Raw genomic sequence first — 57671 nt, 5'->3', positions numbered from 1 at the left:
CGTCGCGAACAGCCTCTACGCGACGATAACGATGGCCTTCGCCAGAGTCGCACCACGAATCACACGCGTCTACTACTCCCGGGTCTCCATGGAGACCTTGAAGGGCCTGAAACGCTTTCTCGCCATCCACTTCTTCTTCAGGCAGTTCGACGGCTTCCTGGCGAACAGCAAGTGGACCAAGTCCTGCATCCCGGCAGTTCTCGCTCGGAGACCGATACGGGTCGCCTACCCCATCTCCGGCGTGACGGAGCGGACCGCCTCCACCAGGTCGCGACCCAGCGGCCGAGGTGAAGAGCTCGTGATCGCCTCCTTGAGCCGACCGGATAGGTGGAAGGGCACCGACATCCTGATCGACGCCGTGAAGGCGATGACGCCACGGCCCGGGGTGCGCCCGGTGCGGTTGGACATCTACGGCGGGACGTTCTTCTCGGACCCGGCGTTCATCACGGAGATAGAAGACTCCGCACGCGAGTCGGCGGTCCCGATCCGCTTCCTCGGCCATGTCGACGATGTGGCCTCCGTTCTCGACGAAGTGGACATCGTCGTCCTCAGCACGAGGTTCCCAGAGCCCTTCGGCCAGGTCGTCGTTCAGGGGCTCGCCCATGGAGCGGTCGTCGTCGTCCCCGACCAGGGGGGCCCGATGGAGGTCGTCGAGGACGGTGTCAACGGCCTCGTCTTCCATTCGGGTGACCCTGACTCCCTCCGGACGGTGCTCGAGGCGGCGATCGGGGATGCGGACCGTATGACGGATCTGGTGAGTCGGGGCCGCCGAGTGGTTGAGGACTTCGGCGACGACCAGATGCGGCGGATGCTCGAGCAAGGTATCCGCGAGATCGTCGACTCGGCTCGAAGCGACCGCCGGAGCAAGGCAGGCCGAGACCGCTAGACGGTCCTGTTCCGCTCGGAATGCCGCCCGAAATCGTCATCTACCGCGACGCGGCGCAGGACCTGCTCTCTCCACAGCCGCCGCGACGAACCCCGCCGATCGAGGACGAGGCCGTACAGCCGTTCATGCAAGATCCCAATGACTCGTCGATCGCGCCTGGAAAGGTCCGGGCGCTCGTCATCGTCGATCGAGAGCACGGACTGACGAGCGCGCAGGACGTCCGAGGCCTTGACCGGTGCGTCGAAGAGGGTCACCCATTCATGCCCCACCTCGTCGGCGAGCGCGCGAGTCGAGGAACTGCTCGGGACCAGCACGGGCGTTCCATTCCCCAGTGCCAGTAGCACCGCTCCGGAGTTGTACATGCGCTTGTAGGGGAGGACGACGAGGTCACTTGCACGGATATCGTCGTCGAGTCGCTGATCACTGAGGTGCCCGAAATCGAGTTCCACGCCTTCAAGGCCTTCTGTCAAAGCGCGGAGAGAGTCGGCGTATGCGGGATCGAGGGCCAGACCTGCAATCCGGAGGTGGACACCGCGCTGATCCCGCGTCGCGCGGATGAGGTCCTCGACCCCCTTGTAGGGCCTCACCTGCCCGAAGAACAGGAGGCGCGAATCACCTCGGTCGCCGCCGCGACGCGCCTCTCCATAGGACGGATAGTCACCGTGGAGAATGACGACGCCCCGGCCCATGTCGTTGGTCTCCGCCTCGTTAAGGTAGATGTCGAGCACGGTGAGACGCGCGAGCAGAGCGACCTGGACCCTCTCGAGAAGCCCGGGCGGCTCATGGGCGGACTCGTTGTGCACAGTGGCCACCACGGGCACTCGAAAGAGCCAGAGCCTGAGCAGGAGCGCCAGGCCGGGCACAGCCTTGACGATGGCTTTGAGCGGAGTGGAACCTCGGAAGATGTACTCGGGCCACTGGACATGAAGTACGTCATACCGACCGAAGACGGCGCGACCGTAGGTGAAGCGGACGACACTCGTCTCCGGGCCGAACGACTCTTGCAGGAGGTCCACGTACGGGTTCGATGTCGCAGTGGAGCGCCTGACGGTTATGAGAACTTTCATGGGTCCTTTTCGCTCAGGCCCCGCCGTCGCGACGAAGACCGATATGAGCCTAGCCGCAGGGCAAAATGCGCAGAGTCGTCCGTTGCTATGCTTGCGCGGGGCTCCATGATCTGTAGCCCTTTCGATCGTCGGGTCCGTCAGCCTCGATATCACGCGACGGCAGATCTGATGCTTTCGGAGTGCGTCCTCGCATTCCCCGGGGGGACACGAGCAAGTAGATGAACATCCACTTCAGAGCACAGAGGCGATCGAGCGCCCCGACGACGCGACGTCACGACGGGTGGCTCCGTGGGTAGCATCATCGCACTCGTCGTCGGCCTGGCGGCGGTCCTCCTCGCAATGGTCCTACCGAGGCGCTACGGCCTGGCTATCGCCCTGGTGGTCTTCGTCGTCCTGCCCCGCTTCATCTACGCGGAGAACTCTTTCATCCAAGGCATACCGCCATTCGGGTGGGTCGTGGCGGTCTGGCTCCTGCGGACACTCCGCAACCGCGCAGAGGACCTGAAGACGCGCAAGCAACGTAATGCGATGGTCGCCTTCTTGATCGTGTCGTTGGGGTGGTACGTCGCCACGCTCACGTGGAGCATCAACCCCCTCACGAGTCTGGGTTGGATAGTCCCCTTCATCCTTGGGGTCGTCATGGTGGCGATCGGCGGCAGGGACGCCGACTCGCTCTCGACCCTGCGGACCGTGTGGCTCTGGACCGCAGGTTTGATGGCGCTCTACGGCATAGCGGAGTTCCTTCTCGAGTCCAATCCCGTCTATGACTACATCCGGCAGTTGCTGAGCAGCCCCCTCGTGCGTACGTGGTCCGTCTACCGCGTCAATGCGTCATTCGGGCACCCCCTCTACGCGGCGCTCTTCTACAGCATGTCTGCAGCTTTCGCCTTCGGCTGGGGGATCATGCAGGGGAAGAAGTGGGCCCTGGTCGTGGCAGCCGTTTCGGGACTGGCGACCGTCTTGACCGTCTCTCGCGGAGGCATCGCGGTCCTGGCAGTCGCACTCGTCGCGATCTCCTCGATCGCGATCTTCCGTCAGACTCAGCTCCGGCTGTTCGGTAAAGTCGCCATCTCCATGGGCCTCATCGTGGCGGGCGTCGCAGTCTTCCAGATACCGCAACTGCAGGAGCGCCTGTTCTCGGCTGAAGCGCTATCCTCCGTGGCGGCACGCCAGAGCCTCGACACGATCATCTGGGCAGCTGCCGAGAACAGCCGTTTCGTAGGGTCGGGCATCGGCACGTCGACCGCTGCGGCTTTTCAGTTCAACCCCGAGGCGTTCCTCATCGAGAACGCTTACTACCAACTCTTCATCAGCGCCGGCATAGCAGGCGTGGTCCTCTTCGCGTTGATCATCGTCGTCGCGACTCTTCGCGCCCTGCGTCAGGGCGACTTGGCCGGGCTGGGCCTGACTCTCACGTTCGGCATCATGGTCGCCTCATTCAACGGCGTCGAGTCGAACCCCGGAATCCTCTTCCTGTTGGGCCTCGCGCTCGCTCACGTCTACGGAGCGAGGAGCGTCGTCACTGAGGCACCTGAAACCCTGGGCGAGAACACTGTCTCGGATCCAGCACCTGTCGAGGAGCCCCGCCGGACACCCGACGATGTGTCCCGTGCCTTCGTGATACCCAACTACAAGACATCAGCCGTCAAGGACTCTTGACGCGAGACTGAGATGCGACCCCGACCTATGACTTCGAGAACACTTCTCTACACCGTTGCGTTGAACGGCTACGGAACGTCCTACAAGGCCGCCATACGGTCTCATGAGGCGTACGCGAAACGAATCGGCGCCGATTACGTCTGCGTGACGAAGCCGTTCGTCACCGACCCGGCGATCGCCGCCTGGTTGAAGGTCCCGCTCCTGGCCGCCGGTCTGGATTCCGGCAGGGACTGGGTGGGCTACATCGACGCCGACTGCGTCGTCCGGACCAAGGCACCGGACTTCCGGACCGATCTGCCCGACGGCTCGAGCGACCTCTATCTCGCGGAGGGCCGCTCCGGTCGCGTCAATTCAGGCGTCATCTTCGCCAGGAACAGTCAGTCGTCGCGCGGCTACATCGCAACTGTCCTGGATTCGATGACCCGCCCGATCTCCTCTGAAGACCGTGCCGGTCTCAAGTACGAGAACGGCAACTTCATCTTCGTCGATCGCACGGTCGCCAAGGCGGACCGCATGCCGTTGACGTGGAACAACACCTTCGAGCCGGAGCTCGACGACCACATCAGGCATTTCACCGGAGATCTGCGGAGCGGATACCGTCGATCCGCGTTCGACACCTATCTCGGCAAGGCGCAGAAGCTCCTCGCGAGAAAACCCGGACCTCAGCCCGAGCGTCGCAGCGACGAGTTCGCCGCTGCTCTAGCGGATGTGACGAGACGAGTCATCACTCTCTACCCCACGCTCGGCTGACGATGCCCACGGCACCGCAAGCCAATCCAGAGGACTTCGGGCGGAAGATCGGCACATCCATCTTCTGGTCCTTCCTGGACAAGTGGATCTCCCGGGTCTTCACCCTCGTCGTCTTCGTCATCCTCGGCCGGCTCCTGTCGCCGTCGGACTTCGGGGCGGTCGCGCTGGCGAGCTCTTACGTCGTCTTCGTCACGGTGTTCGTGGATGCTGGCTTCGGAAATGCGCTGATCCAACGGTCTGTGCTATCCAGACGTGACATCGGAACCGCCTTGACGATCAGCGCCAGTCTGGGCCTCGCCCTCGGCGTCGCCAGCTTCTTCTCGGCCGACGCGATCGCTTCACTCTTCGGTACGCCGGAAGTCGCTGGAGTGATCCGGGCACTCTCCATCTCACTTTTCATTCAGGGCCTTTCGTCCGTTCCCGCTGCACTGCTCGAGCGCGACATGAGATTCAAAGCGCTGGCCATCCGTCGCTCGACGGCGACTCTCGTCTCCGGGGGCGCCGCAGTCGCCGTGGCTCTCGCCGGCGGCGGCGTCTGGGCCCTTGTCGTCCAGACGCTCGGCTTCGCGATCGTCGGCGGCGTGCTCGTGTGGCTCTCCGCCTGGCGCTCGGTCAGCCTCGGCTTCAGCTGGCGCAGTCTCCGGGAACTCATGAACACCAGCCTGGGTGTTCTGGGGATTCAACTCGTCTCGTTCGCGAACTCGCAGACAGACCGAATCGTGGTCGCGCTCTTCCTCGGCGTGGAAGCACTCGGCCAGTATTTCTTCGCCATGAGGATCATCTCTCTCTGCATCGAGCTCTTCACGGCGGTGTTCTCCAATGTCGGCCTCTCCGCCTTCTCGAAGCTCCAGGACGATCGTCCAAGACTCCGATCGCTGCTGTACAGATTGACTTCGACGACCAGTCTCGCGACGGTGCCCGTCTTCGCCTTCCTGGGGGCCTTCGCGTGGGTCATCATTCCCATCGTCTTCGGCTCGCAGTGGGTACCCGCCGTGCCCGTCCTGCAGATCCTGGTCTTCCTCGGAGCACTGAACTCTCTGCTCATCTTCGACCGCTCCGTGCTCATCGCCGTCGGCCGAGCGTCGACGGCGTTCTGGCTCAGCGTCGCGCAGACGGCCTTCGGGACGGTCCTCCTCGTCCTCGCAGGCCCGTTCGGCGTCATGGCCGTCGCTATCGCGGTCGTCGTCCGCCAATACGCTTTCTGGCCGGTCCGTCTCTTCGTCCTCCGCCGCGTGATCGACTATCGGATCCTGCAATACGTGAAGGGTTGGTGCATCGCGATGGCGGCGCTCGGCCTGAGCTGGTTCGTTGCGACGTGGTTGATGACCGAGGTCGGAATCTGGGCCGGTGTCCTGAGCTTCGCGGTCATCTACGCAGGGACCTACCTGCTGTTCGCCCGACGACAGATGCTGGAGATCCTGACGCTCGTCCGAGGTGTCATCGCCAAGTAGCCGGGGAGATCACTCGGCGGCAGCAACGCGCGAGCGACGTCATGGTGCCTAAATCACTCCGCTCCCTGACCCGCCAGCGCCACGTGAGCGAGTCGAGAAGAGCCGGGTCAAAACCGGAGCTTCAGTCTCACCAGGTGACGCCACCGTCGAGTGAGACCGCCGCGCTCTCGCCGATGGCGAGCCACACGGTGCCTGCGGCAGCCGACAAGGTCAACTCCTGGTTCGGTGCGCTGGCTACGGGCCGGTCCCCGGAGCACCCCACGGCGACGGGCTCGTCGCCGTCCGTGCCGAGGCCGATGATGCTCACGCCTGTGCAGCCCGCGACGCCTTGAGCCGCAAGAACGTAGCTGGTGCCGGTGCTCGCCAGGGCAGCTGCCCCTGGAACGTCAGAGCCTGCGTCCCATGTCGCTCCGGAATCGATCGTGCGGAACACGGACCGATCCGCGCAGAGCAGTGCCGCGGCGTTGTCATCAGTCGGCGCGATGGACACAGGATCCACACAGGGCACGTCCATCTGCCCAGCGGGACTCTGAATGCTCGTCAGGTCCTGGGGATCGAGGTACCACGTCGACTCGACTCGGTCCGGGTAAGTCTGGAATCCGACACCCGAGGTGTACGTCGCAGTCAACCCGGGCTCACACGACTCACCCCCAAGTCCCACGAGGTACGCGTAAGTCGAGTCGACAGCCTGCACCCTGAAGACAGACGCCAGATCGGTCGTCACAGCCGCCGAGACCCACGTCGAGCCGGAGTCCGTGCTCTTCTGCAACACGGGCGGGCTCGTCGCCGGGCAGGCGCCTGCGCTCGCGCGATAAGCCGTTGTCGCATCGACGGCCGACAAGAACCACGTCGGTGCGGTGAGATCCTCGTCGGGTTCGGTCGGCTGAGGTGTCGGCTCGTCCTCCGGGCTCTCGGCTGACGACGCGCTCGGCACGAGAGGCGCAGCATCCGAATCCACGTCATGGTTCGCACCCGTCAGAGCCAGAGCCACGAGTCCGACATCGACGATGACGAAGGCGGCCAGGGCCGCGAGGAGGAGAGGACGGTTCCTGTGAGCACCTCGTCGGCGTCGCTTGTCAGCTGCCATCGAGGGCACCTCCGCCTGTCTTCGTGATCTTCGCGGCTGCTGTCAGCAAGTTCAACACGGTGTCTGCAGCGGGAACGAGCTGTCGTCCCGACTCATCGAAGACCGAGTCGGCGAGGCGATAGGGATCGATGACATCATCGTCGATCGGGTCCGCGGCCGGCTCGACCAACCCTCGTCTCGCTGCGACCGCCGAGACTGCGGAGCGGAGGCGGCCGGCGACGTCATCCAGGGGAAGAGCGGCTGCATCAGCGAGATCGACGTCAGTCATGCCTGCGGCCAGCCGGGCGAACTCCCTGAGGGTGAAAGACACGCGAGAGGCTCGCGGAAAGAGCGATACGACAGCTCGCCGGTGCTCACGCGCCATTCCGAAGACGAGATCCGCCCCCGCCACATGGCCTTCGAACAGGTATCGAGCTCGGTGGTCGGAAGGATCCGCTCCGAAACGCCTCACCAGGGCCTCGGCCTGCGCCGGCATACCCTGTCCGTCTTGCGCCATGGTGCCGGCACTCTCGACGAGGACATCGGACAATCCGGCCCGATCGAATCCCGCCCGGAGATACTGCTCCGCCATCGGCGAGCGACAGATGTTGCCCGTGCAGACGGTGAGCACTCGGAATCGGGATGAGGTGGGCGTTCGATCGAAGCTGAACGCCATGCTCACCGCGATCTCACCTGCGTCTTCGGCGTCGCGCTGGGCATCTCGTTCGGTCCGTCGATCTTGTCCTGGTCCATGCCGTAGTAAGCGCCGTAGTTGCCGTAGCCATAGGCATCAGGCCCCTTGGTCGGGAGCATCGTCATGACGACGCCGAGAACTCGACCGCCGATGTGATCGAGGGTCCGCATGGCCGACTGCAGCTCAGTTCGTGTAGTCCGGCCAGCTGCAGCTACGACGACGGCTCCACCCGTCAGCTTCGAGAGGATCGCAGCGTCCGTGACAGGCAGAAGGGGCGGGGCATCGATCAAGACGTAGTCGAACGACGCCGTCAGGGACTCTAGCAACGCGACCATCGCTTTGGAGCCGAGCAGCTCACTGGGGTTCGGGGGGATGCGCCCCGCGGGCAGCACGTAGAGCGTCCCTCGACCCCAGGGCTGCAGCACGTCTTGCAGATCCGCCCGCCCGATGAGGACGTCAGTCAGCCCCACGGCGCCCTCGAGGCCCATCGTGTCGGCGAGACGAGGGAGACGGAGATCACCATCGACGACGGCGACGCTCGCACCCGTCTCCGCGAGAGCCACGGCGAGATTGGAGGTGGTAGTCGTCTTTCCCTCGCCGGGCAGGGACGATGTCATGACGAGGCATCGCGAGGACGAATCGAGGTTGACGAACTGAAGGTTCGTGCGGAGCGATCGGAAGGACTCGGCCCGGGGGCTGCGAGGATCCGCGTTGACGATCAAGGGACGCTTCTTCGCGCCCGGATCGAAGCTGATGCCGCCCAGGATCGGCGCGTCAGTCACCATCTCGACATCGTGAGAACCATGAATGCGAGTGTCGAGCGTTCCTCGCAGCACTGCGATTCCGGCTCCCAGTACGAGACCGACGATGAAGCCCAGCGCGAGGTTGAGCGAAGTCCGGGGCGACGACGGTGCAGTAGCCGCTATCGCCGGCTCGATCGTCGCGATCTTGACCAAGCTGGGACCGCTGCCAGCGGGCGACTCGAGGTCGTCCGCGACGACGGTGGCGAAGCTCGTCCCGACGGCATTCGCGATATTCGCCGCCAACTGCGGGCTCGCGTCCTCGACAGTGATGTTGATGAGCACTGTGTTCAGGGGCGACTCAGCCGATACCTGCTCCGCCAGAGCAGATGGCGTCAGATCGAGCCCCAGATCTTCGATGACGGGGGTCAGGACGCTCGTGCTCGTGACGACGTCGACGTAGGAACGGACCTTCTGCTGAGCGGCGTTGCCACCCTGAACGAGGTCGGACGCGCTGCTCGAGTCGGATGACTGGACGCTGACGAACAGCTGGGTCGACGACACGTACTTCGGCGTAGCGAGAATCGACGCCAAAGCGCCTGCGGCGACGCCGATCAACGTCACGGCAACGATCAGGATCCATCCTTTTCGAAGAATACGGATGTAGTCACGCAGCTCCACGCGGCGGCCTCTTTCTGTCGTCGGTCGGGTACCCGGCGCCATGGCACGGCCCCCGAGAGCGGCCCAGATACGCAGCGAGAAGGCCTGAAACGGCTCTCGCCCCGCGAAGAATCGTCACGTTGGGCCGTCAATATCCTCACATAGGCGTCGACCGTTTCCGAACTTTTGCCCGCAAATGCAGACGCTTGGCCCCGCAACGAGGGCCGCAAGTTCATCCTTCAGGTGTATAACGCCGCTACGCCGACGCTCCGACCCGCTCGCGCGACCGGCGGCGCTCCAGCTGCGCGCGCCTCCTCGCCATCCGGCTCGAGCGGCGTGCCCAGAGGGCGACCACGCCGGCGATCGACCCGAGCAGAGCGCCCGCGGTGTTCGCGATGACGTCGTCGACGGTCGCGAACCGCGACGGCAGGAAGAAGTGCTGCCCGAGCTCGACGACGACGCTGCCCGAGAAGCCGACCAGCACGCCGAGCCACCACCGGCGGCCGCCGACCAGCAGCACGACGATCAGACCGAACGGCACGAAGAAGGCGATGTTGGCCGCGAACTCGAGGGCGGCGTAGTCGAACGACTCGGGGATGCCGCGGCGGTGCAGCAGCGCCAGGCCGCGCAGGATCAGCGGGCGGGCGCCCTGGTCGACCGGCGACGGCCAGAAGGCCACGAGCGCGACACCGAGGCCGTAGAAGACCAGGGCGACGATCGCGATGGTCCGGCTCGCCCACGAAGCGCGCAGTGTCGCTGGGGTCATGATCACGCCTCTCGTCGGGCGTCGTGAGCTTCGCTGACCCGACGGTGTCTCCTGCCATCGTGACAGACCCCGACCGGGCCCACGATGACCCCCGCCCGACGCACAGTCGGCTCATGGGGTACATGCTAAGATCGGTCCAGTTTTGCAACTGTCATCAGTCGGCTGTACCCGGTTCGTCCGACACCGCTTCCGGGCCGAATTCAGAGGGGGTCACGCATGGGGCGCGGCCGTCAAAAAGCCAAGCACACCAAGGTCGCCAGAGAGCTGAAGTACTTCAGCCCTGACACCAACTACGGTGCACTCGAAAAAGAGCTGGCTACCAAGAGCGACTCCGGCGACGATTACGTCGACAAGTGGGCCGACGACTTCGACGACGAATACGACGCCGATCACGACCAGAACAAGACCGCTTAGGCCTCCTCTGTCATGACGGTCGACGACTCCTCGACACCCGACGCCACGGCTTCGGGTCGCCAGGGTGATCCGGCGAGCACCCGCCCCGCTCTCGAGTGGGAGCAGGTGGTCGTCGACGCCCTCGAGCCCGCGACCCTCGCGCACTGGTGGGCCGAAGCCCTCGGCTGGGTCGTGGTCTCCCCCGTCGGCGACGACGAACCCGAGATCCGCAGCAGCCCCGACTCTCTGCCGGGGCTGCTCTTCGTGCGCGTACCCGAGGGCAAGACCCTCAAGAACCGCCTGCACCTCGACTTCCGACCCGACGACCAAGACGCCGAGGTCGCCCGGCTGCTCGAGCTCGGCGCCACCCGCTCCGACGTGGGCCAGACCTCCGACGTGTCGTGGGTGGTGCTCGCCGACCCCGAGGGCAACGAGTTCTGCGTGCTCGGCGCACGCCGCACCTCCTAGGTCCCTCGCGAACGACGCGCCTCCCCAGGCGCGAGGCGGCGCCGACGCCGCGCGTCACTCCAAGCACAGCACGACGCCCGCCCCGCGACTGCGGACCGGGCGTCGTCGCATCACGCGACCGGGCGATCAGCCGGCGTAGGCCCCGACCAGACGCACCGCGCCTCCGTCGACTCCCTTGGCGCCCTGCTCGAAGCCCGTCAGGTCGCGGGTCGCCGTCGCGACCGTGCCGACCCGCCACGTCTCGATGCCGTCGGCCGTCAGCGCCGCCTCGACCTGAGCCGCCTGCGCCGCCGAGACGACGGCGATCATGCCGATGCCGAGGTTCCAGGTGCCCTCGCTCGACTCGAGCGTCGACCCGGCCAGCTCGCTCAGCACGCGGAACACCGGCGCCGGCGACCAGGTCGACCGATCGACCTCGGTCCATGAGCCGCGCGGCAGCACGCGGGCGAGGTTCGCGGCGATGCCTCCGCCGGTGACGTGGCTGAGCGAGTGCACGGCTCCGGCCAGCGCCGGGTCGTCGAGCACGCGCAGCAGCGGCGACGTGTAGAGCCGGGTGGGCTCGAGCAGCGCCTCGCCGAGGGTGCCCGAGAGCTCGTCGACGGTGTCGGTGTAGCCGAGGTCGCGCGACGCGAGGATGTGCCGGACCAGCGAGAAGCCGTTCGAGTGCAGACCCGACGAGGCGAGGGCCAGCACGACGTCGCCGTCGCCGACCAGGTGCGACCCGAGCTGCCGGTCGGCCTCGACGGCGCCCACCGCGGCGCCGGCGACGTCGTAGTCGTCGGGGCCGAGCAGACCCGGGTGCTCGGCCGTCTCGCCGCCGACGAGGGCGGTGCCCGTCTCGCTGCAGGCGCGGGCGATGCCCTCGACGATGGCGGCGATGCGGGTGGGGACGACGCGGCCGCAGGCGATGTAGTCGGTCATGATCATGGGGCGGGCGCCGACCACGACGATGTCGTCGACGACCATGCCCACGAGGTCCTGCCCGATGGTGTCGTGCTTGTCGAGGGCCTGCGCGATGGCGACCTTCGTGCCGACGCCGTCGGTCGAGGTCGCGAGCAGCGGGCGGTCGTACGACTTCAGGAACGACACGTCGAACATGCCGGCGAATCCGCCGACGCCGCCCACGACGCCGGGTCCGTGAGTGCCGCTCACGGCGGCCTTCATCAGCTCGACGGCGCGGTCGCCGGCGGCCGTGTCGACACCTGCCGCGGCGTAGGAGGCGCTGGTCGAGGGGGCAGCGGAGGTCGCCATTCGTTCATCCATTCGGTGTCGCTCTAGACTGACGCGGTAACCCCAACTCTACGGTCTGGAGCCAGATCCGCATGTGCGGCATCGTCGGTCTCGTCGCGCACGAGCCAGCAAATCAACTCGTCTACGATTCGCTCCTCCTGCTGCAGCACCGCGGGCAGGACAGCGCGGGGATCGCCACCGCCGAGGGCGGCATCTTCCACATCCACAAGACCAAGGGTCAGGTGCGCGAGGGCTTCCGCACCCGCGACATGCGAGCCCTGCTCGGCACGATGGGCCTCGGTCACGTGCGCTACGCCACCAAGGGCGCGGCGAGCAACGAACAAGAGGCGCAGCCGTTCTACGTGAACGCCCCGTACGGCATCGTCCTCATCCACAACGGCAATCTGACGAACACGCGCGAGCTCACGAGCGAGCTGTTCCACGTCGACCGCCGCCACCTCAACACGAACAGCGACACCGAGCTGCTCGTGAACGTGCTCGCCCACGAGCTGCAGGAGCAGGTCAACGGCAGCGACCTCGATCCCGAGCAGATCTTCGCCGCCGTCACCCGCGTGCACGACCGGGTGCAGGGCTCGTATGCCGCGATCGCCATGATCGCCGGGCACGGTCTGCTGGCGTTCCGCGACCCGTTCGGCATCCGGCCCCTCGTGCTCGGTCGCCGTCTCGCCGCCGACGGCGTCCGCGAGGAGTGGATCACCGCCTCCGAGTCCCTCGTGCTCGAGTCGGGCGGTTACGAGATCGTCCGCGACGTCGCGCCCGGCGAGGCCGTCTTCATCTCGCTCGACGGCCAGATGGTGTCAAAGCAGTGCCACGCCAGCCCGCGCCTCATCCCCTGCTCGTTCGAGTACGTCTACCTCGCGCGCCCCGACTCGATCATGAACGGCATCTCGGTCTACGACGCGCGTCTGCGTCTCGGCAACCGCCTGGCCGACACGATCGCGACGTACGCGCCGACGGGCGACATCGACGTCGTCATGCCGATCCCCGACTCGTCGCGGCCAGCCGCCATGCAGGTCGCCCAGAAGCTCGGCATCGAGTACCGCGAGGGCTTCTACAAGAACCGCTACGTCGGTCGCACGTTCATCATGCCGGGGCAGGCGGAGCGCAAGCGGTCGGTGCGCCAGAAGCTCAACGCGATGTCGAGCGAGTTCAAGGGCAAGAACATCCTCATCGTCGACGACTCGATCGTGCGCGGCACGACGTCGCGCGAGATCGTCGAGATGGCGCGGGCCGCCGGCGCCAACGAGGTCACGTTCACCTCCGCCGCTCCCCCGGTGCGGTTCCCCCACGTGTACGGCATCAACATGCCGACCCGTCACGAGCTCGTCGCCCACGACCGCAAGATCCCCGAGATCGCCCGCGAGCTCGGCGCCGACCACCTCATCTACCAGGAGGTGGCCGACATGCAGGCGGCCATCATCGAGGGCAGCGACGTCACCGAGCTCGAGATGAGCTGCTTCACCGGCGAGTACGTCACCGGCACGGTCAGCCCCGAGTACCTCGCCTGGGTCGAGGCCAACCAGCTCAGCTAGCCGTCGCCCGCGACCGTGCCGACCCGCGCCTCCTCCCCACCGAGGAGGCGCGGGTCGTCTTCACCCCGCATCTCCCCCGGGAGGCGGTGGTCGCGACCCCGTCGGTCTCCTTAGGCTGACCGCATGACGGATGCCGCGCCTCCTCCCGTGACCCCGCCCGCCCCGCCCGCCGCACCGGCCGCGGAGGCCTCGCCCGCCGCACCCGCCGCACCGGCGGCGCAGGCCCCGCAGACCGCACCGGCGGTATCCGCAGCGCAGTCCGCGCCGGCCGAGCCGGCCCTGCGCCTCACCGGTCTCCGCAAGTCGTTCGGCGCGAAGGCCGCCGTCGACGGCGTCGAGCTGACCGTGCCGCGGGGCTCGTTCTACGGGCTCGTCGGGCCGAACGGCGCCGGCAAGACGACGACGCTGTCGATGGCGACGGGTCTGCTGCGTCCCGACGCCGGCACGATCGAGGTGCTCGGCCACGACGTGTGGTCCGACCCAACCCGGGCGAAGGCCCTGGTCGGCGTGCTGAGCGACGGCATCAAGCTGTTCGACCGCCTCACCGGCGAGCAGCTCGTCACGTACCACGGGCTGCTCAACGGCATGGATCGCGAGACGACCGCGCAGCGCGTGGGCGACCTGCTCGACCTCCTCGACCTGCGCGAGGCCGGCAGGACGCTCGTCGTCGACTACTCGGCGGGCATGACCAAGAAGGTCGCGCTGGCCTGCGCCCTGGTGCACGCGCCGCGCCTCCTCGTGCTCGACGAGCCGTTCGAGTCCGTCGACCCGATCTCGGCCGCGAACATCCGCGACATCCTGCACGGCTACGTCGACGGCGGGGGCACGGTCATCGTGTCGAGCCACTCGATGGACCTCGTGCAGCGCATGTGCGACCACGTCGCCGTCGTCGCGAACGGCCGGGTGCTGGCCGAGGGCACGACCGACGAGGTGCGTGCCGGGTCCACGCTCGAAGACCGGTTCGTCGAGCTGGTCGGCGGTCGACGTCACAACGAGGGGCCGTCGTGGTTGCGCACCTCCTGAGACTCCGCTGGCGGGTGATGCTGAACGGGTTCACGCGCAGCACCTGGCAGCTCGTCGCGGCGATCATCGGGGCGCTCTACGGCCTCGGCATCCTCGCGTTCGTCGTCGCCGGTCTCGTCGCCCTGTCGTTCGCGCCCGAGGGCGTGGCCTGGACGACCGCGGTGCTCGGCGGCTCGGTGCTCGTGCTCGGCTGGGTGATCGTCCCGCTCGTGCTGCGCGGCATCGACCAGACCTTGAGCATCGAGAAGCTGCGGTCGTTCCCGATCCCGGCCGGGCGCCTCCTCGTCGCCCTGCTGATCTGCGGGGTGCTGGGAATCCCGGGGATCGTGACCGCCCTGGCCGGTGTCGCGACGGCCCTGAGCTGGCTGCGCGACCCCATCGCGCTCGTCGCGGCGCCGTTCTGCGCGGTCGTCGGCGTGCTGACCTGCGTCGCCGCGTCGCGCACGGTCGAGTCGCTGACCTCGTCGCTCGGCTCGAAGCGCCGCTACCGCGAGCTGATGGGCGTGCTCGTGTTCATCCCCGTCATCCTCGCCGGGCCGATCCTCATCGCCGCCGGGCAGGGGCTCGCGACGTTCAGCGCCGATCTGCCGACGATCGCCCGCACCCTGTCGTTCACCCCGCTCGGCGCCGCGTGGTCGATCCCGGGCGACCTCGCCGCCGGCCGAGGTCTCGAGGCGCTCGCCAAGGCGGGGATCGCCCTCGCGACCCTCGCGCTCCTCCTCCTGCTCTGGAGGCGCGGGCTGGCCTCGGCCCTCCTCGCCCCGCCCGTCGCCGACACGGGGTCCTCAGCCAAGGGCCTCGGACCGTTCCGCTGGTTCCCGGCCACGCCCACCGGCGCGGTCGCAGCCCGGGCCGCCGTCTACTGGCTGCGCGATCCGCGCTACGGCGGCTCGCTCATCACCGTGCCGCTCATCCCCGTGATGGCCGTGGTGCTCGCGATCACGACCGACAGCGACTGGATGCTCTACGCGATCGGCCCCGCCATCGCCGCGCTGCTGATGATCACGCTCACCGCCGAGATCTCGTACGACGGCACGGCCTTCGCCGCGCACCTCTCGACCGGAGTCTCGGGCCGCGCCGACCGCGCCGGTCGCGTGCTGACGCTGTCGCTGTTCTCCGTGCCCCTGGTCGTGCTCGCCACCGTCGTCCCGCTGATCGTGCTCGACCGGCTCGACCTGGTGCCCGTGCTGCTCGGCCTCGGACTCGGCATCATGCTGACCGGGTACGGCGTCTCGAGCGTCGCGTCGACGAGGTTCCTGCTGCCGGTGCCCGCCGCCGGCGAGAGCCCGTTCAAGTCGCCGCAGGGCGCGACCCTCACGACGGCCCTGATCACCTACCTGGTCTGGATCATCGCGTTCGCCCTGGCGATCCCCGAGATCGTGCTCGCCATCATCGCGCTGGTCACCGGCGACATGCTGTTCGGCTGGCTGACGCTCGCGGTCGGCGTCGTGCTCGGCACGGTGCTGCTGTTCGTCGGCATCGACCGCGGTGGCCGATCGCTCGACGCCCGCGGGCCGGAGCTGCTCAGCCGCCTGCGCCGCGCGAACGGCGCGTAGCGGGCCGAGGCCCTCAGCCGCCTCCGCCCCGCGAACGGGCGCATGGCGGGCCGAGCCGCTCAGCCCCCTGCGCCGTGCGAACGGCACGTAGCGGGAACCGGAGAGCCGAGGAGGCGCGGTGCGGGCCTACGCCTCGACGTCGCCCTCGAGGGGCGGCTCGTCGGGCGCGTCGACACGGCTGCGCTCGGCGGTGACCGACTTGGCGCGCTTGACCGAGACGCGGTCGACGATGATCGCGACGAGCGACCCGATGGCCCCGCCGAAGGTCAGACCCCAGAGCGAGAAGTAGCCGTAGGTCGATGCCACGCCCTGCCCCTGGTCGAAGGGGAACAGCGAGGTGACGATCAGCGACACGATGACGCCGGCGAGCGCCCCCATGATCAGGAAGACGGGGTACTTCGGCGCCCGGCGCACGGTCACCTCGTCGTGCGACGCGGTCTCGACCGGCTCGACGGGGGCTGCGGGCTCGGCCGGCGCGGCCGTCTCGGCAGGCGCGACCGGCTCGGAGGGCTCGACCGGCTGAACGGGGTCGGGCTGCTGCGAGGGGTCCGGGGCGTTGGTCACCCGGTAAGTCTCCCAGACCGCCGCCGATCCGTCGCTCAGCCTTCTCGGCGTCGAACGACACCCCGCGTCGAGCTCACTCCGAGCGGAGTCCCGGCAGCTGGACGGGCACGTAGCCGGTGAGGTCCGCCCGGCTGCCCGATGCCGACACGAGGGCCCCGGCGACGGCGTCGGGCCAGGTGAGGCGGCCGACGGCGAGCCGGATGAAGGTCGCGGCGTCCGTCTCGACGACGTTCGGCGGCGTGCCCCGGGTGTGACTGAGCCCCTCTCGGAACTGGACGGCTCCGAACGGCGGGACCCGCACCTCCACGGTGGCACCCGGCTCGGCGTCGGCCATGACCTGCAGCAGCCAGCGGACCGCGGTCGCCGTCACCATCCGCGGAGCGGTCTCGCCCGCGTCGACGGCGGCCGTGGCCTCGCGCACGGCGGAGGCCCCCGCCGCGTCGTCGATCCGTGCCTTGCTCACGCTCACACCGTACGCCCGCTCCGCACCCGGTCGTCGGTAGGCTTGCCCCGTGCGAATCCTCGTCCTCGGCTCCGGTGCTCGCGAGCACGCCATCATCACCGCCCTGCTGCGCGAAGACGCCGGCCACGAGATCGTCGCGGCCCCCGGCAACGCGGGCATCGCCGCGCAGGTCGAGGTCGTGCACCTCGACCCCTCGAACGGCCGGGTCGTCACCGAGTACGCGCTCGAGAACGACGTCGAGCTGGTCGTCATCGGCCCCGAGGCCCCGCTCGTCGCCGGCGTCGCCGACGCGCTCCGCACCCGCGGCATCCCGGTCTTCGGCCCGGGCAAGAAGGCCGCGGCCCTCGAAGGCAGCAAGACGTTCGCGAAGCGCATCATGCAGGAGGCCGGCGTGCCCACCGGCCGCGCGACGCGGGTCGGCACCCTCGACGAGGCCGTCCGGGTCCTCGACGAGTTCGGCGCCCCCTACGTCGTCAAGGCAGACGGTCTGGCCGCCGGCAAGGGCGTGCTCGTCACCGAGAGCCGCGACGCGGCCGTCGAGCACTCCACCTACTGGCTGCAGCACGGGCCGATCCTGATCGAAGAGCACCTCGCCGGCCCCGAGGTCTCGCTGTTCTTCCTCAGCGACGGTCACACGGTCGTGCCCCTCAGCCCCGCACAGGACTACAAGCGCCTGCTCGACGGCGACGAGGGCCCGAACACCGGCGGCATGGGCGCCTACTCGCCGCTGCCGTGGCTCGCCGACCGGTTCGGCAGCGAGAAGGACTTCGTCGACGAGGTGCTCGACACCATCGCGACCCCCACCGTCCGTCAGCTCGAGAGCGAGTCGACGCCGTTCATCGGGCTGCTCTACGCCGGCCTCATCCTCACCGAGCAGGGCATCCGGGTGATCGAGTTCAACGCCCGGTTCGGCGACCCCGAGACGCAGGTCGTCCTGCGCCGCCTCGTGACGCCGCTCAGCGGCCTGCTGCTGGCGGCCTCGACGGGATCGCTCGCCAACCACGAGTCGCCGCGTTTCTCCGCCACGTCGGCGGTCACGGTCGTGCTCGCCAGCGAGGGCTACCCCGAGGCCGCCGTCAGCGGTCGACCCCTGTCGGGCCTCGCCGACGCGACGGCCGTCGCCGGGGTGCACATCGCGCATGCGGCGACCGCTCGACTCGACGACCGCCTCATCGCCACCGGGGGCCGCGTGCTCAGCGTCGTGGCCGAGGGGGCCGACTTCGCGGAGGCCCGTCACCGCGCCTACGACGCCCTGTCGCGCATCGAGCTCGAGGGCGGCCAGTACCGCCGCGACATCGCCGAGCGGGTCACCCGATGACCGACCTCGGCACGCCCCTCCCCCTCGACGGGTGGGCGCCCGTCTACTCGGGCAAGGTGCGCGACCTGTACGTGCCGATCCCCTCCGGAGGCGCGGGTGACGAGCTCCCGTCGCTCGCGACCGCCGACCACGTCCTGGTCGTGGCCAGCGACCGGGTCAGCGCCTTCGACCAGGTGCTCGAGCCGGGCATCCCCGGCAAGGGCGCGCTGCTCACGCAGCTCAGCCTCTGGTGGTTCGCTCAGCTCGAGACGGTCCCGAACCACCTCGTCGACCCGACGACGGCTCCCGTGTCGCTGCCCGCGTCCGTCCGCGATCGGGCGATGCTCGTGAAGCCGCTCGACATGTTCCCGATCGAGTGCGTCGTGCGCGGCTACCTCGTCGGCAGCGGCTGGATCGAGTACCAGGCCCACGGCACCGTCTGCGGCGTCGAGCTGCCCGAGGGGCTCGCGAGCGGCGACCGCCTGCCCGAGCCCATCTACACGCCCGCGTTCAAGGCGGCGCTCGGCGACCACGACGAGAACATCAGCTTCGAGCAGACCGTCGAGCTCGTCGGCGCCGAGACGGCCGCCGCGCTGCGCGACCTCTCGCTCGACGTCTTCCGGCGGGCCTCCGCCGTGGCCGAGGCCCGCGGGGTGATCCTCGCCGACACGAAGTTCGAGTTCGGCGCCGACCGCGAGACCGGCGAGATCACGCTCGGCGACGAGGTCCTCACCAGCGACAGCAGCCGCTACTGGGATGCCGACGTCTACGCCTCGGGCAACCGGACGGCGAGCTTCGACAAGCAGATCGTCCGCAACTGGCTCTCCACCAACTGGAGCGGCTCGGGCGAGCCGCCTGCGCTGCCCGGCGACGTCGTGACGCAGACCGCCGCCCGCTACCGCGAGCTGATCGAGCGCCTCACCGCCTGACGCCGGGCCCCGGCGGGAATGCCCTCGCCCCTCCTCCGGTTACAGGTCGGTGACGCGTCACCTACCTGGACGCGTCCCACGACACCGAGCCAGGGATCCGCATGACCGACACCTCCCCCATCGACGCGGACCGCGCCTCCTCGGCCGACCTGCTCGCCCCCGACACCGGCATGGGCGCCGTGACCCTCCGGGTCGCCGACCTCGACGCGATGACGGCCTACTACCGCGACGCCGTCACGCTCGAGGTGCTCGTCGCCGAGCCGTCCGCGGGGCGCGTGACCCTCGGGCGCGGCGCGACGCCGATCGTGATCCTCGAGCACGCCCCCGAGCTGCGGCATGCCGGGCCGCGCGAGGCCGGGCTCTTCCACACGGCGATCCTGTTCGAGACCGAGTCCGACCTCGCCGCCGCGCTCTACTCGGTCGCGAGGCGCCACCCGCAGTCGTTCACGGGCAGCGCCGACCACCTCGTCAGCAAGGCGTTCTACTTCACCGACCCCGAGGGCAACGGCATCGAGCTGTACTGGGATCGCGCCCGCACCGAGTGGTCCTGGACCCACGGCCAGATCGACATGGCGACGCTGGCGCTCGACCCGAACGACTTCCTGCAGAGGAACGTCACCGAGGAGGCGCTGGCCGGCACCGCGCTCCGCCCCGCCACCGTCGGGCACGTGCACCTCAGCGTCGGCGACGTCGATTCGGCCCAGCGGTTCTACGTCGAGCAGCTCGGCTTCGAGGCCACCACCCGCTTCGGCCCTCAGGCGCTGTTCGTCAGCGCCGGCGGCTACCACCACCACATGGCCATGAACACCTGGAACAGCGCCGGAGCCGGCCGCCGCCAGCAGGCCCTCGGGCTCGGGCTCGTCCGCATCGAGGTGCCCACCGGCGACGACCTCGGCGCACTCGGCGAGCGCCTCGGCCACTTCGGCGTCGCCACCCGCGACGACGGGCGCCTGCTCAGCTTCGACGACCCGTGGTCGAACCGCATCGAGGTGACCGCGCGCGAGCGCTGAGGCTCGGGCGCCTGCTCAGCTTCGACGACCCGTGGTCGAACCGCATCGAGGTGACCGCGCGCGAGCATTGAGACTCGGGCGCCTCGCCCGGCGCCCGGCCCGGTGCCGGCGCGCGACCCCGAGGGGCTAGCGTCGAGACATGTCCGACGCCGCAGTCTCCGCCCCCGTCTTCAGCACCGTCGCCGAGGGGGATCTCTCGCTCGACGACCACGAGGCCATCGCGTCGCTGCTGGCGCAGGCGTTCCCCAGCTACGACCACTGGTACCTCGGCGCCCGCAGCTGGGCGGGGATGCAGCCCGAGCGGCGCGTCATCGCCCGCGTGGACGACGTCGTCGTGGCGCACGCGGGCCTCCGCCGGCAGTTCGTCGCGGTCGGCACCACGGATCTGCTCGTGGCCGCCGTCGGCATGGTCGCCGTGTCGCCCGACGTGCAGAAGACCGGACTCGGCGCCGAGCTGCTGCGCCACGTCGACACCGCGTTGACCGACCTTCGCGTCCCCTTCGGCGTGCTCGAGACCGGTGAGGCCGTGCAGGGGTTCTACCGCTCGGCTGGCTGGCTGCCCCTCGAGCTTGACGGCCTGCCCATCACCGGGCACTTCACGGCGTTCAGCGCCGACGGCGCCGGCGTGCTCGTCACCCAGCAGGAGGGCTGGCTGGCCCGCGAGGGCACCTCCGCCCTGGCCGAGTGGCCCGAGGGTGTCCTGCACTGGAACGGCCAGATGGTCTGACCATCCCCGATCCCGCCGTGGCGGCTCCGCAGCGGAGACGGAAGGAGGCGCGGGTCCTGACGAACAGGACCCGCGCCTCCTTCAGGCACTCGGCTTCCGACTACGCGGTGACGCCGACCACGGCCGGCTCCTCGTTCGAGCCGGGAGCCTCGGGCTCGACGCCCTTGCGCACGCGGAGACCCAGGGTCGGGTCGACGTTCGTCCAGTACTCGTAGACGCGCTCGCGCAGCTCGGGGCGCGTGACCTTCGACACGTGGCCGACGATGTTGGCGACGAGACGGTCGCGCTGCTCGTCGTCCATGACCTCGCGCACCAGGGTTCCGGCCTGACCGAAGTCGTCGTCTTCGGCGTGGAGGGTCGCGGCGGAGCGCTGCAGCTCGCCGTCGCTCTCCCAGCCGCCGGTGTCACCGGCGACCTGCGGGTCGGCGTGGGCGCCGCCGAGCGAGTTCGGGGCGTAGACGGGCACTTCGGCCTTCTGGAAGTCGAAGCGCGCGGCTCCGTCCTTCGAGTAGGAGTGCACGGGCGACTTCGGTGCGTTGACGGGCAGCTGCGCGTGGTTGGTGCCCACGCGGTAGCGGTGCGCGTCGGCGTAGCTGAAGATGCGGGCGAGCAGCATCTTGTCGGGGCTCGCGGCGATCCCGGGCACGAAGTTCGAGGGCGCGAACGCGGCCTGCTCGATCTGCGCGAAGTAGTTCTCGGGGTTGCGGTTGAGCTCCATCGAGCCGACCTCGATCAGCGGGTAGTCCGCGTGCGGCCAGACCTTGGTGAGGTCGAAGGGGTTGAAGCGGTAGGTCGCGGCGTCCTCGTAGGGCATGACCTGCACGAAGAGGCTCCAGGTCGGGTACTCCTCGCGCTCGATCGCGGCCGACAGGTCGCGGATGTGGAAGTCGGCGTCTTCACCGGCGATGCGGTCGGCGTCGGCCTGCTCGAGGATCTTGATGCCCTGGTCGCTCTTGAAGTGGTACTTGACCCAGAAGCGCTCGCCCTCGGCGTTGATCCACTGGTAGGTGTGCGACCCGAAGCCGTCCATGTTGCGCCACGAGGCGGGCAGGCCGCGGTCGCCCATCAGCCAGGTGACCTGGTGAGCCGACTCGGGCGAGAGGGTCCAGAAGTCCCACTGCATGTCGTGGTCGCGCAGGTGCGTGCCGGGCAGGCGCTTCTGCGAGCGGATGAAGTCGGGGAACTTGATGCCGTCGCGGATGAAGAAGACGGGGGTGTTGTTGCCGACGAGGTCGTAGTTGCCCTCGGTCGTGTAGAACTTCAGCGAGAAGCCGCGGGGGTCGCGCCAGGTGTCGGGGCTGCCCTGCTCGCCGGCGACGGTCGAGAAGCGGGCGAGGAGCTCGGTCTCGACGCCGGGCTGGAACAGCGCGGCACGCGTGTACTTCGAGACGTCGCCGGTGGTGGTGAAGGTGCCGAAGGCGCCGCCGCCCTTGGCGTGGACGACCCGCTCGGGGACGCGCTCGCGGTTGAACTGGGCGAGCTTCTCGACCAGGTAGTGGTCGTGCAGTGCGATCGCGCCGTCGGCGCCGACGCTCTGCGAGTGCTCGTCGCTGGCGACGGGGGCTCCGGAGTTGGTGGTGGTGACGCGTTTCTCGTCGGTCATCTTGTCTTCCTGTCTGTCGATGTCGTTCAGATCGATGTGTCTGTGGGCGCGGGAGGCGCGGATCAGTCGGTCACGGGGGGATCGACCTCGAGCGGCTGGTCGAGCTCCGCCGCGCGGCATTCGGGGCAGATGCCCCAGAAGGTCACCTCGGCCGTCTGCACGAAGAAGCCCGAGTCGTTCGACGGGGCGAGGCACGGCGCGTGCCCGACGACGCAGTCGACGTCGGCTATGGCGCCGCAGGTGCTGCAGACGACGTGGTGATGGTTGTCGCCCGTGCGCAGCTCGTACAGAGCCGGAGAGCCGGCCGGCTCGATGCGCCGCACGAGCCCGACGCCCGTCAGGGCGTTCAGCACGCCGTAGACGGCCTGGAGCGAGGTGCCGGGGAGGCGCGGCGCGACCGCCGAGAAGAGGACGTCGGCCGGCGCGTGAGCACGACCCGCGAGCGCCGCGAGCACCGCGAGGCGGGGCTCGGTGATGCGCAGGCCCGCGCCGCGGAGGGCGTCTCGGGTGGCATCGTCGGCGATCGTCGTCATGGCCTCCAGTAAAGCACTCTTTTGATCTGTTCAAAAACAGGTGAGCATCACTCGGTGCGGAGACTCAGGCAGTCGGCGCCGTCACGGGCCGGGAAGAGGGGGTGACGCCCGGTCGGACGGGGGGATCCGACCGGGCGTCCTGCGGCGTCGGGCGGATCAGGAGCCCTCGGCCGGATTTCGCGGGAGGAGGCCCGATCACAAGGCCACGTTCCTCACCGCTGAACCCATCCTGCGTCCCCTTCCGATGACGACGCTGAGCGTCCACCCTCATTCCGCTGAGCATCCGCGTCCCCGTGACTCCTCCCCGCTCTCGCCGCGATCCCCACGAGGCGCTGGTCACCACGAGCCCGCGCCTCCCGCTGCCGTAGACTCGTCGCGTCCACCCGCTGACGTCTCCGCAGGAGTAAAACGTGCCCACAATCGTCGTCGAGGTCATGCCCAAGGCTGAACTGCTCGACCCCCAGGGCAAGGCCGTCGCCGGCGCCCTGGCCCGTCTCGGTCAGAAGCAGCTGACCGACGTCCGCATCGGCAAGCGCTTCGAAGTCACCGTCGAGGGCGAGGTCACCGACGCCGTCCTGGCCGACGTCCAGCGCCTGGCCGACGAGATGTTCTCGAACTCCGTCATCGAAGACGTCGTGTCGATCACCGTCGCCGACTCCGCCGACGCCCCCGCCGCCGTCTGATGCGCGTCGGCGTCGTCACCTTCCCCGGCTCCCTCGACGACCGCGACGCGCAGCGCGCGGTCCGCCTCGCGGGGGGCGAGCCCGTGGCCCTCTGGCACGGCGACCACGACCTGCAGGGGGTCGACGCGATCATCCTGCCCGGCGGCTTCAGCTACGGCGACTACCTGCGGGCCGGCGCCATCGCGTCGTTCTCGCCGATCATGACGGAGGTCGTCGACGCCGCGAACAAGGGCGTGCCCGTGCTCGGCATCTGCAACGGCTTCCAGATGCTGGCGGAGGCGCGGCTCATCCCGGGCGCGCACACCCGCAACGCGCACCAGCAGTTCATCCGTCGCGACCAGCGCCTCCGCGTCGAGAACGCCAGGACCGACTGGACGAACGGCTTCACCGAGGGGCAGGAGATCACGATCCCCCTCAAGAACGCCGACGGCCGCTTCATCGCCGACGCCGAGACCATCAGGCGCATCGAGGGCGAGGGGCAGGTCGCCTTCCGGTACCTCGGCGTGAACCCCAACGGATCGATGGACGACATCGCCGGCGTCACGAACGAGCGCGGCAACGTGGTCGGCCTCATGCCGCACCCCGAGCACGCCACCGAGCCGGGATTCGGCCCCGACACCCCCGAAGCGATGTCGAGCGGCATCGACGGTCTCACCTTCTTCACGTCCGTCATCGAGAGGGCCCTGGCCAGATGAGCATCGACAACAAGCCCGCCGAGCAGATCGACGTCCGACCCGAGGGACACGCGCCCGACACCGTGGCCAACGCGGCGGCCACGCCCGACAGAGAGCAGCCGTACGGCGCCCTCGGGCTCAAGGCCGACGAGTACGCATCGATCCGCGAGATCCTCGGCCGCCGCCCCACGAGCGGCGAGCTGGCCATGTACTCGGTCATGTGGAGCGAGCACTGCTCGTACAAGTCGAGCAAGATCTACCTCCGGCAGTTCGGCCAGAAGGTCACTCCGGCCATGAAGAAGAACCTCATGGTCGGCATGGGCGAGAACGCCGGCGTCGTCGACGTCGGCGGCGGCTGGGCGGTGACCTTCAAGGTCGAGTCGCACAACCACCCGAGCTACATCGAGCCGTTCCAGGGCGCCGCGACCGGCGTCGGCGGGATCGTCCGCGACATCATCTCGATGGGCGCCCGTCCCGTGGCCGTGATGGATCAGCTCCGTTTCGGAGCCATCGACGCACCCGACACGGCCCGTGTGGTCGACGGCGTCGTCGGCGGCATCAGCTTCTATGCCAACTGCCTCGGACTGCCGAACATCGGCGGCGAGACCTACTTCGACCCGGTGTACCAGGGCAACCCGCTCGTCAACGCCCTCTCGGTCGGCGTCCTCCGGCATGAAGACCTCCACCTCGCGAACGCCCGCGGCGTCGGCAACAAGGTCGTCCTCTTCGGAGCACGCACCGGCGGCGACGGCATCGGCGGTGCTTCGATCCTCGCGTCCGACACGTTCTCGTCGGGCGGCCCGACCAAGCGCCCCGCCGTCCAGGTCGGCGACCCCTTCGCCGAGAAGGTGCTCATCGAGTGCTGCCTCGAGCTGTTCCGCGACGAGCTCGTCGAAGGCATCCAAGATCTCGGAGCGGCCGGCATCAGCTGCGCCACGTCCGAACTGGCCTCCAACGGCGACGGCGGCATGTTCATCGAACTCGACAAGGTGCTGCTGCGCGACCCGTCGCTCACCGCCGAGGAGATCCTCATGAGCGAGAGCCAGGAGCGCATGATGGCCGTCGTCGAACCGTCGAAGCTCGACGCGTTCCTCGCCGTCACGGCGAAGTGGGACGTCGAGACCAGCGTGCTCGGCGAGGTCACCGACACCGGGCGCCTCGTCATCGACTGGCACGGCGAGGAGATCGTCAACGTCGAGCCCCGCACGGTCGCCGTCGACGGCCCCGTGTACGAGCGCCCCGTCGCCTACCCGACCTGGATCGACGCCCTGCAGGCCGACACGGCGTCGTCGCTCCCCCGGCCGACGGGCAACAGCGTGCTCCGTGAGCAGTTCCTCGAGCTGCTCGGCTCAGCCAACCTGTCGGACAAGAGCTGGATCACGAACCAGTACGACACCTACGTGCTCGGCAACACCGCGCTGAGCTTCCCCGACGACGGCGGCATGATCCGCGTCGACGAAGAGAGCGGACTCGGCTTCGCGATCGCGACCGACGCCAACGGCCGCTACTGCCAGCTCGACCCGAAGCAGGGCGCGCGTCTCGCGCTGGCCGAGGCGTACCGCAACGTCGCCGTCACGGGCGCCGTCCCCGCGGCAGTCACGGACTGCCTCAACTTCGGCAGCCCGGAGAACCCCGAGGTCATGTGGCAGTTCTCGCAGACCGTCGAGGGCCTCGCCGACGGCTGCCTCGAACTCGAGATCCCGGTCACGGGCGGCAACGTCTCGTTCTACAACCAGACCGGCACCGTGCCGATCCACCCCACGCCGGTCGTGGGCGTGCTCGGCGTCATCCAGGATGTCGCGAAGCGCGTCCCGTCCGGCTGGCAGGACGAGGGCGACAACATCTACCTGCTCGGCACCACGGCCCTCGAGCTCGACGGCTCGGCCTGGGCGGGCGTCATCCACGACCACCTCGGCGGTCGTCCGCCGGCCGTCGACCTCGACGCCGAGAAGCAGCTCGCGCAGCTGCTCGCCGCCGGGGCCGACCAGTCGCTGCTCGCCGCCGCGCACGACCTCAGTGACGGAGGCCTCGCGCAGGCCCTCGCCGAGTCGGTCATGCGCTTCGGCGTCGGCGCCCGCGTCTGGCTCGGCGAGCTGCTCGAGCGCGATGGCATCGACACGGCCACGGCGCTCTTCAGCGAGTCCACCGGCCGCGTCATCGTCTCGGTGCCCCGAGAGGACGACGTGCGCTTCCGAGGTCTCTGCGAGGGTCGCGGCTACCCCGTCGCCCGGATCGGCGTGACCGACGCGGCGTCCGAGTCTCTCGAGATCCAGGACGTCTTCACGGTCTCGATCGACGAGCTGCGCAGCACCCACCGCGCCACCCTTCCGAAGCGCTTCGGGGCCACGATCCCCCAGTAAGCACTCCCCGCTGCACGACCGACGCCCTCGCCCCTCGGTGAGGGCGTTCGTCGTCGGTCCGGGCGTCTGCTCGGCGGGCCTTGCCCCATGGGTGGGCAGAAGACGCCCCCAGCACCCCACGAAGGGCCACACCTGACCACCCTCGCCGCGCCACCCAGGCTCGCCCCCGCCAGGGCGCCCTGTGTGATCTCCGCACGAGCGGGCGCGCCGGGCCCGTGAACAGAAGAGCCCCGACCTTCACGGCCGGGGCTCTTCTCGAAGCTGGGGTACCTGGACTCGAACCAAGAACAACTGAACCAGAATCAGTCGTGTTGCCAATTACACCATACCCCAATGATGACGAGCGTCAGCCCTACATCACGTGGTTCAAACTCGAACCGAGAACCTACTGTACAGCATCCCCGAGGCCTCGCGCGACACCGATGAGGTCGCGGTTGACGGTGGCCGCCACCAGCGCCCCCGAGCCCGCGGCGACGATGAGCTGCTGCGGCCCGGGAGCCGTCGACTCGCCTGCAGCGTACAGACCGGCGACCGAGGTGCGCCCGTGAGCGTCGACCACGAGCAGGCCGTCGTCGTCGAGCTCGGCACCGGTCTCGGCGACGTACTCGAGAGCCCCCGACCAGGCCGGCCGGACGAAGCCGCCGGACCGTTCGACCCGGGTCCCGTCATCGAGCACCACCGCGCGCATGCCCTCGCGATCGGCGTCGATCGACGCGACACGACGCCGCTCGACGGAGATGCCGCGCGAGACGAGGTCAGCCTCCTCGGCGGCAGTGACGACATCGGCGCCGTTCGTGAAGACCACCAGATCGCCGGACCACTGCGTCAGCAGGTGCGCCCGCTCGGCGAGGTCGGGATGCTCGCCGATGACCGCGAGAGGCTGGTCGCGCTTGTCGTAGCCGTCGCACTCGATGCAGCTGTGGATGAACGTGCCGTAGAACGCCTTGAGCCCGTCGATCTCGGGAAGGGTCTCGTGAAGACCCGTCGCGACGACGACGACTCCGGCCGTGGCACTGCTCTCCCGCCCGCGGAACTCGCACGAGATCTCGAAGCCGCCCTCGACTACGGCGACGGACGTCGCCATCGTCATCCGGTGCTCGGCCCCCTCGTACCCCAGGAACTCGTCTCGACCGAGCTTGCGCAGCTCGAGCGGCGAGATGCCGTCCCGGGTCATGAACCCGTGCGACAGGAGGGTCGCCGAGTTGCGCGGCCGGTTGCCGTCGACGAGGAGCACGCGCCTCCGCGCTCGGACGAGATTGAGCGCCGCGCTGAGCCCCGCCGGCCCCCCGCCGATCACGGCGACGTCGTAGTCGATGGTCATCAGCGCGCCAGCAGCCTCTCGAGGCGCGCCATCGTCGACTGCCGTCCGAGGATCTCCATCGACTCGAACAACGGCGGGCTGACCCTGCGACCGGACAACGCGACACGCAACGGCCCGAACGCCACTCGCGGCTTCAACCCGAGCCCCTCCACGAGGGCGCCCTTGAGCGCCTCCTGGATCTCGGGATGCGTCCAGGACTCCAGCGCGGCGAGAGCAGCCGAGGAGGTGCGCAGCACGTTCTCGTACCCGTGCGGCAACGAGGCGATCGCGTCGTCCTCGTAGGCCAGCTCGTCATCGCTCGTGAACAGGAACGACAGCATCCCACGGGCTTCGCCCAGCAGCGTCATGCGTTCCTGGACGAGCGGAGCCGCCTCGGCGAGGATGCGACGCTCCGACTCGCTCGGCGGGTTCGCGACGACGCCCTCGAGGTACGGCAGAAGCCGTTCGACGAAGTCGTCGGCCGGCAGGAGGCGGATGTGGTCGCCGTTGATCGACTCCGCCTTCTTGAGGTCGAACCGAGCAGGGTTGGGATTCACATCGATGACATCGAAGGCCGCCACCATCTCATCGATCGAGAAGACGTCTCGGTCGTGCGTGAGAGACCAGCCGAGGAGCGCCAGGTAGTTGACCAGTCCCTCGTGCACGAAGCCGCGATCACGGTGATGGAAGAGATTCGCCTGCGGGTCGCGCTTCGAGAGCTTCTTGTTGCCTTCGCCCATGACATAGGGCAGGTGTCCGAATCGGGGCACGAACGTGGTGATGCCGAGTTCGACGAGCGCCTCGTACAAGGCGATCTGCCGCGGAGTGGAGGACAGGAGGTCCTCGCCACGGAGAACATGGGTGATGCCCATCAGAGCGTCGTCGAGGGGATTGACGAACGTGTAGAGCGGGACGCCGTTGGGACGCACGACCACGAAGTCCGTGAAGGATCCAGCCGGGAAGGTGATCTCGCCCCGCACCAGGTCATCGAAGCTGAGGTCCCGATCCGGAACGCGGAGCCGCAGCGCAGGCTGCCGCCCCTCGGCCCGGTAAGCCGCCCGATCCTCGTCGGTCAGGTCGCGCTCGAAGTTGTCGTAGCCCTGCTTGGGATCGCGGCCGTTCGCGACGTTCCGCGCCTCGATCTCCTCGCCTGTCGCGAAGCTCTCGTAGAGGAGCCCGCGCTCGAGGAGCTGATCGATCACGCCCCGGTAGATATCGTGGCGCTGCGACTGACGGTACGGCCCGTGGGGACCACCGACATCGACACCCTCGTCCCAGTCGATCTTGAGCCACCGGAGACCATCGAGGATCTGTTCGTAGCTCTCTTCGCTGTCTCGAGCGGCGTCCGTGTCTTCGATGCGGAAGACGAGCTTGCCGCCCGTGTGACGCGCATACGCCCAGTTGAAGAGCGCGGTGCGGATGAGGCCCACGTGGGGCGTACCGGTGGGCGAGGGGCAGAACCGGACGCGCACATCAGTGCCGGTCGCGGTGGAGAAGGGAGCAGACATCGAGCATGATCTTACCGCTCCGCGTCGGGGACCAGGAGGCGCGTTAAACGCAGAAAGGCCCCTTCCGAGGAAGGGGCCCATCTGGTGTTACTAAAAGGAGTCCGGCGGTGTCCTACTCTCCCACAAGGTCCCCCTTGCAGTACCATCGGCGCTGAGAGTCTTAGCTTCCGGGTTCGGAATGTGACCGGGCGTTTCCCTCTCGCTATGGCCGCCGAAACATTTACCACACACCAACAACAGTTGATGGTGAAGTCTGTTTCAGACCATGCACCCACCACCACCCCGAAAGGTGANGGCCCCTTCCGAGGAAGGGGCCCATCTGGTGTTACTAAAAGGAGTCCGGCGGTGTCCTACTCTCCCACAAGGTCCCCCTTGCAGTACCATCGGCGCTGAGAGTCTTAGCTTCCGGGTTCGGAATGTGACCGGGCGTTCCCCTCTCGCTATGGCCGCCGAAACATTTACCACACACCAACAACAGTTGATGGTGAAGTCTGTTTCAGACCATGCACCCACCACCACCCCGAAAGGTGACAGCAGACGACTGTCTGTTCATTTGTTCCCGACCGTATTTCGGGAACCACATAGTGGACGCGAGCAATCTTTCCCCCACCTCTACAGGGAGGGAGTGTTGTCAAGTTATCGGCTTATTAGTACCGGTCAGCTCCATGGGTCGTTAGTCCCCACTTCCACATCCGGCCTATCAACCCAGTAGTCTAGCTGGGAGCCTCTCACCCCGAAGGGTATGGAAATCTCATCTCGAAGCCGGCTTCCCGCTTAGATGCTTTCAGCGGTTATCCGTTCCGAACGTAGCTAATCAGCGGTGCTCTTGGCAGAACAACTGACACACCAGAGGTTCGTCCATCCCGGTCCTCTCGTACTAGGGATAGATCTTCTCAAATTTCCTACGCGCGCAGCGGATAGGGACCGAACTGTCTCACGACGTTCTAAACCCAGCTCGCGTACCGCTTTAATGGGCGAACAGCCCAACCCTTGGGACCTACTCCAGCCCCAGGATGCGACGAGCCGACATCGAGGTGCCAAACCATGCCGTCGATATGGACTCTTGGGCAAGATCAGCCTGTTATCCCCGAGGTACCTTTTATCCGTTGAGCGACAGCGCTTCCACAAGCCACTGCCGGATCACTAGTCCCGACTTTCGTCCCTGCTCGACTTGTCAGTCTCACAGTCAAGCTCCCTTGTGCACTTACACTCGACACCTGATTGCCAACCAGGTTGAGGGAACCTTTGGGCGCCTCCGTTACTTTTTGGGAGGCAACCGCCCCAGTTAAACTACCCACCAGGCACTGTCCCAGAACCGGATCACGGTTCGTAGTTAGATATCCAAAGTGACCAGAGTGGTATTTCAACAATGACTCCACCTGAACTAGCGTCCAAGCTTCACAGTCTCCCACCTATCCTACACAAGCCACTCCGAACACCAATACCAAGCTGTAGTAAAGGTCACGGGGTCTTTCCGTCCTGCTGCGCGTAACGAGCATCTTTACTCGTAGTGCAATTTCGCCGAGTTCGCGGTTGAGACAGCTGGGAAGTCGTTACGCCATTCGTGCAGGTCGGAACTTACCCGACAAGGAATTTCGCTACCTTAGGATGGTTATAGTTACCACCGCCGTTTACTGGGGCTTAAATTCTGAGCTTCGCTTGCGCTAACCCTTCCTCTTAACCTTCCAGCACCGGGCAGGCGTCAGTCCGTATACATCGTCTTGCGACTTAGCACGGACCTGTGTTTTTAGTAAACAGTCGCTTCCCACTGGTCTCTGCGGCCTTTCCCGCTCCGGGAGTAAATCCCATCACGGTTCCGGCCCCCCTTCTCCCGAAGTTACGGGGGCATTTTGCCGAGTTCCTTAACCACGATTCTCTCGATCTCCTTGGTATTCTCTACCTGACCACCTGAGTCGGTTTGGGGTACGGGCGGCTTGAACCTCACGTCGATGCTTTTCTCGGCAGCATAGGATCACTGATTTCCCCCATACGGGGTACGCATCGGATCTCAGGCGCATTGACGACGGATTTGCCTATCGTCAGCCCTACATCCTTACACCAGGTTCACCTTACGGATACCATCGCCTGGCTCAGCTACCTTCCTGCGTCACACCTGTTAATACGTTAACCGCACCAGCATGGGGTCGAGCGTTAGACCGGCCGGCATCACCCCGAAGGGATCCACTCAGCCGGGTTAGGACTCTTAGCACCACTGGATTAGCTTGGGCGGTTCTTCGCCGGTACGGGAATATCAACCCGTTGTCCATCGACTACGCCTGTCGGCCTCGCCTTAGGTCCCGACTTACCCAGGGCGGATTAACCTGGCCCTGGAACCCTTGGTCTTTCGGAGGACGGGTTTCTCACCCGTCTTTCGCTACTCATGCCTGCATTCTCACTCGTGTGGCCTCCACGGCTGGTTTACACCGCCGCTTCACTGGCCACACGACGCTCTCCTACCACTCCGTACGACTGAACCACGAAGGCTTGTCTATAATACGAAATCTACAACTTCGGTGGTGTGCTTGAGCCCCGTTACATTGTCGGCGCGGAATCACTTGACCAGTGAGCTATTACGCACTCTTTCAAGGGTGGCTGCTTCTAAGCCAACCTCCTGGTTGTCTATGCAACTCCACATCCTTTCCCACTTAGCACACGCTTAGGGACCTTAGTTGGTAGTCTGGGTTGTTTCCCTCTCGACGATGAAGCTTATCCCCCACCGTCTCACTGCTGCGCTCTCACTTACCGGCATTCGGAGTTTGGCTGACGTCAGTAAGCTTTTGGGCCCCATCGGCCATCCAGTAGCTCTACCTCCGGCAAGAAACACGCAACGCTGCACCTAAATGCATTTCGGAGAGAACCAGCTATCACGAAGTTTGATTGGCCTTTCACCCCTATCCACAGCTCATCCCCTCCATTTTCAACTGAAGTGGGTTCGGTCCTCCACGACGTCTTACCGTCGCTTCAACCTGGCCATGGATAGATCACTTCGCTTCGGGTCTAGGACATGCGACTGGATCGCCCTATTAAGACTCGCTTTCGCTACGGCTACCCCACACGGGTTAACCTCGCCACATATCGCTAACTCGCAGGCTCATTCTTCAAAAGGCACGCTGTCACCCCTACAAGGAGGCTCCAACGGTTTGTAAGCAAACGGTTTCAGGTACTATTTCACTCCCCTCCCGGGGTACTTTTCACCTTTCCCTCACGGTACTTGTCCGCTATCGGTCATCTGGGAGTATTTAGGCTTATCAGGTGGTCCTGACAGATTCACACGGGATTTCTCGGGCCCCGTGCTACTTGGGATCCCCATTCAGCCAGCGCCAGCATTTCGGCTACGGGGTTCGCACCCTCTATGACCAGCCATTCAAAGCTGTTCGCCTATACTGCGCTGTAACTGCTCCTGTCCGGCAGAACAGGACAACGGGTCCCACAACCCCGACCATGCAACGACCGCCGTCTATCACACATGACCGGTTTAGCCTCTTCCGATTTCGCTCGCCACTACTGACGGAATCACTTTTGTTTTCTCTTCCTGTGGGTACTGAGATGTTTCACTTCCCCACGTTCCCTCTACCCGCCCTATATATTCAGGCGGGAGTCACCAGGTCAAAATGCCTGGCGGGGTTTCCCCATTCGGAAATCCTCGGATCAGGGCTCGATTATCAGCTCCCCGAGGCTTATCGCAGATTTCTACGTCCTTCTTCGGCTCCAGATGCCAAGGCATCCACCGTTTGCTCTTAGAAACTTGACCACAAAGTTGCCACCGACCGAAGCCGGCAGCTCAGTGTTATCTCATTCGCCAACCACACCCCCGAAGGAGCGGGTTGGTCTAAGAAATTGCACTTAGTATCACAAACAACCACCCAACCCGAAGGCCAGATACCGTTTGCGACTAAGATGCTCGCGTCCACTGTGTAGTTCTCAAAATACGGGCGGGTCCCATACTCACCCTGCGAATAATGCAGGACTCATATGGCCCAGAGGAGTTCAACCCCCCACACCGAAGCGCAGGGAAGTTTGGTCCCTCAGGACCCAACAGCGTGCACACTCCCCACCTCGAACACCCTCACGTTCCAAACACCCGAAGATGTCGTACTGATGCTGATGCCCTCAACGAAGAGCCATTGTCAATGTTCCACCCATGAGCGCCAGACGAAGACATTCGCTTCGAAACTGACTTGACCAGATAATCCCTGTGTAAACAGCAGGGCTGGTACATGCTCCTTAGAAAGGAGGTGATCCAGCCGCACCTTCCGGTACGGCTACCTTGTTACGACTTAGTCCTAATCACCAATCCCACCTTCGACAGCTCCATCCCACAAGGGGTTAGGCCACTGGCTTCGGGTGTTACCGACTTTCATGACTTGACGGGCGGTGTGTACAAGGCCCGGGAACGTATTCACCGCAGCGTTGCTGATCTGCGATTACTAGCGACTCCGACTTCATGAGGTCGAGTTGCAGACCTCAATCCGAACTGAGACCGGCTTTTTGGGATTCGCTCCACCTTACGGTATCGCAGCCCTTTGTACCGGCCATTGTAGCATGCGTGAAGCCCAAGACATAAGGGGCATGATGATTTGACGTCATCCCCACCTTCCTCCGAGTTGACCCCGGCAGTCTCCTATGAGTTCCCACCATTACGTGCTGGCAACATAGAACGAGGGTTGCGCTCGTTGCGGGACTTAACCCAACATCTCACGACACGAGCTGACGACAACCATGCACCACCTGTATACCGACCTTGCGGGGCGACCATCTCTGGACGTTTCCGGTATATGTCAAGCCTTGGTAAGGTTCTTCGCGTTGCATCGAATTAATCCGCATGCTCCGCCGCTTGTGCGGGCCCCCGTCAATTCCTTTGAGTTTTAGCCTTGCGGCCGTACTCCCCAGGCGGGGAACTTAATGCGTTAGCTGCGACACGGAGACCGTGGAATGGCCCCCACATCTAGTTCCCAACGTTTACGGCATGGACTACCAGGGTATCTAATCCTGTTCGCTCCCCATGCTTTCGCTCCTCAGCGTCAGTTACGGCCCAGAGATCTGCCTTCGCCATCGGTGTTCCTCCTGATATCTGCGCATTCCACCGCTACACCAGGAATTCCAATCTCCCCTACCGCACTCTAGTCTGCCCGTACCCACTGCAGGCTGGGGGTTGAGCCCCCAGATTTCACAGCAGACGCGACAAACCGCCTACGAGCTCTTTACGCCCAATAATTCCGGACAACGCTTGCACCCTACGTATTACCGCGGCTGCTGGCACGTAGTTAGCCGGTGCTTTTTCTGCAGGTACCGTCACTTTCGCTTCTTCCCTACTAAAAGAGGTTTACAACCCGAAGGCCGTCATCCCTCACGCGGCGTTGCTGCATCAGGCTTTCGCCCATTGTGCAATATTCCCCACTGCTGCCTCCCGTAGGAGTCTGGGCCGTGTCTCAGTCCCAGTGTGGCCGGTCACCCTCTCAGGCCGGCTACCCGTCGTCGCCTTGGTGAGCCATTACCTCACCAACTAGCTGATAGGCCGCGAGTCCATCCTTGACCGAAATTCTTTCCAACTCCTAGCCATGCGGCTGAAGCTCGTATCCGGTATTAGACGCCGTTTCCAGCGCTTATCCCAGAGTCAAGGGCAGGTTACTCACGTGTTACTCACCCGTTCGCCACTAATCCCTGGAGCAAGCTCCAGTTCATCGTTCGACTTGCATGTGTTAAGCACGCCGCCAGCGTTCGTCCTGAGCCAGGATCAAACTCTCCGTAAAAGAAAAAACAGTCCAACCGGAATAGGCCGGAACTGCTGAATTTGATGCTGACCAAAGAACAAAACAATCTGACGATTGTTGTTGTCCATCAATCTCAAAGAAACCTAAACACCACTCACAACCCCACCGAACGGTGAAGCCACAAGCAATGCCAGGGTATAATTTGGCATTTGACAATGTGCACGCTGTTGAGTTCTCAAGGACCAAACGCACCCGAAACCCGACCCTATAAAGGCCCTCGTCCGAGGCAGCTGTGAAACCTTAGCACCAGAAATCACTCTGTAAAACCGGTGACAATCACTCCGAAGAGCAGCTCCCGAAGAAGCATCCGTTCCGATTGGAACGAGTCACGAACCTACATCATGTTTCCCAGTGTTGCAACTTGCTTGGTCCGAGGCCGTAATCGGCAACTCGAGGACTTGGAAGTCGGTCCCGCTTGAGGCCGGAGGAGCTTCGCTCCGCCGCACCTTTGGGGTGACAAGAAAGAACACTACACGGACATCCGCCCACACGTCCAAACCTCCACGCATCCCGGGCGTGTCGCACCCAAAAAGCCCGAAAACAAGCCGATCGGCCCCCACNAAAGAACACTACACGGACATCCGCCCACACGTCCAAACCTCCACGCATCCCGGGCGTGTCGCACCCAAAAAGCCCGAAAACAAGCCGATCGGCCCCCACGCAGCCACACACGGCCGAGGAGGGGCACGTGGACACGACGACGCGCACCTTCGAAAAGGGGCTGTTCGGGCGTCCCCCTCCCCCGCAGACGACGAGGCCCGCGCCCCCGGAAGGGACACGGGCCTCGATCGACTCGGGTTCGGTGCTCAGTCGCGCAGGGTCACACCGGCGAGGGTCTTCTTCCCCCGGCGGAGGATGGCGACGCCGCCGGCGAGCAGCGACCCCGAGATCGGGGCATCGCCCTCGGTCACCCGCTCGTTGTTCAGGTACACCCCGCCCTCGCTCGCCGCACGTCGCGCGGCACCGAGCGATGAGACCAGACCGGTCTCCACCAGGGCCTGCGCGACGGTCGCCCCATGGTCGATCTCCGCACTCGGCAGTTCGGCCAACGCGCTGCGGAGGGTGACGCCGTCGAGTGCGGCGAGGTCGCCGTTCCCGAAGAGCGCGGCCGCGGCGTCGATCGCCGAGCGGGCGGCGGCCTCGCCGTGGACCAGCCGGGTGACCTCCCACGCCAGGGTCCGCTGCGCCTCCCGGGCGAACGGACGCTCCGCCACGACCGCCTCGAGTCGTTCGATCTCGGCTCGATCGAGGAACGTGAAGACCTTCAGGCGCGGGATCACATCGGCGTCGTCGGTGTTGAGCCAGAACTGGTACATCGCGTAGGGGCTCGTCAGGTCGGCGTCGAGCCAGACCGCGTTGCCCTCGCTCTTCCCGAACTTGGTGCCGTCGCTGTTCGTGATGAGGGGCGTGCCGATCGCGTGGACGGCGACCCCCTCGGTGCGACGGATGAGCTCGGTGCCGCTGGTCAGGTTGCCCCACTGATCGCTGCCGCCGGTCTGCAGCACGCAGTCGTACTCGCGGTACAGCTGACGGAAGTCGAGACCCTGGAGGATCTGGTAGCTGAACTCGGTGTAGCTGATGCCGGCGTCGCTGCTGAGTCGGGCGCTCACGGCGTCCTTCTTCAACATGGTGTTGACACGGAAGTTCTTCCCGATGTCGCGGAGGAACTCGATCGCGCTGAGCGGAGCGGTCCAGTCCAGGTTGTTGACGACCCGCAGACCGTTCTCGCCCTCGGGGGCCAGGAACTTCTCGACGTGCGCGCGGATGCTCTCGACCCACTCGGCGGTCTGCTCGGGTGTCTTGAGCACGCGTTCGGCGGTCGGACGCGGATCGCCGATGAGACCCGTCGACCCCCCGACGAGACCGAGCGGACGGTGACCGGCCAGCTGCAGACGACGCATGGTCAGCAGCTGCACGAGGTTGCCCAGGTGCAGACTCGGCGCGGTCGGGTCGAAGCCGCAGTAGTACGTGATCGGCGGACCGGCGAGGAGGGTCTTCAGGGCATCGGCGTCGGTCGAGACGTGGACGAGACCACGCCAGACGAGCTCGCTCCACACGTCGTCGAACGACGGATCGTTGCGCTGGCCGGCCAGGACGTCGGCGGTCGATTCACTGGTCACCCGAGAACGCTACCAGCGTCGGAGGCTGGCCTCGCCCGACGGACGGCCGCACGATAGGCCGAGACCGTGGCGTCGCCCGCGATCCAGAACCTCCAGGGGTAGCGGTCGCCGCCCGCCTCCCCCGAGACGCCGACCCTCGGACCGGTCTCGATCGCCGGTGCCGGTCCGGGACGCACGTCGAGCGACAGCCGTCCGATTCCGAGACGGGTGCCGTCGTCGGCGAGGTCGATGCCGAGGGCCGACCCGAGCCTCCCGGGCCCCCTCGCCAGGTCGACGTCCCCGCGCGAGGTCGGTCGTCGCGCGCGCGCCGTCTCGACGCCCTCGACCACCTCCCCCGCGCGGAGCAGCAGGCCCGAGGCCTCGCCCTCCGGGCCGCAGACCAGGTTGACGCAGCGATGGATCCCGTACGAGAGGTACACGTAGACCGTGCCGCCGGGTCCGAACATGCTGGCGTTCCGTGCGGTCCTGCCTCGATGCGCATGCGACCCCGGGTCACCCGCCGTGCCGAGATACGCCTCGACCTCGGTCACCCGGACGGCGACCCCGCCCACCCGGACGACGGATCCGAGGAGGCGCGGTGCCACCTCGAGGGCCGCTCCCGACATCAGTCGGGTCGCCTCGTCGGGCGGGGTCGACGTCATGGGCCTAGAAGAAGTCCTGGCCCGTGGTCACCACGATGACCACGACGGCCACCAGGACGACGACGCTCACCGCGACGACGACGGGCAGGAGCCAGGCCCGTCGCCGCGGCGGCTCGGGAGGGCGGCGATCGCTCACGACGCCCTCGGGTCGAGTTCGCGGGCGAGCCCGGCGACCCTCGCGGTGAGCGCCTCGAGCTGCTCGGCCACCCGCTCGGGAGCCGTGCCGCCGGCACCGCGTCGGCTCGCGATGGAGCCCTCGACGGTCAGGACCGGTCGGATCTCGGCCGTCAGATGCGGTGACACCGAGGCGTACTGCTCGTCGGTCGGCTCGTGGAGCTCGAGCCCGTGCTCCTCGCAGAACCGGACGAGCTCGCCGCTGATCTCGTGAGCGTCGCGGAAGCTCACCCCCTGACGGACGAGCCACTCCGCGACATCGGTGGCCAACGAGAACCCCTGGGGCGCCAGCTCGGCCATCCGCTGCTCGTCGAACTGGAGCGTGGCCACGAGTCCCGTGAAGGCGGGCAGCAGCACCTCGAGCTGGGTGACCGAGTCGAAGACGGGCTCCTTGTCCTCCTGCAGATCGCGGTTGTACGCCAGAGGGAGACCCTTCAGCGTCGCCAGGAGTCCCGTCAGATTGCCGATGAGGCGACCCGACTTGCCCCGCGCGAGCTCAGCGATGTCCGGGTTCTTCTTCTGCGGCATGATCGACGACCCGGTCGAGAACGCGTCGTGCAGCCGGACGAAGCCGAACTCCCGCGTCGACCAGAGGATGATCTCCTCCGAGAGCCTCGAGAGGTCGATGCCGATCGACGCCGCCACGAAGGCGAACTCGGCCACGACATCGCGACTGGCCGTCGCGTCGATCGAGTTCTCGGTCGTGCGGTCGAACCCGAGGTCGCGGGCCACCTGCACGGGGTCGAGGCCGAGGGAGCTCCCGGCCAGGGCGCCGGCCCCGTAGGGCGAGGCCGATGCCCGGTGCGACCAGTCGCGGAGACGCTCGAGGTCGCGGACGAGCGGCCACGCGTGCGCCAGCAGATGGTGGGCGAGGAGGACGGGTTGGGCGTGCTGGAGGTGCGTGCGTCCGGGCATGACGGCCGTCGGATGCGCGCTCGCCTGCGCGGCGATCGCATCGACCAGGTCGACGACGAGACGCGCGATCGACACGGCGTGGTCGCGGAGGTACAGCCGCACGAGGGTGGCGATCTGGTCGTTGCGGCTGCGCCCGGCGCGGAGCTTGCCGCCGAGCTCGACGCCCGCGATGCCGATGAGGCCCCGTTCGAGCGCCGAGTGGACGTCCTCATCGCTGTCCGCCGCGACGAAGGTCCCCTCGGCCACGTCGGACTCGAGTCGATCGAGCCCCCCGAGCATCGACGTGAGCTCGTCGGCGGTGAGGTAGCCGGCAGAGGCCAGAGCCCGCGCGTGCGCCCGTGACCCGGCGATGTCGTACGGCGCCAGCTGCCAATCGAACTGGGTCGACCTGCTCAACGCCGTGAGCTCGGCCGACGGCCCGGAGGCGAAGCGGCCGCCCCAGAGGGCGCCCGCCTCGCCCGCGCGCTGGTTCGACGTCGTGTCGTCCGCCACTACTGCTGCGCCAGGTCGCGGCGCGCCGAGATCTTGCTCGGCAGCGACCAGATCTCGATGAACCCCTTCGACAGGGACTGGTCGAAGGTGTCGCCGGTGTCGTAGGTGGCGAGATCGAAGTCGTAGAGGCTCGAGTCGCTCTTCTGCCCGGTCACCACGGCACGACCGCCCTGCAGCTTCAGGCGGATGTCGCCCGAGACGTAGCGCTGGGTGTCGTCGATGAAGACGTCGAGCGAGCGCTTGAGACCCGAGAACCACAGACCGTCGTAGACGAGGTTCGACCATTCGGCCTCGACGCCGCGCTTGTAGCGACCGAGGTCGCGCTCGATGGTGAGGGCCTCGAGCGCCTCGTGCGCCTGGATGAGGGCGATCGCGCCGGGCGCCTCGTAGACCTCGCGGCTCTTGATCCCGACGAGGCGATCCTCGACGACGTCGATGCGACCGACGCCGTGGGCGCCGGCGAGCTCGTTCATCTTCTCGACGATGCCGAGCGGCGTGTACGCCACGCCGTCGATCGCGACGGGGACGCCCGCCTCGAAGGTAACGACGACCTCGTCCGCCGGCTTGATGACCGAAGGGTCCTGGGTGTACTCGTACAGATCTTCGATCGGCGGGTTCCAGGGGTCCTCGAGGAATCCGGTCTCGACGGCGCGACCCCAGACGTTCTTGTCGATCGAGTACGGGTTGGCCGCGCTCTGGCGGATCGGCAGATTGTGCTGCTCGGCGTAGACGATCGCCTTGTCGCGCGTCAGGGCGAGGTCGCGCACCGGGGCGATGCTCGTGAGGTCGGGAGCGAGCGCCGCGACGGCCGCCTCGAAGCGGACCTGGTCGTTGCCCTTGCCGGTGCAGCCGTGGGCGACGCTGTCGGCGCCGAGCTCCTTCGCCACGCGGGCGAGGTGGCGGGCGATCAACGGACGGCTCAGCGCGCTGACCAGAGGGTAGGTCTTCTGGTACATGGCGTTCGCCTTGAGCGCGGGCATCAGGTAGTCGCGCCCGAACTCCTCCTTGGCGTCGACGACGACCGACTCGACGGCGCCGCAGTCGAGGGCACGCTGACGGATGTCGTCCATGTCCTCCCCGCCCTGTCCGACGTCGACGGCCAGAGCCACGACCTCCTTGCCCGTGGCGTCGGCGAGCCAGCCGATGCCGACAGAGGTGTCCAGGCCTCCCGAGTATGCGAGGACGACGCGTTCCGTCATGGTTCTCCTTGGTTCGTTGTGGGGTGTGCGGGGCCGGTGGCCCGGCCGAGACCGGGCCACCGGGTCGTTCTGGAGCGGTCGCCGAGCGACCGCGGCCCGTCGAGGGCTAGTGCTCGAGCAGCCAGGTGAGCAGAGCCTTCTGGGCGTGGACGCGGTTCTCCGCTTCGTCCCAGATGACGCTGGTCGGGCCGTCGATGACCTCGGTCTCGACCTCGTAGCCGCGGTCGGCGGGGAGGCAGTGCAGGAAGATCGCATCGTCGTCGGCCTCGGCCATGAGGGCCCGGTCGACCTTGAAGTCGCCGAAGACGGCGACCCGCGCCTCCTTCTCGTCCTCCTTGCCCATCGAGACCCAGGTGTCGGTGACGACGACGTCGGCACCGGCGACCGCCTCGTGCACGTCGGCGGTGACCTGCACGGAGCCGCCCGTGCCGATCGCGATGCGCTCGGCGTCGCGGACGACGGCCTCGTCGGGCTGGAACCCCTCGGGTGCTCCGATCCGGACGTGCATGCCGGCCGTGGCGCCGGCGAGGAGGTACGACTGGCCCATGTTGCAGCGACCGTCGCCGACGAAGGCGACCGTCAGCCCGGCGAGCGCACCCTTCTTCTCGCGGATCGTCTGCAGATCGGCGAGGAGCTGGCAGGGGTGGAAGTCGTCGCTGAGCGCGTTGACGACCGGGACGGTCGTGCCGGCGGCCATCTCTTCGAGACCGGACTGGGCGTAGGTGCGCCACACGATGGCCGACACCATGCGCTCGAGGACCCGCGCCGTGTCGGACGGAGTCTCCTTGCCGCCCAGCTGGCTGTTGGCCGTCGCGATGATCAGCGGGCTGCCCCCGAGATCGGCGATGCCCACCGCGAACGAGACCCGGGTCCGGGTGGACGACTTGTCGAAGATCACGGCGACCGTCTGCGGGCCCTCGAGGGGGCGACGGGACCACCGATCGGCCTTGAGCTCGTCGGCGAGGTCGAGGACCTCGATGAGCTCGGCGGGGCTGAGGTCGTCGTCGCGGAGGAAGTGGCGGGTCATGCGAGACCTTTCAGGACGGAGGCGAAGAGGGCGACGAACTCGTCGACCTCGGCGTCACCCACGATGAGGGGCGGTGCCAGACGGATGCTCGAATCGTTCGGCGCGTTGATGATGAGACCGGCGTCGAGCGCCGCCGCCGCGAGCTGCGCGGCGACGGGCTGGGTCAGACCCAGCCCGATCAGCAGCCCGCGCCCACGGATCTCGCCGATCAGCGGCGAGTCGAGTGCGGTCAGAGCGGCGCGGAGTCGGTCGCCCTGCACCACCGCGTTGACGATGAGCCCCGAGTCCTCGATCTCGCGGAGCACCGCATCGGCTGCCGCCGTCGCCAGCGGGTTGCCGCCGAAGGTCGTCCCGTGCTGCCCCGCCTCGAACAGCGCCGACGCGGCGCCGAACGTGACCAGCGCCCCGATGGGCACACCGCCCGCGATGCCCTTCGCGATCGTGATCGCGTCGGGGACGACGTCGAACTGCTGGAACGCGAACCACGAGCCCGTGCGACCGACGCCGGTCTGGATCTCGTCGAGGATGAGAAGGGCGCCATGCCGGGTGGAGAGCTCGCGAGCCCTCTCGAGGAAGCCCTCGGGCAGGTCGAGGACTCCGGCCTCGCCCTTGATGGGCTCGATGAAGATCGCGGCGACGTGGTCGTCGAAGGCCGCCTCGAGCGCCTCGACGGTGGTGTCGATGTGCTCGACCCCGGGGACCATGGGCTCGAAGGGCTCGCGCAGGGCGGGCTTGCCGGTCAGGGCCAGCGACCCCATCGTCCGGCCGTGGAACGAGCTCTGCAACGCGAGGATGCGGGTCTTCGACCCGTCGCCGCGATTCAGACGAGCGAGCTTGAAGGCGGCCTCGTTCGCCTCGGCGCCGCTGTTGCCGAAGAACACGCGACCGGCGTCGCCGGCCCCCGTGATCCGCTTGAGCCGTTCGGCCAGCTCGAGCTGCGGCTCGGTGGCGAAGTAGTTCGACACGTGGATGATCGACGCGGCCTGCCTCGACAGCGCCTCGACGAGGACCGGATGCGCGTGGCCGAGCGCGTTGACGGCGATCCCGGCCAGGAAGTCGAGATAGCGCTTGCCGTCCACGTCGAACACCTGGCAGCCCTCGCCGTGCGAGAGCATCACCTTCGGAGTGGACAGCGAGCCCATCAACGAGTCGCCGAATCGGCGCTGCCAGGTACCGCCTTGGGTCTGGATCATGGTCACGACTGTCCTTCCTTCTCGGCACCGTCGTCGACGGTGGTGGTGTTCATGGAGGTGACGACGGGGGCGCCGTACGACGCCGCCCGGTCGTCGGGGATGACCTCGGTGCCCGACCCGCGCTGGGTGAAGACCTCGAGGAGGATCGAATGCGGGATGCGCCCGTCGATGATGGTCGCTCCCCCGACGCCGCCGACGACCGACTCGAGGCACGCGGTCATCTTCGGGATCATGCCCGATTCGAGCGACGGCAGGAGGTCGGTGAGGGCGGACACGGTGATGGCCGCGACGAGGGACTCGCGGTTCGGCCAGTCGCTGTACAGCCCGGGCACGTCGGTCAGCATGACGAGCTTCGCGGCGCCGAGGGCGATCGCCAGGGCGCCGGCCGCGGCGTCGGCGTTGACGTTCAGCGCCGACTCGGGGTTCGCCTCGTTCGTGGCGATGGACGACACGACGGGGATCCGCCCCGCCGCGATCTCGTCGAGCACGGCGGTCGGATCGACCTCGGTGATGTCGCCGACGTGACCGAGATCGAAGGTCTCGCCGTCGATGACGACTCCGCGGCGGCGGCCCTCGAAGAGCGTGCTGTCGTCGCCGGAGACCCCACGCGCCAGATCGCCGTGCTCGTTGATCAGCTCGACGATCTCGCGGTTGACCTCACCGGCCAGCACGTCGCGGACGACCGAGATCGCCTCGGTGCTGGTGTAGCGGTAGCCCCCGCGGAACTCGCTCGGGATGCCGGCGGCGGCCAGAGCGGCGGAGATCTGCGGCCCACCGCCGTGCACGACGACCGGGAACAGCCCCGCGTAGCGGAGATAGACCATGTCTTCCGCGAAAGCGCGCTTCAGCGCATCGTCCACCATGGCGTTGCCGCCGAACTTGACGACGACGACCGTGCCCGAGAATCGCTTCACCCACGGGAGGGACTCGATGAGGGTGGCGGCCTTGACGGCGGCGAGCTCCTGCTCGTCGCTGTGCACCACGTCAGGGGTCGCCATCAGCTGGAGTACGCGCTGTTCTCGTGCACGTAGTCGTGCGTGAGGTCGTTCGTGAGGATCGTCGCCTCGGCGTCGCCCGACTTGAGGTCGACGAGCACGTGCACGGCCCTCGGCGTCAGATCGACGCCCTCGCTCGGCTCGTCGGGCGCACCCAAGTGGCAGACGCGGACGCCGTTCATGGAGACGTCGACGTCGTACGGGTCGAAGGCGGCGGACGTCGTGCCGATAGCCGCCAGGACTCGACCCCAGTTGGGATCGTTGCCGAACACGGCGGCCTTGAACAGGTTGTTGCGCGCGATCGACCGGCCGACCTCGACGGCGTCGTCGTCGCTCGCGGCTCCGACGATCTCGATGCGGATGTCGTGCGACGCGCCCTCGGCGTCGGCCTGGAGCTGCTCGGCCAGGTCGGCGCAGAGCTCGGTGACGGCCGCGCGGAAGGCCTCGGGCTCGGGTTCGACGCCGGACTCTCCGCTCGCGAGGAGCACCACCGTGTCGTTCGTCGACATGCAGCCGTCGGAGTCGAGACGGTCGAAGGTCACCCTCGTGGCGGCGCGCAGCGCGTCGTCGAGACCAGCGGAGGTCACATCGGCGTCGGTCGTCAGGACGACGAGCATGGTCGCCAACCCCGGCGCCAGCATGCCGGCTCCCTTGGCCATGCCGCCGACGACCCAGCCGTCGCCGGTGACGACCGACTGCTTGGGCGTGGTGTCGGTGGTCATGATCGCGGTCGCCGCGGCGAGTCCCCCGTCGTCGGACAACGCGCCCGCCGCAGCGATCGAGCCCGAGAGCACCTTGTCGCGGAAGATCTGGTCGCCGACCCCGATGAGGCCGGTGGAGCACACCACGACGTCGCCCGCCGACACCCCGAGCGCCCCGGCCACGGTCTCGGCCGTGGCATGGGTCGTCTGGAAGCCGAACGCCCCGGTGAAGCAGTTCGCGCCTCCGGAATTGAGGACGACGGCCTCGGCGATCCCATCGCCCATCACCTGCTGAGACCAGAGGACGGGGTGGGCCTTCGCCCGATTGCTCGTGAAGACCGCGGCCGCGTTCTTGCGCCGCCCGCGGTTCACGACGAGGGCCACATCGGGACGTCCACTCGTCTTGAGGCCGGCGGTCACCCCGGCTGCGACGAACCCCTGGGCTGCGGTGACGCTCACGGCGCGACTCCGTTCACGATCAGGCCCGCGGTCTCGGGGAGACCGAGGGCGATGTTGGCGGACTGCACGGCCGCTCCGGCCGTGCCCTTCGCCAGGTTGTCGATCGCGCTGACGACGACGAGCCGATCGGCGTCGACGTCGACCGCCAGACCGATCAGGGCCGTGTTGGCGCCGACCGTGTCGGCCGTCCGCGGGAACTGGCCCGCGGGCAGGAGGTGCACGAAGGGTTCGTCGGCGTAGGCGATCTCGTACGCCGCGCGCACGTCGCTCTCGCTCACGCCGGGAGACAACGTGGCCGTCGAGGTCGCCAGGATGCCGCGCGACATCGGTACGAGGACCGGGGTGAACGAGATGCTCACCTCGGTCGCGCCGGCGAGCCGGAGGTTCTGGCGGATCTCGGGGACGTGACGGTGCGTGCCGCCGACGCCGTACGCGGACGCCGAGCCCATGATCTCGCTCGCGAGCAGATGCGGCTTGAGCGCCTTGCCCGCGCCGGACGGCGCGACCGCGAGCACGGACACGATGTCGGTGGTCTCGATCAGCCCGGCCCTCACGGCCGGGGCGAGCGCGAGGGTGATGGCGGTGACGTTGCAGCCGGGTGCGGCGATGCGTCGTCCGCCCACGAGAGCCTCCCGCTGCCGCGTCCCGTCGGCGTGCACGAGCTCGGGCAGACCGTAGGCCCACGCCCCGAAGAACTCGGTGCCGTAGAAGCGGGCCCAGTCGGCCTCGTCGGTCAGTCGGTGGTCGGCGCCGCAGTCGACGACCAGCGTGTCGCTCGGCAGGTCGGCCGTGATCGCACCCGACTTGCCGTGCGGCAGGGCCAGGAAGACGACGTCGTGACCGGCGAGATTCTCGGCCGTCGTCTCGTCGAGCGTCAGATGCGCCAGAGAGCGCAGCTGCGGTTGCAGCGCGATGAGGGGCTGGCCGGCGTTCTGGAACGCGGTGACGGTGCGCACCTCGAAGTCTGGATGCGCGGCGAGGAGCCGCAGCAGCTCGCCGCCGGCGTAGCCGCTGGCGCCGGCGACGGCAACGGAATGAGGCATGGGTCCACCCTAATGTTCGATTCGGTCGAGGATCGGGGGCGGCGACGCCTGGCGAGTGTCAGTCGCGGAGCGCCGCCCCGAATCGCTCGCCGGCCAGACGGACGGCGCCCTGCTTGGCCTCGGTCGCCTCGGCGGCGGTGAGGGTCCGGTCGTCGGCCCGGAACCGCAGCGCGAAGGTCAGGGACTTCGAGGCGTCGGGAAGACCTGAGCCGCGGTAGTCGTCGACGAGTCGGACGGTCTCGAGCAGCACGCCGGCGCCCTCGCGGACGACGGCGAGGACCTCGCCCGCGGGCACATCGACGCCCACGACCAGCGAGAGGTCCTGTGTGGCGGCGGGGAACGACGAGATGGGAGACGGCTGAAGCTCGACGTCGCCGAGCGCGATGACCCGGTCGAGGTCGATCTCGCCGACCGCGACCACCCGGGGCAGATCGAGGTCGGAGGCGCGACGCGGCAGCAGCTCGCCGGCGTACCCCACGACCTCGCCCGCCACGACGACCTCGGCGGTGCGACCCGGGTGCAGCGACGGGTGGGAGCCCTGGCGGAAGACGGCCTCGGCACCGGCCGCGCGGACGGCCGCGCGGAGGTCGTCGAGCACGTCGGCCAGCGAGGCCGCGACGGCCGCCTGCCCGGGCTGACGATCGATGGCCTGGCCGATTCCGACGACGGCGAGGTGCCGCGGCTGACGCGGGATGCTCGCCTCGAGCGATGCGAGGACCTCGTCGGACGGTCGCTCGGCGCCGGCGGGGACGCCCGCCGTGCCGTAGGAGCGACCGGCCTCGGGCAGGAACACCGTGCCCGCCTCGAAGACCGAGAGGTCCACGAGGCCGCGTGAGCTGTTGCGGCGGACGATCTCGAGCAGCCCGGGGACGAGCGATCGCCGCAGCTCGGGCGCCGCGACGTCGAGGGGGTTCGCCAGTCGGACGCCGGGTCCGTTCTCGCCGGAGAGGCCGCCGAAGGCCCGGTTCTGCTCGGACGAGACGAACGGGTAGGACGCGACCTCCGTCGAGCCGGCGGCCGCGAGCGACGACGAGACCTGGCGCCGGAGCTTCTGCTCACGCGTCAGACCCCGGCCCGGAGGCGCGACCGGCAGGACGGACGGGATGCGGTCGTAACCGGTGATGCGAGCGACCTCTTCGACGAGGGTCGCCGCGTCGGTCAGATCGGGACGCCAGGACGGCGGCGTGACGGACCAGCCCTCGGTCGTCTGCTCGACCATGGCGCCGATCGAGGTCAGCGCGTCGACGATCTCGGTCGGCGTGTAGTCGACCCCGATCAGGCGGGAGGCGCGCTCGGCGGCCAGAGCGATGACCGGAGACGGGGCGGACGAGTCGAGCGCGGACCCGAGGGCGTCCGCCGTTCCGCCGCCCCACTCGACGAGGAGGTCGACCACGCGCTGCGCGGCCGGTGCGGAGACACGAGGATCGACGCCGCGCTCGAAGCGACGCGACGCCTCGCTCGGGAGCTTGTGACGACGCGCGGATCGGGCGATCGACACGGGGTCGAACGTGGCGGCCTCGACGAGCACGTCGGTCGTCTCGGTCGTGATCTCGGTGCGGGCGCCGCCCATGACGCCGGCGAGACCGACGGCACCCGACGTGTCGGCGATGACCAGGTCTTCGGGGTGGAGCCGCCGGGTCTTGCCGTCGAGCGTCAGGAGCTGCTCGCCCGCAGCCGCACGACGGACCGTCAGGCCGCCGTCGAGCGTGCCGAGGTCGTAGCCGTGGATCGGTTGACCGAGCTCGAGCATGACGTAGTTCGTGACGTCCACCGGCAGGGAGACGCTGCGGAGTCCGGCGAGCCGGAGTCGAGCCGACATCCACGGCGGCGTGGCACGAGAGGCGTCGACGCCGCGGACGACCCGCGTGACGAACGTCGAGACGGCCGCCGCGCCGCGCACCGGGGCCTCGTCGCGCACGTCGACGGAGAACCCGTCGGCGGACGCGACCGTCACGGCCTCGGCCGGATCGCGGAACGTCGCGCCCGTCGCATGGGAGTACTCGCGGGCGACGCCCCGGATGCTGAAGGCGTAGCCGCGGTCGGGGGTGACGTTGATCTCGACGGCGGCCTCGTCGAGGCCGAGCAGCGCGATGGCGTCGGCGCCGACCTCGGGGTCGAGTCCGAGCGACGAGAGCAGGAGGATGCCGTCGTGCTCGTCACCGAGACCCAGCTCGCGCGTCGAGGCGATCATGCCGTCGGACACGTGGCCGTAGGTCTTGCGAGCGGCGATCGGGAAGGGCCCGGGCAGGACGGCGCCCGGGAGCGACACCACGACCTTGTCGCCGACGACGAAGTTGTGCGCGCCGCAGACGATGCCGCGGACGTCGTCGGGACCGACCGCCACCTGGCACCAGTTGATGGTCTTGCCGTTCTTCTGGGGCTCGGGGACGAGCTCGAGCACCTGACCGACGACGAGCGGACCCGTCACGTCGCCGACGTGGACGTCCTCTTCTTCGAACCCCACGGAGACGAGCGCCGCGTGGACGTGCTCGAGGCTGACGTCGCCCGGCAGGTCGACCCACTCGCCGAGCCAACTGATCGGAACCCGCATCAGACCACCATCCCGAACTGCTCGCTGAATCGGACGTCGCCCTCGACCATGTCGCGCATGTCGTTGAGGTCGTTGCGGAACTGCAGCGTGCGCTCGATGCCCATGCCGAAGGCGAAGCCCTGGTACTCGTCAGGGTCGATGCCCGCGGCTCGCACGACGTTCGGGTTGACCATGCCGCAGCCGCCCCACTCGACCCACCGGGCGCCGCCCTTGGCGTTCGGCTGCCAGACGTCCATCTCGGCGCTCGGCTCGGTGAACGGGAAGTAGTTGGGGCGGAGACGGATCTGTGCCTCGGCGCCGAACATCGACCGGGCGAGGTGCTCGAGCGTGCCGCGCAGGTTCGCCATGGTCAGCCCCCTGTCGATGGCGATGCCCTCGATCTGGGTGAAGACGGGCGTGTGCGTCGCGTCGAGCTCGTCGGTGCGGAACACGCGGCCCGTGGCGACGTTGTACACCGGGAGCTGCTTCGAGAGCAGCGTCCGGATCTGCACCGGCGAGGTGTGCGTGCGGAGCACGAGATGCTCGTCGACCGGATCGACGAAGAAGGTGTCCTGCATGGCGCGCGCCGGGTGATCGGCGTCGAAGTTCAGGGCGTCGAAGTTGAACCACTCGTGCTCGAGCTCGGGCCCCTCGGAGACCTCCCAGCCCATGCCGACGAACAGGTCGACCATGGTCTCTTGCAGGAGCGCCAGCGGGTGACGTGAGCCGGCCCGACGACGCGACGGCAGCGCGGAGACGTCGACGGCCTCGTCGGCGAGACGGGCGGCCTCTTCGAGCTCGACCAGCTCGGCTTCGCGTGCGGCGACGGCCTGGTTGACCCGGCCCCGGGCCTGACCGACGAGCTTGCCCGCAGCGGCCTTCTGATCGCCCGGCAGATCGCGCAGCCCGGCGTTCATCCGGGCGAGGACGGACGCCTCGCCGGTGTGCTGCGAACGGGCGGTCTTCAGTTCGGCGACGGACGCCGCGGTCGCCAGGGCGACCAGTGCGGAGTCGACCGCCGACGCGACGGCGTCTTCGGAGATGGGGACGGAGTCTGACACGAGAACCAAGCTTAGCGATCGTCGGGAGCCGACCCGCGCCTCCTCGGGTGTCCGGGGAGGCGCGACGGGGCTGAAGGGGGACGGACTCAGGTCGATGTCGCCTGCGAGCCGCCGGTCGTCGCGTCGACGGACGGACGCCCGGTGCGCGCCAGCAGCCCGGGGCCGCCGAGCCCGCCGCCCTGGGGCTTCTTCACTACGCCGCGGCGACCCGTCCGCCGGTCGACGACGCGCACGACGTACGAGAACGCGAGGTTCGTCAGCAGATAGACGACGAGCACCACGGCGAAGAGGGTGAAGGTGTAGTTGCTGCCGTACGAGGTGCCGAGACGGTTCAGACCCCGACGTGTCAGCTCCACGTAGCCCACGATGTAGCCGAGCGAGGTGTCTTTCAGGAGCACCACCAGCTGCGCCAGGATGATCGGCAGCATCTGCCGGAACGCCTGCGGGAACTCGATCGCGAAGCGGGTGCGCACGGGCGAGAGGCCGATGGCGAGGCCGGCCTCGCGCTGCCCCCTCGGCAGGGAGGCGATGCCCGAGCGGAGCGCCTCGCCGATGAGGGCGCCGTTGTAGACGGCGAGGGCGGCTACGACCGCCCAGAAGGCTCCCGTCGAGAAGACGAGGAGGATGAACAGCATCATCAGCAGCACGGGCATGCCGCGGAAGAACTCGAGGACGATCGTCGTCGGGATCCGCACCCAGGCGGTGCGTGCCGTGCGGAGGAACGAGAACAGCACGCCGATGGCGACGGCCAGGACGGACGCCACCGCCGCGGCCCGCACGGTCGCGAGCCAGCCGCCGGCGATGTTCCGCCACAGGTTGCGGTCGAGGATGATGTCCCAGCGCGACGGGTCGAGCACGCTCGCCGTGACGGCGCCGTTGGCGCTGATGCGCGGTCGCCCGAGCAGGTAGACGAGGTAGGCGACGAGGGCCAGCACCAGGACGACGCCGACCACCGAGATGATGCGCGACGTGCGGCGGGCCTTGGGACCGGGGGCGTCGTAGAGGACGTTCGTGCTCATCGCAGGACCGCGACCTTCTTCTCGACGAGAGCCGCGACGCGACCCAGCGTGATGGTGACCACCAGATAGAACACGGCGACGGACACGAGCGTCGTGATGACCGCGTCGCCCCGGTCGTTGGCGATGAACCGTCCGGCCGCGAACAGCTCGGCGACGAAGAAGCCGCCGGCGACCGAGGTGTTCTTCGTGAGGGCGATGATGACGTTGATCAGCGGCGGGATCACCATGCGGATGGCCTGCGGCATGATCACGAGGCTGAGCGTCTGTGCGAAGCCGAGGCCGATGCTGCGGGCCGCCTCGGCCTGACCGACCGGCACGCCGTTGACGCCGGAGCGGACCGCTTCGGCGACGAACGGCGACGTGTAGAGCGTGAGACCCACCACCGCCAGCGGGAAGTAGCCGATGCCGACGCCGAGGTAGGGCAGGACGAACGCGCAGAAGAACAGCACGAGAGTCAGGGGGATGTTGCGGATCGCCTCGGTGTAGACCGTCGCGAACACCCGGAACGAGGCGACCGGCGAGATGCGCAGGGCCGCGACGACGAAGCCGATCACGATCGCGCCGACGGCGGACAGTGCCAGCAGCTGCAGCGTCGTGACGAACCCGCCCCAGAAGCGGGGCCAGTTCTCGGTCACGGCGTCGAAGCCGGGGATGACGTCCAAGGGGTTCACCGGGACTCCAGGTCAGAGGGCTGCCGAGAGGGCAGCAGGCGGTGGTGGGCACCGCGGACGACTCGCGCCGCGGTGCCCACCGGGGTGGTGACTAGTAGCGGTCGATCGCCGGGGGCTCGGGCGTCTCGAGGACGGCGCCGGCCGTGGCCTCCCAGAGCTCGTCCCAGGTGCCGTCGTCTTCGGCCTCGTCGAGGGTGTCGTTGATGAACATGCGGAAGTCGGTGTCGTCGAGCGCGAGACCGATGCCGTAGGGCTCCTCGGTGAAGGGCGCGCCGACGACCTCGAACTCGCCCTCGTTCTGGTCGGCGAGACCGGCCAGGATCACGTTGTCGGTCGTCACGGCCGCCACCGCACCGGTGCGGAGGGGCTCGAGGCAGTTCGAGTACGTGTCGGTCGCGATGATGTCGTCCGTGTACTCGGCGATGTTGGCCTCGCTGGTCGAGCCGCTGACCGTGCAGACGGCCTTGCCCTCGAGGTCCTCGGCGCCCTCGATGCCGTCGGGGTTGCCCTCGAGCACCAGAAGGTCCTGACCGGCCTGGTAGTAGGGGCCCGCGAACGAGACGACCTTCTTGCGCTCGTCGTTGATGGTGTAGGTCGCGATGACGAGATCGACGTCGCCGTTCTGGATGAAGGGCTCGCGGTTGGCGGACACCGTCTCGACCCAGGTGATGCCGTCGGCGGGGATGCCCAGCTTGGCCGCGACGAGCTTGCCGATCTCGGCGTCGAAGCCCTGCGGGTTGCCGGAGCCGTCGTCGAGGCCGAACAGGGGCTGGTCGAACTTGGTGCCGATGGTGATCTCGCCGGCCTCGGCGAGGCGGGCCATCGTCGTGCCGTCTTCGAAGTCGGAGACCTCCTCGACCTCGACGGAGCTTTCGGGGGCGGCCGAGTCGGTGCAGGCCGACAGTCCGAGCACCGTGACGGCTGCTGCGGCCACGGCGACGAAACCTCTACTGAGTCGCATTCTGTTCTCCTTGCTGTGTGACCCGGACGCCGATCGGCGGACGGGGGGATCCGGGGTCGCGCCGCAGGACGGACGCGCGGCGACGACGGGGTCTGCCGATCAGTGCGTGAGGATCTTCGACAGGAAGTCGCGGGCCCGATCGGACGTCGGCGCCGTGAAGAACCGCTCGGGCGTGCTCTCTTCGACGATCTCGCCGTCGGCCATGAAGACGACGCGGTCGGCGGCCTTGCGGGCGAAGCCCATCTCGTGGGTGACGACGATCATCGTCATTCCGTCTTTGGCGAGCTGGACCATGACGTCGAGGACCTCGGTGATCATCTCGGGGTCGAGCGCGCTGGTCGGCTCGTCGAGGAGCATCACCTTCGGATCCATCGCCAGGGCACGGGCGATCGCCACGCGCTGCTGCTGGCCGCCCGAGAGCTGCGACGGCATCTTCTGAGCCTGATTCGCGACGCCGACCCGCTCGAGGAGCTCCATGGCTCGCTTCTCGGCCTCGGCCTTGCTGCGCTTGCGGACCTTGATCTGCCCCAGCGTGACGTTCTCGAGCACCGTCTTGTGCGCGAAGAGGTTGAAGCTCTGGAAGACCATGCCGACGTCGGCCCGGAGTCGTGCCAGTTCGGAGCCCTCGTCGGGGAGGCGCGTCCCGTCGATGGTGATCGTGCCGTCGTCGATGGTCTCGAGGCGGTTGATGGCCCGGCACAGCGTGGACTTGCCCGAGCCGCTCGGCCCGATGACGACCACGACCTCGCCTCGGGAGACCGTCGTCGTGATGTCCTTCAGGACGTGCAGTTCACCGAAGTGCTTGTTGACGTGCTCGACGACGACGAGGGGTTCCATGCGTCCACACAAACAGGTGGGTCTGGCGGGCGCAAATTCACAGCGGATTCGTAACGCAACCGAAACGACGCGGCCGGCGCCGCCTGGCCGGCCCGCGCCTCCTGGCCGTCAGCTCCGCTGCGCGAATGCGCTCTCGTAGAGGCAGACCGAGGCGGCGGTCGAGAGGTTCATCGACTCGGCGTGCCCGTAGATCGGCACGACGACGGCACGGTCGGCCAGGGCGAGATCGTCGTCGGTGAGCCCGCGGGCCTCGTTGCCGAACAACCAGGCGGTGGGAGCGGAGAGGATCCCCTCGGTGCGGGCCATGAGGAGGTCGTCGCCCTTGACGTCGGCCGCCAGGACCTGGATGCCCGCCTCGGCGCACCGCGCGACGACGCTCGCGAGGTCGGCGCCGACGGCGACCGGCACGTGGAAGAGCGACCCGGTCGTGGCACGGACCACCTTGGGGTTGTAGAGGTCGACGCTGCGGCCGGTCATGATGACGGCGTCGGCACCCGCCGAGTCGGCGGCGCGGATGATGGTGCCGGCGTTGCCCGGGTCGCGGACCTCCTCGAGGATCGCGATCAGACGCGGACCACCCCGGCCCGTGTCGGCGAAGACGTCTTTGACGGCGGTCGGGAACTGCCGGCAGACGGCCACGATGCCCTGGGGGGTGACCGTGTCGGCCATCACGGCGATGACGGCCTCGCTGACGAACTCGATGTCGAGCTGAGCCTCGCGGGCTGCGTCGGAGACCTGCGGGTGCCGCTCGAGGGCCGTGGGCGTCGCGAAGAGCTCGACGAGCAGCTCGGGTCGGAAGGCCAGCGCCTCGGACACCGCCTGGGGCCCCTCGAGCAGGAACGACCCGGTGTCGGTGCGCGCGTCGCGCTTGGCCAGCTTCGCCACGGCGCGGACGCGGGGCGATCGGGGGTTGTCGAGGAGGGAGGTGCTCACACCTCCACTATGCCCCACCCGGCCTCGGGAGCCGGGACGCACGACGGCCCGGACGGCGATGCCGTCCGGGCCGGGGTGATGCGGTGACGCTGGTGACTACGCGGCGACCTTGGGAGCCGAGGTGTCGGCGGGCAGCGCGGCCTTCGCCGTGGCGACGAGGCCGGCGAAGGTGGCGGGCTCGTTGACGGCCAGCTCGGCCAGGATGCGACGGTCGACCTCGACGCCGGCCAGGGAGAGACCCTGGATGAGGCGGTTGTAGGTCAGGCCGTTCTGACGCGACGCGGCGTTGATGCGCTGGATCCACAGGCGACGGAACTCACCCTTGCGGGCACGACGGTCGCGGTACGAGTAGACGAGCGAGTGAGTGACCTGCTCTTTGGCCTTGCGGTACAGACGCGAACGCTGACCGCGGTAACCCTCGGCACGCTCGAGGATGACGCGACGCTTCTTGGCGGCGTTGACCGCTCTCTTTACTCTTGCCATTTTCTTGTTCCTCTACGTTCGTGTCAGCGGTCAGTGACCGAGAAGCTTCTTGGCGACCTTGGCGTCGGCGGGGGCGAGCACCTGGTCCTGGTTCAGGCGAGCCTTGCGCTTGGCGCTCTTCACCTCGAGGTTGTGGCGCATGCCGGCCTGCTGCTTCATGATCTTGCCGGAACCGGTGACCTTGAAGCGCTTCTTGGCGCCGGAGTGGGTCTTCTGCTTGGGCATGTCTTACTTACTTTCTTCTGTCGGTTCGGCCGGTACGTCGGCCGGAACCTGGTCGGACGTCGGGTGCTTCGGCGGCTTGTTGGCCACCTTGCGAGCTTCTGCCTCGGCCTTGGCCTCGGACTTGTTCTTGTGCGGCCCGATCACCATGACCATGTTGCGGCCGTCGATGGTGGGGGTCGACTCGACGCTGCCCCACTCGGAGACGTCTTCGGCGAAGCGCTGGAGGAGACGGACGCCCTGGTCGGGACGGGACTGCTCGCGACCGCGGAACAGGATCATGGCCTTGACCTTGTCGCCGCCCTGCAGGAAGCCCTCGGCGCGCTTGCGCTTGGTCTCGTAGTCGTGCTTGTCGATCTTCAGGCGGAAACGGACCTCTTTGAGGATCGTGTTCGCCTGGTTGCGACGAGCCTCCTTCGCCTTCTGCGCAGCCTCGTACTTGAACTTTCCGTGATCCATGATCTTGGCCACGGGAGGCTTCGAGTTGGGGGCCACCTCGACCAGGTCGAGCTCGGCCTCTGCCGCGAGACGCAGGGCCATGGCGATGGGGACGACACCGACCTGTTCTCCGCCAGGTCCGACGAGGCGGACCTCGGGGACGCGAATACGGTCGTTCGTACGGGGATCGCTGATGCGGAGCTCCTCTGTCGTTGCTTCGTCACCCGCCGGACCGGTGGTCACGGCAGGGAAAGAGGAGTTTCGCGACACGGAGCACCGGCCGGAGGGAAATTCCGGTCAATGCGACGGAACGTCGCTGCACCCTGGCTGCCTGCCCTCGAGGAGGACCGGCGGGGTGCCAACAACCCGGTAACCTAATCGAACGGTCAAGCGCGGGTGGGAGAATCTCCACTTTCGCACCGAAGCAGATGCTTCGGAGCCTCGACGAGCTTAGCAGAGGATCCACACGTGAGCCACACCCCCGATCACCAGCACGACACCGGGCTCGACGAGCCCCTCGGCACCGCCACTCCCCCGGTCCCCGGTGACGAGGTGCGCGACATCGCGGACGTCAACGCCGTCGAGGTCATCAACACCGTCGCCGTGCACCTCATGAGCGCCGCCGCCGTCAAGGTCGGACTGGCCGACGACCCCCGCGCCCAGACGGACCTCGACGAGGCGCGCAAGCTCATCACCTCGCTCGCGGGGCTCATCACCGCGAGCGCTCCCGAGATCGGCGACCAGCACGCCCGCGCGCTCCGCGACGGGCTGCGGTCGCTGCAGCTCGCCTTCCGCGAGGCGTCGGCGTTCCCCGACCCCATCGGGCAGGGACCCGGCGAGAAGTTCACGGGCCCGGTCAACTAGACCCCCGCCTCCCGACCGCGATCGGCCCGTCGGGCGCGCGAGAGGCCGGCCGACCTCGGATCAGACCGAGACGACCTTGACCGCCATGCTGTCGACCCGCTCCGCGATGACCGCGTCGCCGGCCCACGCCGCCTGGAGACGGGCGAGCAGCGACGTGAGCCCCTCGCGGTCGAGACCCGCGCGCACCCCCAGCTGCACCACGATCTCGGGTCCGCCGAGCCGGGCCGCCTCGTAACCGGGGGCGATGACCAGGCCCGCCAGCGCCTCCTCGTCCGCCCCCGCGTCGAGGAAGGCGCGCAGCACCGCCTCATCGGCGTGACTGGGCTGCCAGGGGAGGTCCTGCGCCAGGGCCCACAGCGCCGGACGGCGCAGGGCGAACGCGGTCGGGGAGCCGGCGTCGAGCATCAGGCGCTCGGTCGACTCGGCGGCGGCGGCCAGGGCGATCCGGCGGGCGTCCGCCGGCACGGGACGCGCCGTGGCGCTCCACGCCGAGAGCGCCGCGACCGAGGTGAACGCCGGAAGGACGTCGCGCCCGTCGGGGCCGGCCACGGTGACGATGGAGAGCTCCTGCGACTTGTCTCCGCGGCCGCCGTGCTGATGGTCGTCGTCGTCGGCGCCCGCCACGGCGACGAGAGGAACCAGCAGCCTCGCCGGACGGAGGGCGTCCACGACGGTGTCCTCGCCGACCTCGCCGAGATGGAACCGCTTCAGCGCTTCGAGGAGGCGCGGGTCGGCCGAGCCGTCGTCGCCGGCGTAGGCGGTGTCGTGATGGTCGAAGGTCCGGCCCTCCCAGGGCCGACCGGCGCTGTCGGAGCCGGGGGTCGGCATCAGTCGGAGGCGATGTCGAGGGCGGCCGCGAGAGTGAACGCCCCGGAGTACAGCGCCTTGCCGACGATGGCCCCCTCGAGGCCCTGCGGGACGAGCTCGCGGAGGGCGACCAGGTCGTCGAGGCTCGAGATGCCGCCCGAGGCGATCACCGGGCGCTCGGTGCGATCCATCACCTGACGGAGGAGATCGACGTTGGGGCCCTGCAGCGTGCCGTCCTTCGTGACGTCCGTCACCACGTAGCGGGCGCAGCCGGCCTCCTCGAGCCGGGCCAGGACGGTCCAGAGGTCACCGCCGTCCTCCGTCCAGCCGCGAGCGGCCAACGTGGTGCCGCGGACGTCCAGACCGACGGCCACGGCCTCGCCGTACTCGGCGATGACATGCGCGGCCCACTCGGGGTTCTCGAGGGCGGCCGTGCCGAGATTGATGCGCTTGACCCCCGTGCCGAGGGCGTCCTCGAGCGACCGGTCGTCGCGGATCCCGC

General features: G+C 67.8%; 51 protein-coding genes, 1 tRNA gene and 4 rRNA genes (2 of these 56 cut by a window edge). 17 read left to right on the top strand and 39 right to left on the bottom strand.

Annotated elements, in window-relative coordinates; translation table 11 throughout:
* Nucleotides 1-886, top strand: partial view of a glycosyltransferase family 4 protein gene (locus tag ASF17_RS02910; RefSeq protein ID WP_082474987.1) — the 3' portion only. 284 nt of this gene lie to the left of the window's left edge; only the last 886 of its 1170 coding nucleotides appear in the window; its start codon lies beyond the left edge, outside the window; the stop codon is at nt 884-886.
* Here ASF17_RS02910 and ASF17_RS02905 read toward each other — a convergent pair.
* Nucleotides 883-1953, bottom strand: a complete 1071-nt coding sequence (locus tag ASF17_RS02905) for a glycosyltransferase (protein WP_055795055.1) — start codon at nt 1951-1953, stop codon at nt 883-885. The two genes, ASF17_RS02910 and ASF17_RS02905, sit on opposite strands and share 4 nt — an antisense overlap.
* Before the next feature lie 288 nt (nt 1954-2241).
* On the opposite strand from ASF17_RS02905, the gene ASF17_RS02900 reads away from it, so the two are divergent.
* From ASF17_RS02900 to ASF17_RS02890, 3 genes are all read left to right on the top strand, one after another.
* Entirely contained in the window at nt 2242-3612 is a 1371-nt protein-coding gene (locus ASF17_RS02900) for an O-antigen ligase family protein (protein WP_055795053.1), read from the top strand.
* Nucleotides 3613-3756: 144 nt separating this feature from the next.
* A complete protein-coding gene (locus tag ASF17_RS02895) occupies nt 3757-4362 on the top strand; it encodes a hypothetical protein (RefSeq protein ID WP_055795051.1) in 606 nt (201 codons plus the stop codon).
* A gap of 2 nt (nt 4363-4364) precedes the next feature.
* Complete coding sequence (locus ASF17_RS02890) at nt 4365-5813, top strand: lipopolysaccharide biosynthesis protein (protein ID WP_055795049.1); 1449 nt, start codon at nt 4365-4367, stop codon at nt 5811-5813.
* Between the two features lie 127 nt (nt 5814-5940).
* Here ASF17_RS02890 and ASF17_RS02885 read toward each other — a convergent pair whose 3' ends face one another.
* From ASF17_RS02885 to ASF17_RS02870, 4 genes are all read right to left on the bottom strand, one after another.
* A complete protein-coding gene (locus ASF17_RS02885; RefSeq protein ID WP_156357262.1) occupies nt 5941-6900 on the bottom strand; it encodes a hypothetical protein in 960 nt (319 codons plus the stop codon).
* Nucleotides 6890-7555 carry an arsenate reductase/protein-tyrosine-phosphatase family protein gene (locus tag ASF17_RS02880; RefSeq protein ID WP_082474986.1) on the bottom strand — a complete coding sequence of 222 codons (666 nt, stop codon included), beginning with the start codon at nt 7553-7555 and terminating at the stop codon, nt 6890-6892. The genes ASF17_RS02885 and ASF17_RS02880 overlap by 11 nt, the downstream gene beginning before the upstream one ends.
* A gap of 2 nt (nt 7556-7557) precedes the next feature.
* On the bottom strand, nt 7558-8994 hold the full coding sequence (locus ASF17_RS02875; RefSeq protein ID WP_055795040.1) for a polysaccharide biosynthesis tyrosine autokinase: 1437 nt from the start codon (nt 8992-8994) through the stop codon (nt 7558-7560).
* Nucleotides 8995-9229: 235 nt separating this feature from the next.
* Complete coding sequence (locus tag ASF17_RS02870; protein WP_156357261.1) at nt 9230-9739, bottom strand: VanZ family protein; 510 nt, start codon at nt 9737-9739, stop codon at nt 9230-9232.
* Nucleotides 9740-9955: 216 nt separating this feature from the next.
* Between ASF17_RS02870 and ASF17_RS02865 the strand changes: the two genes are divergently transcribed.
* Together ASF17_RS02865 and ASF17_RS02860 are read left to right on the top strand one after the other, a co-directional pair.
* Nucleotides 9956-10153: a DUF3073 domain-containing protein gene (locus ASF17_RS02865; RefSeq protein ID WP_055795034.1), complete on the top strand. Its 198-nt coding sequence runs from the start codon at nt 9956-9958 to the stop codon at nt 10151-10153.
* A gap of 12 nt (nt 10154-10165) precedes the next feature.
* Nucleotides 10166-10600, top strand: a complete 435-nt coding sequence (locus ASF17_RS02860) for a VOC family protein (protein WP_162236408.1) — start codon at nt 10166-10168, stop codon at nt 10598-10600.
* A 126-nt stretch (nt 10601-10726) separates the two neighbouring features.
* On the opposite strand, the gene purM is transcribed toward ASF17_RS02860, so the two are convergent.
* A complete protein-coding gene (gene purM / locus ASF17_RS02855; protein ID WP_055795027.1) occupies nt 10727-11851 on the bottom strand; it encodes a phosphoribosylformylglycinamidine cyclo-ligase in 1125 nt (374 codons plus the stop codon).
* A 71-nt stretch (nt 11852-11922) separates the two neighbouring features.
* On the opposite strand from purM, the gene purF reads away from it, so the two are divergent.
* From purF to ASF17_RS02840, 3 genes are all read left to right on the top strand, one after another.
* The gene (gene purF, locus ASF17_RS02850; protein WP_055795025.1) at nt 11923-13383 is read left to right on the top strand and encodes an amidophosphoribosyltransferase; all 1461 of its coding nucleotides are present in this window, start codon (nt 11923-11925) and stop codon (nt 13381-13383) included.
* Between the two features lie 123 nt (nt 13384-13506).
* Nucleotides 13507-14406, top strand: coding sequence for an ABC transporter ATP-binding protein (locus tag ASF17_RS02845; protein ID WP_082474985.1), 900 nt, complete (start codon nt 13507-13509; stop codon nt 14404-14406).
* Complete coding sequence (locus ASF17_RS02840) at nt 14388-15962, top strand: transporter (protein WP_156357260.1); 1575 nt, start codon at nt 14388-14390, stop codon at nt 15960-15962. The genes ASF17_RS02845 and ASF17_RS02840 overlap by 19 nt, the downstream gene beginning before the upstream one ends.
* 126 nt (nt 15963-16088) lie before the next feature.
* Here ASF17_RS02840 and ASF17_RS02835 read toward each other — a convergent pair whose 3' ends face one another.
* On the bottom strand, nt 16089-16526 hold the full coding sequence (locus ASF17_RS02835; RefSeq protein ID WP_055795019.1) for a hypothetical protein: 438 nt from the start codon (nt 16524-16526) through the stop codon (nt 16089-16091).
* Nucleotides 16527-16599: 73 nt separating this feature from the next.
* Nucleotides 16600-16989: a sterol carrier family protein gene (locus tag ASF17_RS02830; protein ID WP_055795590.1), complete on the bottom strand. Its 390-nt coding sequence runs from the start codon at nt 16987-16989 to the stop codon at nt 16600-16602.
* A 49-nt stretch (nt 16990-17038) separates the two neighbouring features.
* Here ASF17_RS02830 and purD point away from each other — a divergent pair, with 49 nt between their 5' ends.
* The 4 genes from purD to ASF17_RS02810 all read left to right on the top strand — a co-directional run bounded on the left by purD (nt 17039) and on the right by ASF17_RS02810 (nt 20952).
* On the top strand, nt 17039-18307 hold the full coding sequence (gene purD / locus ASF17_RS02825; protein ID WP_055795017.1) for a phosphoribosylamine--glycine ligase: 1269 nt from the start codon (nt 17039-17041) through the stop codon (nt 18305-18307).
* A complete protein-coding gene (locus tag ASF17_RS02820; RefSeq protein ID WP_055795014.1) occupies nt 18304-19215 on the top strand; it encodes a phosphoribosylaminoimidazolesuccinocarboxamide synthase in 912 nt (303 codons plus the stop codon). The genes purD and ASF17_RS02820 overlap by 4 nt, the downstream gene beginning before the upstream one ends.
* A gap of 101 nt (nt 19216-19316) precedes the next feature.
* A complete protein-coding gene (locus ASF17_RS02815) occupies nt 19317-20225 on the top strand; it encodes a VOC family protein (RefSeq protein WP_055795013.1) in 909 nt (302 codons plus the stop codon).
* Between the two features lie 139 nt (nt 20226-20364).
* Nucleotides 20365-20952: a GNAT family N-acetyltransferase gene (locus tag ASF17_RS02810; protein ID WP_055795009.1), complete on the top strand. Its 588-nt coding sequence runs from the start codon at nt 20365-20367 to the stop codon at nt 20950-20952.
* Nucleotides 20953-21052: 100 nt separating this feature from the next.
* Here ASF17_RS02810 and ASF17_RS02805 read toward each other — a convergent pair whose 3' ends face one another.
* Both ASF17_RS02805 and ASF17_RS02800 read right to left on the bottom strand, forming a co-directional pair.
* Nucleotides 21053-22555, bottom strand: a complete 1503-nt coding sequence (locus ASF17_RS02805; RefSeq protein ID WP_055795007.1) for a catalase — start codon at nt 22553-22555, stop codon at nt 21053-21055.
* Between the two features lie 62 nt (nt 22556-22617).
* Nucleotides 22618-23088, bottom strand: coding sequence for a Fur family transcriptional regulator (locus tag ASF17_RS02800; protein WP_055795004.1), 471 nt, complete (start codon nt 23086-23088; stop codon nt 22618-22620).
* 410 nt (nt 23089-23498) lie between these two features.
* Here ASF17_RS02800 and purS point away from each other — a divergent pair, with 410 nt between their 5' ends.
* The 3 genes from purS to purL are packed head-to-tail and all read left to right on the top strand — an operon-like array spanning nt 23499 to nt 26805.
* Nucleotides 23499-23771, top strand: coding sequence for a phosphoribosylformylglycinamidine synthase subunit PurS (gene purS, locus ASF17_RS02795; RefSeq protein WP_055795001.1), 273 nt, complete (start codon nt 23499-23501; stop codon nt 23769-23771).
* Nucleotides 23771-24466, top strand: a complete 696-nt coding sequence (purQ, locus tag ASF17_RS02790) for a phosphoribosylformylglycinamidine synthase subunit PurQ (RefSeq protein WP_055794998.1) — start codon at nt 23771-23773, stop codon at nt 24464-24466. The genes purS and purQ overlap by 1 nt, the downstream gene beginning before the upstream one ends.
* Entirely contained in the window at nt 24463-26805 is a 2343-nt protein-coding gene (purL, locus tag ASF17_RS02785) for a phosphoribosylformylglycinamidine synthase subunit PurL (protein ID WP_055794996.1), read from the top strand. Before purQ ends, purL begins: the two co-directional genes overlap by 4 nt.
* Before the next feature lie 261 nt (nt 26806-27066).
* Here purL and ASF17_RS02780 read toward each other — a convergent pair.
* The 27 genes from ASF17_RS02780 to infC form a co-directional block, all read right to left on the bottom strand.
* Nucleotides 27067-27138 (bottom strand) — tRNA-Gln (locus ASF17_RS02780).
* A gap of 52 nt (nt 27139-27190) precedes the next feature.
* Nucleotides 27191-28126, bottom strand: a complete 936-nt coding sequence (locus ASF17_RS02775) for an NAD(P)/FAD-dependent oxidoreductase (RefSeq protein WP_055794993.1) — start codon at nt 28124-28126, stop codon at nt 27191-27193.
* Nucleotides 28126-29613: a glutamate--tRNA ligase gene (gene gltX, locus ASF17_RS02770; RefSeq protein WP_055794990.1), complete on the bottom strand. Its 1488-nt coding sequence runs from the start codon at nt 29611-29613 to the stop codon at nt 28126-28128. The genes ASF17_RS02775 and gltX overlap by 1 nt, the downstream gene beginning before the upstream one ends.
* A gap of 99 nt (nt 29614-29712) precedes the next feature.
* Nucleotides 29713-29829, bottom strand: a 5S ribosomal RNA gene (gene rrf, locus ASF17_RS02765).
* Nucleotides 29830-29950: 121 nt separating this feature from the next.
* Nucleotides 29951-30067 (bottom strand): 5S ribosomal RNA (gene rrf, locus ASF17_RS02760).
* 173 nt (nt 30068-30240) lie between these two features.
* Nucleotides 30241-33364: ribosomal RNA gene (locus ASF17_RS02755) — 23S ribosomal RNA — on the bottom strand.
* A gap of 477 nt (nt 33365-33841) precedes the next feature.
* A 16S ribosomal RNA gene (locus ASF17_RS02750) occupies nt 33842-35363 on the bottom strand.
* The 16S, 23S and 5S rRNA genes sit together here, the layout of an rRNA operon.
* 827 nt (nt 35364-36190) lie before the next feature.
* Nucleotides 36191-37504, bottom strand: a complete 1314-nt coding sequence (gene tyrS, locus ASF17_RS02745; protein ID WP_055794985.1) for a tyrosine--tRNA ligase — start codon at nt 37502-37504, stop codon at nt 36191-36193.
* On the bottom strand, nt 37501-38145 hold the full coding sequence (locus ASF17_RS02740) for a DNA-3-methyladenine glycosylase (RefSeq protein WP_055794983.1): 645 nt from the start codon (nt 38143-38145) through the stop codon (nt 37501-37503). Before ASF17_RS02740 ends, tyrS begins: the two co-directional genes overlap by 4 nt.
* A 4-nt stretch (nt 38146-38149) precedes the next feature.
* Nucleotides 38150-38281: a hypothetical protein gene (locus ASF17_RS16065; RefSeq protein WP_255354993.1), complete on the bottom strand. Its 132-nt coding sequence runs from the start codon at nt 38279-38281 to the stop codon at nt 38150-38152.
* Entirely contained in the window at nt 38278-39726 is a 1449-nt protein-coding gene (gene argH / locus ASF17_RS02735; protein WP_055794980.1) for an argininosuccinate lyase, read from the bottom strand. The genes ASF17_RS16065 and argH overlap by 4 nt, the downstream gene beginning before the upstream one ends.
* Nucleotides 39726-40925 (bottom strand): argininosuccinate synthase, encoded by a 1200-nt coding sequence (locus tag ASF17_RS02730; RefSeq protein WP_055794977.1) that lies wholly within the window; start codon nt 40923-40925, stop codon nt 39726-39728. Before ASF17_RS02730 ends, argH begins: the two co-directional genes overlap by 1 nt.
* Nucleotides 40926-41031: 106 nt before the next feature.
* Nucleotides 41032-41952: an ornithine carbamoyltransferase gene (gene argF, locus ASF17_RS02725; RefSeq protein WP_055794974.1), complete on the bottom strand. Its 921-nt coding sequence runs from the start codon at nt 41950-41952 to the stop codon at nt 41032-41034.
* Nucleotides 41949-43145, bottom strand: coding sequence for an acetylornithine transaminase (locus ASF17_RS02720; protein ID WP_055794972.1), 1197 nt, complete (start codon nt 43143-43145; stop codon nt 41949-41951). The genes argF and ASF17_RS02720 overlap by 4 nt, the downstream gene beginning before the upstream one ends.
* Before the next feature lie 2 nt (nt 43146-43147).
* Nucleotides 43148-44143, bottom strand: coding sequence for an acetylglutamate kinase (argB, locus tag ASF17_RS02715; RefSeq protein WP_082474984.1), 996 nt, complete (start codon nt 44141-44143; stop codon nt 43148-43150).
* The gene (gene argJ / locus ASF17_RS02710; protein WP_055794969.1) at nt 44143-45300 is read right to left on the bottom strand and encodes a bifunctional glutamate N-acetyltransferase/amino-acid acetyltransferase ArgJ; all 1158 of its coding nucleotides are present in this window, start codon (nt 45298-45300) and stop codon (nt 44143-44145) included. The genes argB and argJ overlap by 1 nt, the downstream gene beginning before the upstream one ends.
* Nucleotides 45297-46343 carry an N-acetyl-gamma-glutamyl-phosphate reductase gene (gene argC, locus ASF17_RS02705; protein WP_055794966.1) on the bottom strand — a complete coding sequence of 349 codons (1047 nt, stop codon included), beginning with the start codon at nt 46341-46343 and terminating at the stop codon, nt 45297-45299. The genes argJ and argC overlap by 4 nt, the downstream gene beginning before the upstream one ends.
* A gap of 58 nt (nt 46344-46401) precedes the next feature.
* Nucleotides 46402-48894, bottom strand: coding sequence for a phenylalanine--tRNA ligase subunit beta (pheT, locus tag ASF17_RS02700; RefSeq protein WP_055794963.1), 2493 nt, complete (start codon nt 48892-48894; stop codon nt 46402-46404).
* Nucleotides 48894-49934: a phenylalanine--tRNA ligase subunit alpha gene (gene pheS / locus ASF17_RS02695; protein WP_055794960.1), complete on the bottom strand. Its 1041-nt coding sequence runs from the start codon at nt 49932-49934 to the stop codon at nt 48894-48896. The genes pheT and pheS overlap by 1 nt, the downstream gene beginning before the upstream one ends.
* Nucleotides 49935-50020: 86 nt before the next feature.
* On the bottom strand, nt 50021-50953 hold the full coding sequence (locus ASF17_RS02690; RefSeq protein WP_055794957.1) for an amino acid ABC transporter permease: 933 nt from the start codon (nt 50951-50953) through the stop codon (nt 50021-50023).
* Complete coding sequence (locus tag ASF17_RS02685; protein ID WP_055794953.1) at nt 50950-51615, bottom strand: amino acid ABC transporter permease; 666 nt, start codon at nt 51613-51615, stop codon at nt 50950-50952. The genes ASF17_RS02690 and ASF17_RS02685 overlap by 4 nt, the downstream gene beginning before the upstream one ends.
* 100 nt (nt 51616-51715) lie before the next feature.
* Nucleotides 51716-52585, bottom strand: a complete 870-nt coding sequence (locus ASF17_RS02680; protein WP_055794950.1) for a glutamate ABC transporter substrate-binding protein — start codon at nt 52583-52585, stop codon at nt 51716-51718.
* Nucleotides 52586-52684: 99 nt separating this feature from the next.
* Entirely contained in the window at nt 52685-53422 is a 738-nt protein-coding gene (locus tag ASF17_RS02675) for an amino acid ABC transporter ATP-binding protein (protein ID WP_055794947.1), read from the bottom strand.
* Nucleotides 53423-53530: 108 nt separating this feature from the next.
* Complete coding sequence (locus ASF17_RS02670; protein ID WP_055794944.1) at nt 53531-54355, bottom strand: TrmH family RNA methyltransferase; 825 nt, start codon at nt 54353-54355, stop codon at nt 53531-53533.
* Between the two features lie 96 nt (nt 54356-54451).
* Nucleotides 54452-54838, bottom strand: a complete 387-nt coding sequence (gene rplT / locus ASF17_RS02665) for a 50S ribosomal protein L20 (RefSeq protein ID WP_055794941.1) — start codon at nt 54836-54838, stop codon at nt 54452-54454.
* Between the two features lie 30 nt (nt 54839-54868).
* A complete protein-coding gene (gene rpmI, locus ASF17_RS02660) occupies nt 54869-55063 on the bottom strand; it encodes a 50S ribosomal protein L35 (RefSeq protein WP_043596704.1) in 195 nt (64 codons plus the stop codon).
* 3 nt (nt 55064-55066) lie between these two features.
* Nucleotides 55067-55741 (bottom strand): translation initiation factor IF-3, encoded by a 675-nt coding sequence (gene infC / locus ASF17_RS02655; RefSeq protein WP_235476318.1) that lies wholly within the window; start codon nt 55739-55741, stop codon nt 55067-55069.
* 309 nt (nt 55742-56050) lie between these two features.
* Between infC and ASF17_RS02650 the strand changes: the two genes are divergently transcribed.
* Entirely contained in the window at nt 56051-56362 is a 312-nt protein-coding gene (locus ASF17_RS02650; RefSeq protein WP_156357293.1) for a DUF1844 domain-containing protein, read from the top strand.
* Nucleotides 56363-56422: 60 nt separating this feature from the next.
* On the opposite strand, the gene ASF17_RS02645 is transcribed toward ASF17_RS02650, so the two are convergent.
* Nucleotides 56423-57190: an SseB family protein gene (locus ASF17_RS02645; RefSeq protein WP_055794936.1), complete on the bottom strand. Its 768-nt coding sequence runs from the start codon at nt 57188-57190 to the stop codon at nt 56423-56425.
* Nucleotides 57190-57671, bottom strand: partial view of a bifunctional 1-(5-phosphoribosyl)-5-((5-phosphoribosylamino)methylideneamino)imidazole-4-carboxamide isomerase/phosphoribosylanthranilate isomerase PriA gene (priA, locus tag ASF17_RS02640; protein ID WP_055794934.1) — the 3' portion only. It continues 265 nt past the right edge of the window; 482 of the gene's 747 nt are visible here — the last part of the coding sequence; the start codon falls outside the window, past its right edge — the gene reads right to left on this strand; its stop codon occupies nt 57190-57192. The genes ASF17_RS02645 and priA overlap by 1 nt, the downstream gene beginning before the upstream one ends.

The organism is Frigoribacterium sp. Leaf263, from assembly GCF_001422285.1.
GTDB lineage: Bacteria > Actinomycetota > Actinomycetes > Actinomycetales > Microbacteriaceae > Frigoribacterium.
This window is presented reverse-complemented; position numbering and strand designations above follow the sequence as displayed.

Bases quoted from the DNA above. Each gene is read 5' to 3' on its own strand.
- ASF17_RS02905 (WP_055795055.1), bottom strand. From the start codon at position 1,953: ATGAAAGTTCTCATAACCGTCAGGCGCTCCACTGCGACATCGAACCCG.
- ASF17_RS02890 (WP_055795049.1), top strand. From the start codon at position 4,365: ATGCCCACGGCACCGCAAGCCAATCCAGAGGACTTCGGGCGGAAGATC.
- ASF17_RS02885 (WP_156357262.1), bottom strand. From the start codon at position 6,900: ATGGCAGCTGACAAGCGACGCCGACGAGGTGCTCACAGGAACCGTCCT.
- ASF17_RS02880 (WP_082474986.1), bottom strand. From the start codon at position 7,555: ATGGCGTTCAGCTTCGATCGAACGCCCACCTCATCCCGATTCCGAGTG.
- ASF17_RS02870 (WP_156357261.1), bottom strand. From the start codon at position 9,739: ATGACCCCAGCGACACTGCGCGCTTCGTGGGCGAGCCGGACCATCGCG.
- ASF17_RS02865 (WP_055795034.1), top strand. From the start codon at position 9,956: ATGGGGCGCGGCCGTCAAAAAGCCAAGCACACCAAGGTCGCCAGAGAG.
- ASF17_RS02860 (WP_162236408.1), top strand. From the start codon at position 10,166: ATGACGGTCGACGACTCCTCGACACCCGACGCCACGGCTTCGGGTCGC.
- purM (WP_055795027.1), bottom strand. From the start codon at position 11,851: ATGGCGACCTCCGCTGCCCCCTCGACCAGCGCCTCCTACGCCGCGGCA.
- purF (WP_055795025.1), top strand. From the start codon at position 11,923: ATGTGCGGCATCGTCGGTCTCGTCGCGCACGAGCCAGCAAATCAACTC.
- ASF17_RS02845 (WP_082474985.1), top strand. From the start codon at position 13,507: ATGACGGATGCCGCGCCTCCTCCCGTGACCCCGCCCGCCCCGCCCGCC.
- ASF17_RS02820 (WP_055795014.1), top strand. From the start codon at position 18,304: ATGACCGACCTCGGCACGCCCCTCCCCCTCGACGGGTGGGCGCCCGTC.
- ASF17_RS02815 (WP_055795013.1), top strand. From the start codon at position 19,317: ATGACCGACACCTCCCCCATCGACGCGGACCGCGCCTCCTCGGCCGAC.
- ASF17_RS02810 (WP_055795009.1), top strand. From the start codon at position 20,365: ATGTCCGACGCCGCAGTCTCCGCCCCCGTCTTCAGCACCGTCGCCGAG.
- ASF17_RS02805 (WP_055795007.1), bottom strand. From the start codon at position 22,555: ATGACCGACGAGAAACGCGTCACCACCACCAACTCCGGAGCCCCCGTC.
- ASF17_RS02800 (WP_055795004.1), bottom strand. From the start codon at position 23,088: ATGACGACGATCGCCGACGATGCCACCCGAGACGCCCTCCGCGGCGCG.
- purQ (WP_055794998.1), top strand. From the start codon at position 23,771: ATGCGCGTCGGCGTCGTCACCTTCCCCGGCTCCCTCGACGACCGCGAC.
- purL (WP_055794996.1), top strand. From the start codon at position 24,463: ATGAGCATCGACAACAAGCCCGCCGAGCAGATCGACGTCCGACCCGAG.
- ASF17_RS02775 (WP_055794993.1), bottom strand. From the start codon at position 28,126: ATGACCATCGACTACGACGTCGCCGTGATCGGCGGGGGGCCGGCGGGG.
- gltX (WP_055794990.1), bottom strand. From the start codon at position 29,613: ATGTCTGCTCCCTTCTCCACCGCGACCGGCACTGATGTGCGCGTCCGG.
- ASF17_RS02740 (WP_055794983.1), bottom strand. From the start codon at position 38,145: ATGACGTCGACCCCGCCCGACGAGGCGACCCGACTGATGTCGGGAGCG.
- ASF17_RS02730 (WP_055794977.1), bottom strand. From the start codon at position 40,925: ATGACGGAACGCGTCGTCCTCGCATACTCGGGAGGCCTGGACACCTCT.
- argF (WP_055794974.1), bottom strand. From the start codon at position 41,952: ATGACCCGCCACTTCCTCCGCGACGACGACCTCAGCCCCGCCGAGCTC.
- ASF17_RS02720 (WP_055794972.1), bottom strand. From the start codon at position 43,145: ATGATCCAGACCCAAGGCGGTACCTGGCAGCGCCGATTCGGCGACTCG.
- argB (WP_082474984.1), bottom strand. From the start codon at position 44,143: ATGGCGACCCCTGACGTGGTGCACAGCGACGAGCAGGAGCTCGCCGCC.
- argC (WP_055794966.1), bottom strand. From the start codon at position 46,343: ATGCCTCATTCCGTTGCCGTCGCCGGCGCCAGCGGCTACGCCGGCGGC.
- pheT (WP_055794963.1), bottom strand. From the start codon at position 48,894: ATGCGGGTTCCGATCAGTTGGCTCGGCGAGTGGGTCGACCTGCCGGGC.
- ASF17_RS02690 (WP_055794957.1), bottom strand. From the start codon at position 50,953: ATGAGCACGAACGTCCTCTACGACGCCCCCGGTCCCAAGGCCCGCCGC.
- ASF17_RS02680 (WP_055794950.1), bottom strand. From the start codon at position 52,585: ATGCGACTCAGTAGAGGTTTCGTCGCCGTGGCCGCAGCAGCCGTCACG.
- ASF17_RS02675 (WP_055794947.1), bottom strand. From the start codon at position 53,422: ATGGAACCCCTCGTCGTCGTCGAGCACGTCAACAAGCACTTCGGTGAA.
- rplT (WP_055794941.1), bottom strand. From the start codon at position 54,838: ATGGCAAGAGTAAAGAGAGCGGTCAACGCCGCCAAGAAGCGTCGCGTC.
- rpmI (WP_043596704.1), bottom strand. From the start codon at position 55,063: ATGCCCAAGCAGAAGACCCACTCCGGCGCCAAGAAGCGCTTCAAGGTC.
- ASF17_RS02645 (WP_055794936.1), bottom strand. From the start codon at position 57,190: ATGCCGACCCCCGGCTCCGACAGCGCCGGTCGGCCCTGGGAGGGCCGG.